Origin of the sequence: Tissierella sp. (genome assembly GCF_031460495.1) — a bacterium.
Lineage (GTDB): Bacteria > Bacillota > Clostridia > Tissierellales > Tissierellaceae > JAVKTS01.
Genome location: NZ_JAVKTS010000001.1, coordinates 230,685 through 288,355, shown reverse-complemented (window position 1 = coordinate 288,355; position 57,671 = coordinate 230,685). Strand labels below are relative to the sequence as shown.

The following is a 57,671-nucleotide window of genomic DNA, read 5'->3' as shown; positions in this document are numbered from 1 at the left end:
TTAGAATTAAATTAAATTTACCTAATGCAATTCTCCCCATCATAAAGGCTCTTATATATTCAATGGTTTGCATTACAACCAAAGGATTATTGGATAATTTTTTCCCATATACAGAACCTAATTGAACATCAATCCCATTGGCGATACGAACATTTCCACCAGCAGCGATGACTTCTCCATTTGACATAATAATTGGTTCCATCACACGCAAAAGGGATTTTTCATCTAGAATAGAGTCCCCATCAATAGAGCAAAAATATGGAAACCTTGAAAGATTTATTCCAGCATTTAGTGCATCTGCTTTCCCACCATTTTCTTTTTCTATTAAAAATAAATTATGATGAATTTCAGACCTAAAAATTTGAACAATTGCTTTTGTTTTTATTTGTTCTTTAACTACTTTGGATATACTTTTCATCTGAAATCTTTCAATTAAGATTTGCTGTGTCTGATCAGTAGAACCATCATTTACTATAATCAGCTCTGTTTGTGGATATCTAAGACTCAACAATGATAGAACACTATCTACAATTCCTACCTCTTCATTGTATGCAGCTACTATAATAGAAAGTGGTTTTGTATAAAAAACATCTATATAATTTTCATCTAATTCTCTTTTATCTAATTTATATTGCTTACGAAGGTCTATAAATGCAATTATCAACATAATTCCATAAGCAGTTATAGTAACAATCATATATACTAATATGAATCCTCCAAAAAACAATACTAAATAATTTACTAACTTGTCCATTATTAAAACCCCTTTTTCAATACTTCTTATGCCAAATCAGTAGCATACTTCTCCTGTCCAATTTTAATATATGATTCTAATTTTTCCTTACCATTCCTACTATCACCAATAGTTTTTGATGCCTGAGAACGAACCCACCAATTTTCATCTTTCAGCAATTTTTCTAAATATGGATGTACCTGATTTAGAGGAAAATTCCTTAAAATTCTTGCCATCATTAACCGTTCTTCCCACAAAGAAGAATTTAAAAAATCCATGTAATTATCCAATTTAGTAACTATACCTATTTCATTTATAGCTCTTAAGGATCGAATTCGAATTTCAGGATTTTCGCTCTTTAGATTACTTTCTAAGAATGGTGAGAATTCCATATCATGTCTAATTCCCAGTACATCAATAAGGGAATATTGACATTCTACAGGTAATTCATCTGTTTGATATGTCAATTCTTGAAGCATTTCTGAATCAATATTTATTAATAGTTTCTTATACTCATATTCAGAGAACCTTATGGATAGGGTGACAAATTCTTTTAAAAAGGTATCTGCACTAAAATTAGAGTGGATTACTAGCAATTGAAAGCGCTCATCCTGCGATAATTTCCTCTCCCCCATTTTCTTGCATTCATCTTCTAAACTGTCTATTTGGAAATCTATAATTCTATACATGGCATTCATTCTTAAGCTCCACCTCTTGCTATGAAGAAGTCTTTTGTAATATTGATTCAGATATTCATTAGAAAAATCCTGAATTCTTTTTTTAATCCCTACATTAGATAGATTTTGTATATAAGAAAGAAAAATTTCTTCTATGGCTTTAATCTCAATTTCATTTCTTGGGATGAGTTCAGCAGATAAAGGAAATTCATTAGTGAAATACTCACACCACTTATCTTGTTTATTTTGTATATATAACTTTATTCCCTTATTCATTGCAATTTCTCTGCTTCGCTTAAATGCTAAATAAATACTTAAAAATATAAGTATTAAAGAAAGTATAGTAATACCTTTAAGTAAGAAATCAATAGATATATTCATTATGTCCACAACCTTTTAAATGTCCTTTTTACTTGTACTTCAAACAAGCGTAAATTAAAAGGCTTAATCAAGTAATTATCCACACCACTTTCATAAGCGTATATCATATCTTCTTCAGAGTTTCTTTTTGTCATCATATAAACAATAAATCTTTTGCTATTTGGCAACATTCGAATCTTATGCAATACTTCTAATCCATTTTGCCTAGGCAATATATCATTCATGATTATAATGTGCGTATGACTAGAAATATACCAATCAGATTGAAGAAATTCATAACCATCTTGAAAATCTCTTATATCTATTTCAAAATCTTCAATAGATAAATTCTCAAGAGTAGTATGAAGGACATTTCTAAAAATTTCATTTTCTTCTAAGATACTAACCCTAACCTTTTCCATTGGTCTTTTCTTATAGGCTGTAATATATTCAATTTGCCAAGGTCCCTTAGCTAAGCTATGATTTAAAAAGCCATTTCCATCCTTAAGCAGTTCCTCAAAAGCTCCATCATTATTGCCTATTTCTGCAACACTTGAGGAAAATGATATTTCTTTGTTTTCTAATAAAGGTATACCATGGTTTTTTATATCTGAATAGAGTCGTTGTAAAAATGCAGTCGCCTCTTTTTCACCACTTTGAGATAATATGATAAACCATTGAGATTGATTTGATAGTTTGAAAATGAAATCTGTCTTTCTTATTTTAGTTTCCAAAAAATCCATTAGTTTTTTCTCTATATCTAAAATCTCACCTGTATTGAATATGGTCTCATCATAAATACCAAGAAAAACTGCAGTAATAGTAGTTCTTGAACGCACAACATGTTCCCTTAAGGCATTAAAAAGTCGTCCCGATATCGCCTGATCAAATGAATACTCACTTAGCATGAAATCATCTCCTGAATACACCTATTTTTAATCTGTTTAATCTCCATATTTTATAGTATTTGTAAAATCGTGTCTACAATATTAGCCAAAATCAGTGCAATTCAACATGTTGCTAAAGAGCTAGTGTAAAATAATACGAATTTAAAAGATAATCTTCTTCATATTTTTCAGCCAACTTTTTTAAGAATCTCTTAACTGTTTTTATACTAGCTTCATCTTGTTTATATTTCTCCAATTGCTTAAAGAAATTTTCTTTCTCTTTTCCTGTAGCACTTTGTTTAAAATACCCCCAAACATGCATTGCTGCATTTTCAAAGCTTCCTTTATCGCCCTCACAATTAAGGCCATTTTCTAAAATATTATAAAATGTAGTTGCTGAAAACTTATCTTTGTTTTTTAAAAAACTTCTTACTTCTAAATAATCTAAGTGCGAACGCTCCAGTATGGTATATTTATACCTACTCCATTCCTTTTCAAGCTTGTTGATATGCAAATCAGATGTTGTGCAATTGATGCATTTAATACAGGACAAATTTTTATCCTTTACCTCAAGCATAATGTCTATGTCACGCCTGTTGAGTATTTTATAAAAATCCATGAACTCATTTATGCTTATATATTCCGAATGTGATCCTTTCTTTTTATTTTCAGCCTGCTGTGAATAATGAATCTTTTGATTTCCATCTTCATTTTTCCAAGTTTTTTTGCTTTCTTCAATCCAATATTTTTCGCTTTGTGCTTGGCATGAAGGGTTTGTTTTGTTATGTAAATTGTCAAAAACCACAGGTATACTTTTTCTAATACCAATTTCTAGAACCTCTTCGATATTGTATATCTTGTCATCATTTTCTATTATAAGTCTATTTTTAACCTTATCATCAAGGTGATCATAGTTAACCATGAAGCGTTCCATAGATAGCTTTTTGTTATCATATCCACCACCAATATGAAGGATGACTTTATGTTCTTGGTTGAGACCTAAACTATCAAGTATTCTGGTATGGTAATTCAAATCATCAACAGCTCTTGCTACCACTTCCTTGCTGTTAGAATTTAAAACTGTATATTGCCCGGGATGAAGAGAAATTCTCATACCGCTACTTTTTATCTTGTTGCCTATATCTTGCAGCTCGTCTTTGAAAATTTCCCACCACTTTAGCTTGTTAATTTCGCTAGAGCCAAATGGTACAAAGTCAGAGCTTATCCGAAACAAATGTATATTATTTTCAATATTATAATCTATAATGTTGTTGAGTGAAATGATATTGTGTTTTATTAACTCTTTCAACTTTTCACCTCTGGCATTCTTAAGCAAGCAACTTTTCATATCAGTGTTTGAAACCCCAACAAGCTTACATGCGTATCCTATTACCATATGTTGATAATCCCCCTTTAATTATCTGTTTAATATGTTTAATTTTACAATAATATGTTCACTGTGTCTTTCCCTTGTTGTTTTGATTTGTACATTGCAGCATCTGACCTTTTTAAAGCATCTTTATAATTATTATCAGTATCTTTAAAGTAGGAAAAACCTATGGAAATGGTTATACTAATAGTCTCATTTCCTATTGGAATTCTTAATGAAGAAATTCCACCTAATAATTTTTCGCCGAATTCCAGTATATGCTCTTCTCTTAAGCCTGGGAATATGCCTACAAATTCATCTCCGCCCCAACGAATCAATTGATCAGAACTTCTTATAATATGATTTACTATCCTGACAATTTCTATAAGGACAATATCTCCTACTTCATGACCATAATTATCATTTATATGTTTAAAATCATCAATATCAAACAACATAATGGCTGGATTTTCTCCTTCTATCCTGTATTGCTTAAAAAAAGCACTTAGATTCTTTTCTCCATATATTCTACTACATGCCTTAGTCAGTGCATCTAAGTTAATTTCTTTTTGTAATGATCTAGTTGAAGTTGATATGTGATTCTTCTCTACAAAATAAAGTATTGTAAATCCAAATAATAAAACTGCAAAGATATACCTTAATAACCGTATGATAGATTCACTAGATAAAGAATATACTGCAATGTTTATTTTTTCTGCATAAGCATCAATATCATCTAAATGAACTCCCATGGCTATTATCCAATCATAATCCTTATATAGTTTTGCATAAGTAATCTTCTCTGATATGGTAGAACTATCTAACTTCTTAAAATAATAAGTTGAAAATATCTCCCCATTTTTCTTTACGCCCTCTAATTCTTCCAGATAAGGCAAGTTACCTTTAATATCTTCCATATCTGTAGATAAATAAGTTCCCTCTGTGTCTCTTAGATTTGGGTGAACTTTTCTAATAGCATAATTTTTTCCACCTTCATATTTAATAACTTCATTCACCCATATGTAGGAATCATTAGCAAATTTCCTATTTCTTATTATATCTCCAATTTCTTTTTTTACAATCTCATCTATGTATGACTTGCTAACCCCAAAGATGCCTTCAATATTTCCTTTTTCAATTACAACATAAGAAGACAGTAAGGATTTTAAGTTATTTACAGTACTGTCTATAGTAACAATATGTAAATCTGAAGAACCATACAGGATTTCCCCCGTTTTATTATTCCATAAAAAGGCTGCCCACATATTAGGATTTAGATCATTATTGAAATTATCGATGAAAAACTTTATAAATTCTTCATCGATTAAATCCAACTTTTCTTGAAATCGTCTTAGTCTAGAATCTGTATTTTTCTTATAATTGTTATATTTAGTTTCTCTTAATGTGTCTATTTCTAAAAAAACATTATTTACTGTATCTTTAAGAAAATCTTTTTTCAAATTTATAATAGTCGTTTCAGTTTGCTCTAAATATATTTTTTGAGTCATCTCATGGGATAAAAGATGGAGATATATCACCATTAAACAGATTATAAAAGATACCATGATTGTAATTATTCTAAATTTATTTTTATTGATTAAATTCATAAGATCCCTCTTTTTATGTTTTTTACTTCTTCATAAGGTTAATTTTATGTCTGTTCTTTTCTCATTCTGTTTGTTTCTGAGTCAAAAATTTTCCTTCTATTTTATACCCATCAATTTATTTTCTAAAAGTTTTTCCTAAAGCTTCATATCATCTGTTGCCAGCAGCACATAATCTACCTTAAATAAACTTGCCTCTTCAAATTCTATATCAGCTTCTAATTCTCTTCTAAAAAAGTTGTTTTGCTGCCATGGCTAGTTGCATTGATAATCTAATAGGAAGAGCCGGATCAGCCATCTGGTTAATATCTCCTACGAAAAATAAATCTTTTATAGGATAATAAAAAGCAAATGAACCTGTTGATCCAGAATGACCAATGAGTTCACCTTTTCCCATAAAAAGATTGATGATTCCATCTAATGGAATTTGCATATATCCCCCACCATAATAAATCGGCCCCATTGAAGCTTGCAGTTTGTTATAGATTGATAAGCTACTTAAAATATCTTTATTAAACAATTTCCCTCCAAAAAAAGCTTTTATAAATATCATTAGTTCATGAGCATTAGTGATACATCCTCCACTGGCACCACAGCTAGTCACAAGCTTAGGACGGTGGATTAATTGATCCTTATAATAGATTTGAGGTATCCTATCATTTTCATTTTCTGGAAGATATGTATTGGACAGCCCAAGGGGTTCAAAAATAAAGTTTTTGTATGCTTGTGATAGTTTGAAACCACTTGCCTTTTCAATTATTCCACCCAGTATATCAAAGTTAATGTCCGCATAATAAGCTCTTCCTTTCTTTCTTGGTGGAAAATGAGGTTTTAAATTCTTAACCAAATCTATCATGTCGCAGAAAGTGATATAAAAATCCTCTTGAATGACTTGATCCTTTATATTGCCTTCCCCTTCTAAATACACATCAGGTAGACCACTGGTTTGAAACAGTAAATCAGATATTGTTAATTCCAAAGAGTAGTCCTTGCCATTGAATATATGAATTCCATCTAGAATATTTACATCAAAATATTTAGTTATTTTATCATTTAAGGATAATTTCTGTTGTTCCAATAATATTAAAATACAAGTAGTTGTAAATAACTTCGTAATACTTGCCATAAGCAATGGTGTATTTAATTCCTTTCCACCATATCCTTTGGAAAATGAGAACTCTCCATTTGTGTTTTCTATCAGCAAGATTCCTTCCTTGATTTTCTTTGAATTTGTAAATTTACTAAAGACTTTTTCAAATCTCTCTGTTTCAATATTTGTCATAGCCATTTCCCCTTTTTATTTAATAAGAACTTTTGCCTTGCTATCCCTCAAACCCCTATTGTTTCATTCTATTATATAGTATAATCTTTCTTTTTTCTCTCTTTTTGTAAATATTCTATCAATGATTAAAGTATAGCATTATTTATATTATGATAATTAATAATAAAAACTGACCCTCATGGCTAGAATGTTGTTCTAGATCATGAGGGTCAGTTTTTTCTTATAATGCTTTTACTTGAGATTTTTTAACTTCATATCCTACTTTATCGATAGCATTTTCGATATCTGTTATTGATACTTTTTCATCATCAAAGTTTAATTTTACTTTACTTGAGTTAAATGATACATTTAAGCTTTCTTTGTCTATACCATCTAAAGTCTTTACGGCAGCTTCTATCTTTAGCATACATGATGGACATGTTAAAGTTTCTAATTGTATAGTTGCTTTTTGCATTTTCATCTCTCCTTTGTTTTTCTTGTTATTTATATTATATACCATTATCCTTTGTTTTAATTTGACCTAAATCAAAATTTCATTTTATATGTTTATTTATTATTATATATTTTTCTAATATTTTAATTTGTAACGAAGAAGCCTCATGCCGTTTAATATTACTACTAATATACTTCCTTCATGTACTAACATACCTATAGACATGTTCATCCAATCACTGAAGAATACGCTGGCTAATAGGACTAATACTACCCCTATTGCGATAAAGATATTTTGGCGCATGTTGTTAGCTGTTGCTTTTGTTAGACCTAAGGCATGTGGCAAGCGACTAAAGTCTGAATTCATCAATACTACATCTGAGGTTTCTATTGCTACATCTGTTCCACTTCCCATTGCTATTCCTATATTTGCTAAGGCTAATGATGGACTATCATTTACCCCGTCTCCTACAAATGCTACGATTTGACCTTTTTCTTCGATTAACATTTTTACATATTCTGATTTATGCTCTGGTAACATATTTCCATGGGCTTCAGTTAAGCCTAGTTCTTTACTTACTACATCTACTGTTCCTTGGTTGTCCCCTGATAGCATTACTAGGTTTTTTACTCCTAATTTCTTTAATCTTTGTAGATCTTCTTTTACTCCTGGGCGAATCTGGTCTCTTACTCCCATTAATACTTTTAGTTCTCCATCTACTGATGTTATTACTAGTGAGTTTCCTGCCTTTTCAAAGCGTGCTATGTCTTCTTTTGCCTTTTCGTCTAATTTTACATTTTCTTTTTCCATTAAGGCTACATTTCCTACTGCTACTCTACGATTGTTTACTCTTGCTACTATTCCTCCGCCTTTTACTACTTCTGTATCTGTTACTTCCGAAAACTCTGTTTCTCCTATTTCTACTAATACTGCTTTTGCTAATGGATGATCTGATTCTCTTTCTATACTTGCTAGATATCCTAATGTTTCTTCTATATTTTCTCCATAGTATAGCTTTTCTGCTACTGATGGGTTTCCTACTGTTAAGGTACCTGTTTTATCAAATACCATTGTGTCTAGTCTACTGAAATCACTTATTACTTCACTACCTTTTAATAGAACTCCATGACGCGCTCCGTTTCCTATACCTGCTACATTTGATACTGGTACACCTATTACCAATGCTCCTGGGCAACCTAGTACTAATATAGTAATTGCTAGTTCTACATCTTTTGAGAATATCCATACTATAAATGATAAAACTAGAACTGCTGGTGTATACCATTTTGAAAATCTATCTATAAATCTTTCTGCTTCTGATTTGGAATCTTGAGCTTCTTCTACTAATTCTATAATTTTACCAAATGTTGTGTCTTCTCCTACTTTGTCTGCTACTATTTGTATTGTTCCATTATCTAAGATTGTTCCTGCAAATACATTTGATCCTTTTTCTTTACTTACTGGTATTGATTCCCCTGTTATACTTGCTTCATTGATACTGCCTTCCCCTGTTAATACTGTTCCATCTACAGGAACCTTTGCACCTGTTTTAACTAGTAATATATCTCCTACATCTACATCATCTACTTCTACTTCTTCAAATTCTCCATTTTCCATTTGTTTCAAAGCACTTTCTGGTGCCATTTCAGTTAATTCTTTTATTGCGGAACGGGTTTTGTTTAGTGTACGTTGCTCTAGATAAGCTCCGAATAAGAACAAGAATGTTACTATGGCTGATTCTTCAAAGTTTTTAATGAAAAATGCACCTAAAACGGCGATTGTAACTAAAACATCGATACTGACAACTTTTACTCTTAATGCTTGATATGCTTGGATTGCTATAGGTGCAACACCTAATATTGAAGCAATAACCAAGGTCCAAGTAAATATTACTTCATTATGAAAACCTAATTCACTAATAAATGCTATTGCAATTAAGATTGCACTAACTACTGTTATATGGTTTTTTCTGCCTAGTATAAATTTTTGCATATTTACTCTCCTCTCTATTCCAATTACTCTATTCCCATATATTTTTTTATATTTTTTCATTATATTATTTTAGTATATCCTGTTTAAGTATCTTGAATTGATTCGAAATTGACTTCGAATCAATTCAAGTAAACTTATAAAAAAATTCTCTTTAAGCTTGATATGATTTATCTACTTCAGATAACATATTGTATACTGCTTCATAACTTTCGCATACATCACCTGGAACTGTATAGTTATCTGTAATCTCACGTAATTTTGCAAACTCTTCATTTAGTTCAGGTTTTTCTGCTCCTGCTTCTTTTGTTTTCTCTATGATTGTGTCATATAGTTTGTGTACTTCATGAAACTCTGGGTGACTTCCTCCATGAACTCGTGCTACAACTGGTACATAAAGCTTTAACTTTTTAAAATTACCTTCATTAACTTGATTAAATGTTGATTTCATATTATCTCCTCTTTCTTTTTTATTTTCTCTTAACTTCTATGGTCTTATTATAGCAAGGATTTAAATAAATAAAATTGACCTACATCAAAATTTAAAAAAACTATTTTATTTTTTCTTATGCTATAATATTATTACCCATAAGATGTTAAGAAAACCGCTGAAAATTGGGAAAAGATATGGATTCGCAAGTAGAGAATCATATGAGGCAAAATCAATTCAAAGCAAAATATAATGATAAAAATTAAATATTAAAGGAGGTAAGTCATGTCAAATTTGAGAATTGATGATTCAGCAAGATTAATTGGTAAGTTAAGACTGGGAGATAATGTTTATATTGCACAGGGCTCAGTTCTCCGTTCAATTGATGATTCCTTGACCATTGGAAATTCATCCTGGGTTCTTGAAAATTCTGTACTTATTGGTAGCCCTGAACACCCCTTAAAAGTAGGGAGCAAGACTATTTTTGGCCATAAATGTATTGCTATTGGAGCAGAAATTGGTGATTTATGTGAAATAGGAAATGGAGTTATTTTTCTTCCAAACTCAAAAATCGGAAATATGTGTATATTTGGAGAAGGAACAATAATTCCAGAGGGATGTGTTATTCCTGATGGATCTGTAGTAGTAGGAAGACCAGGCAGAATAATAAGGAGTCTGACTGTGGAAGATAAAAATATGATATCAAGAATGAGAAACAAGGATATTTCAATAAGCACATATGTAGAAAATATAATCAATAAGCAAGCAAAGGAAGGTGAAAAAATGGGGAAATTATATGAATATGGTACAAAGTATCCTGTAGTATCTGAATCTGCTATTATATATGATTCAGCTGAAGTCACAGGAGATGTTATAATAGGAAAGAATTCTGTAATTGCTTCTGGTGTAAGAATAGTCGGAAACTCACATGGTCCAGTAAAGATTGGTGACAATGTTCAAATACTGGAAAATTCTGTCTTGCATTTATTGCCTGATAATGAATTGGTCATTGGTGATAATGTAACTATTGGTCCTAGCTGTATAATTCATGGCACAAATATTGGTTCAAACAGCATAATAGAATCAGGTTCAATAGTTTGTGACTATAGCAAATTAGGCAACAATACCCTGGTTAAGTCTGGAAGCTTAGTTAAGCAAAGAAGTGTTTTTGATGATAACCAAATCATAGAAGGCTTCCCTGCAGAAAGCATCGGAGAAAATGTTGAAACACTAAAAAGACCTGCCTGGGCCTTGTAGTTAGAAAATGTTTAAGAGGCTTAAATATAATTATTTAAGCCTCTTACTGATACTTCCCCAGAATATATATTTTCTATACCATCTTCAAATTCTACTATAAGTTCTCCTTCATCATTTAAGTCAATAGCTTTACCTATCTTAATACCACCATCTTTGATTATCTGAACTTCTTTTCCAATCAAGGCAGAGTGTTTTCTGCATATTTCAATAGCTTCTAATAAATTGAAATCTTCTTTAAAGGAGTCATAAAGTTTTTCAAAATGATTTAAAACCAATGCAAGTAGTTTGTTGCGTTCTATCTTTTCACCTGTAAATATTTTTAATGATGTTGCCTTATCTTTCAAATCATCAGTAAAATCATCTTCATCTAAGTTAGCATTGATGCCTATTCCAATGACTATGTAATTTATCTTATTTAATTCGCAGCTCATTTCAGTAAGGATACCACATAGCTTTTTTCCACTTATAACTATATCGTTAGGCCATTTTATCTTGGAATCTATATTCATTTCATTTAAAGCCAAATGGACTGCTGCAGCCCCTATTAAGGTTAACTTAGCTACTTTATTTGGTTCAAGATTTGGTTTTAAGATAAGAGATAAATATATACCTTTTCTTGATGGAGATGTCCAATTTCTTCCTAGACGACCTTTGCCTGAGATTTGTTGTTCTGCAGTTATAACAGTACCTTCAGCTTTATCCATTGCAATATTTTTAGCATAATTATTGGTAGAATCTATGGATTCAAAATGAATTATTTCATTCCCTAAATATTTAGTATCTAAATATTTTTTTGCTTCCTCATATGTAAGCAAATCAGGGCAGGAAATTAATTTGTATCCCTTTCTAGAAACTGATTCTATCTCATAGCCATCTTCTTTTAAGGAATTAATATATTTCCAAATGGAAGTTCTACTTACTTCACACTCTTCAGAAATTCTTTGACCCGATATGAATCCATCATTGCTCTTTAACAATTCTAAAATTTTTCTTTTCATGTATACACACTCCAATATATATCTTATAGCTATTTTATCATAGTTTTTACTTAATTAAAGAAGTAAATATTAAAAAGAATATATAAAGCAAAAGCATTGTCAACCTATTATTTATTTTTGGTTGACAATGCTTTTTGGATAAGGTATATTTAAATATGTATTATGATTAATTACATACAATCTTGAATTAATAAAGCTCATACTAAGACAATTAGATTATTCACATGGAGGGAAATAATTATGGGAAATAGTAATTCTGCAAACAAATCAAAGGTTTATCAAATGGCAAGCATAGGACTTATGGCTGCAGTAATATGTATACTAGGGCCTTTATCCATACCTATTGGTTTGGTGCCAATCTCATTTACAATCCTTGCAATTTACATTACACTATACACCCTAGGAATGAAAAAGGGAACTCTAAGCTTAATCATATATTTATTGGTTGGTTTTGCTGGTGTCCCAGTATTCTCGGGCTTCACCAGTGGCCCATCTAAACTTTTGGGGCCAACAGGCGGTTATCTTATAGGTTTTGTTTTTATGGCACTTATAGCTGGATTTTTTATTGATAAGTTTTTTGATAAATGGTATTTATGTATTGTAGGTATGATCCTAGGTACAGCTGTTTGCTACATATTTGGCACTGCATGGTTAGCATATCAAGCAAATATATCAGCTAAGACAGCTCTTGCTGCAGGTGTTATTCCTTTCATACCTGGGGACCTGATTAAAATAGCAATCTCGGCATATATAGGTCCTAAAATTCGCAATAGTTTAGTTAAGGCTAATTTATTTCAACTTTAGGAAATACTTTGTAAGAATAAATAATCACTTCTGTAAAGATGTCAGAACTTCAATTCCCATGATAGTTGCAGGAATTCTATAATCTGGCGACAAATTTGATAATATAACTACTCCAATTTGATTTTCTATATCGAATCCAATATAGGTGTTGTAATTTCCCGTTGCGCCATTATGCCAAATAATATTATTTTTATCATCAATCATCCAGCCAGCACCAACAGCATCTATATGTATTCCCATTTTTCCATATGTTCCAGTCGTAGCCTTTACTTCAGCTAATACTTCATGTGACATAGACAAATATTCTGGTTTTTCATCCATATTTATTTTCAAATATTTCATCATATCAGTAATATTCGATAATAGTGCACCAGCAGGCATATATGCATCTGACTTTGACCATTTCCAGTAGTTCCCTAAATCCCCAGATCCACCTGAAATTCTTGTGTTTTTTAGACCTAAATCTTCTGAAATATAATCATTTATCAATGGTGTATAGTCTTTATTATATATTCGCTCCAGCACCACGCCTAAAGTTGCCATCCCAAAATTAGAATACTTATATGAATAATCAGAGTCGTTGAGGTTGATTTTTCCTAGTCTTTCTATGAGCATTTCTTCAGATATACCATTGAAGTCATTTTGTTTCTGTAGAAAATTGGAAATCATAGGCTTTTCGAAATAATGTCCCTTATATCCAGATGTATGGGTCAATAGCTTGCCAATTGTTGGATAATAGTCTTTCTCCTGAAGACTCAAGTATTTATCAATTTGATCATCAAAGCTGGCTCTCCCTTCGCTAACAGCTTTGCACATCAATGATGTGGTAAATGTTTTTGTAATAGATCCAATTTCATAAGTATGTTCTACTGGGGATAATTTAATTCCATTCTCACCATAAACATCGTATGTCATTTTGTCATTCTGTATAATTCCCACGGTTATAATTGCATCTTTATTATCTTCGGTTGTATAAGTAAGCATATCCTTAAATGTCATAGTTGATAACTGATTAATTTTGTATGAACCATAAATACAATATCCACCGAACCCAACAACAACAGCCAAAACTATTATTAAGATAACTTTTTTTGTTTTCTTTTTCCCCTGTTTATAGCTTTCCATTTTTTCCTCCGATATATTTTTATATAATCTTCATTACAAGGCCATCCTAAGTGATTCAATTACATTTTATCACAAGGCTATTCCACATACTACCATATGAGGAAAAAATAAATAAGGCATAACAAAAAAACAAGCAAGTCATTCTACGACATGGCCATATGTGCCTTGCTTGTTTTGGTCTATTATGATATCTTTTTTATTTTTTGTGAAATTGATTTGTACATCGTAGCATCAGATCTATTAAAAGCATCATTAAAGAATGCGTTCTAACTATTTTAAAGTTTATGGAACAATAAAATTATCTGTTTTTTGCTTAGTGAGTTCTCTCTTATTTGTACCATCTAAATTCATTATACATATAGAAAAATCATTTTCTGATGCGGAATAGACAATACTTCCACTTGCTTTTTCAATATCAAATTCAGCAATATTATCACTACAAATCATAGATACTTTATATCCTAAATCATTAAATTCACACTTATACAATTTCCCATCATTTGCATCCACAAAAATAACATTGTTTTTAAACCATACTACTCTCCTTCTTGTTTGGACTGCATCATAGAAAGTTTCATTTTTGCTTCCATCTACTTTCATTCTTCCTATACAGAAATACTCATTATCGCTTACTCCCCATTCTGTAATAACAATCATATTATAGTAAATCCATCCATCAGTTACCCTATATATATTGAAATCTATCCCAGCGGATTTTTTGACAATTGTACTAAGATCGCATACTATTCTTCTTTCTTCTTGATCAATATCAACTGAATATAATTGATTATTAATTTTATAGTAGAGATTATTATTTACAATAGATAAGTCTACTCTACCATCAAGCTCTATAGAAACTAATAAAGTAGATTTTTGAGTATTAAGACAGTATTTATAAATAGAATTATCTTCTCCTTTTACATAAATAATATAGGAATCATTGATTGTATATCTCAAAACATTTTTTAATATCAGTTTTTCTGTCCCATTCTTTGCATTCCAGCAATATATATCTGTACTTTCTCTTGAACTTATATCTCTATAATAAATAGCATCATTATAATAATTTAAGCTGTCTACTTGATTCTTAAATTCTACACAATATGTACCATCTTTCATAATAACATGAGTCGACCCACCCTTACCAACTATGTAGATATATTCTTTATCAATTTGGTAATGATAAAATTCATTTTCCCAAATTACTTGCTCCTTGTCTGTTAAAACATTTTTTCTAATAATACTATAATAATTACCGTAGGAGTTGTTTGGATAGGTAAAATATATCCATGGATACTCCATTACTAACACTTCACTAGGATAAATGCTTAATTTTTTATTTTGTTTTGATTCTATATTAAGACTATATAGACATTTATTATCAGAATAATTAATGTAAAAAATATTTGCCACTTTCCATCATCCTTTCCTTCTTTTCTTATAGAATTATTAAATATAGTTATAATCTCTTAAAAACTGTTGAAATGAATCATTAAGAGAAACATAATGTTGAAATGAAGGCAATCTTTGTGATAACTTGTTATATAACTGCTCTCCATCAGGAATATCATGGAACCTATCTATCATAATTAGAAACCAAAGGTCCATGCCTTTATTATTTGGATCAATGATTGATAACAAACCATCATATGTAGCATAAAATTGCGGTCTGTTAGATGGGTCAAAACTTTGCCATGCTTCTCGAAAAATTTCTACAGCAGTATAATTATCTAGATTTAATTTCCTAACTCCATAATCAATAAATGCGTTCATAGTTCATTGTCCCCCTATAATTATAATAGTAACTTGTCCATAATGTATCTGGTATAAATCTAGCTCCTTTATTAGTTTACAGTGATGTAATTATACCAATTATCTCCAGTTAATACAACCTGATCCAATTTTTTCCATAACAAACAAGGCATCTACGACATGGCCGTAGATGCCTTGTTTGTTATTGTCTATTATTTTATCTTATATTTTTTGGAATTGATTTGCTATATCCACGGCTGTTTGCCTGTAATCTTTTGTACCATCTACACATATGATAGGACAATTAAGGCTTTCTGTCCATTTATCAATACTTGATAAATTGCGAAAGCGAGCGAAATTAACGAACTTGAAGTGTTGTTCATACATATCACCGCCTTTTTGAATGCGTTCTCCATGCTTTTCAGACTCTCGTTGTCCAATGTGGTCCATACGAGTTTCAACCGGTGCTGACATAAGTACTGCAAGAACATACATTGAAGATATTTTTTCACCGAAATCTCCAGTAACAGCAGAAAGGACAAAGGAATTGTATTTTTTTATGTCTGCAAGCATTAAATTCAAACAATCCTCTTGGGAACGCTCTAGAGTATATGGAATTTCTGATTTATGAAAATGATAATCTTCAATATCCATATATTTAAAATTCAAAACACTAGCCAACTCTCGTCCAAGAGTTGATTTTCCGCTGCCGTTTGCTCCAAAAACAATTATACCATGTGGCTTACTCATTTCAACCCAATTCCTTTCAAAATCTCGCATGTTTTGATGCTTTTATAGCAGTCAAATTATAAGTAATATTTTATTTTTACTTTGCTGTTTTGTTGATAAAATCAATTTCATACTGCTTTTCACCGTATTTTTCTGAGTTGTCAATAATCATACCTTCTGTGAGCGTGATACGCAGAACGATTGAGTTCGGATTGTCCTCATCGCCAACTTCATCAAACCAGTCAAAGATTTTTTTAAATTTAGCTCTGATTTCTGCATTCTTCTCGTCCTTAACCCAACCAAGATTTTCAGCCCTTCCCTGGAAAGTGTACCAACCTAACCCAGCGACAGAAACCTCGCTGTTATTATCAATTTGTAGCATTTTATTTTTTTTCGCATCCGTAGAAACATAAAATATGCCATCTTCATAATAGGCACAAACCATACGGACAGCAGGGCGAGGATTGCCGGCAGCATTGGGGGATAATGATATTGTCGCAAGTGCAATAACTTCCTCTTTATCATTTCCACAAAGTTCCTCCATAAGTTTCATCGCATTTTCGTATTTGCTCATTTTTAAATTTCCCCTTTCAGTTTTTTTATGCTGTAACCATAGTCAAACCAATTAAAACATGCCCAAGGTTTACAATTCCAACCTTAGCCACAAAGCGGGACGAACGCCGCCTGTACATTTGCCATCGCTGATGTTGCCTTTCAAAATATTGTTGCCTTGGATACCTATATTACCGTCAGTCCCGAAGATGTACACGGCTTTTACATTAACTCGGCCGGGCGATCTAAGCCACCACCACCAAGCTCCTTCCTTACCCTGAATTCTTGCTATTCGCTTACTGTTGTTTTCGTCTTTTCTTTGAAACCAATATCTTTGATTCTTGCCACGGTTATACAGGTTTGAACTGCTATCACCGAAATATTTGCAGACTTCCTCAATACTTAATAAAAATATGCTGTCTTCAGTATCTGCTCCGCCTTTAGAACCATACCACTGATTATCAGGATTTTTATTTATTACCGGAATTATCCTTGATTTATCAGCTGTATTGAAATTGTCATAAAATTCACCATTAAGATATTTTCTTAAGGCGCAGTCAGCCCATGTTATATCTTTATAAGCATCATGGTAAGAACGATGTTCTATAATTTCTTCTGTTATAATCAAAGCCGTATTGTTTTGCATGTCAAGAACACGCCAATTATAACCACCGAATGATAATAATGAGCCGATTTTAATATCTTCCATTTAAGCACTTCCTTCTTTGTAATATGTAATTCTTCTTACCCTTAGAACTTATTCTTAACTCTTCTCTTTAATCGGAAACAATAAATCAAGCTGTAAATCTTCCATTTTACCGCCTTTTTGTACATAATTATAAAAAATCAATGTTGCTTCAAATCCTTTCACCGCAACTGTTTCCAGCGATGTCCAGCGTGGTGAATCCCAGTCATTATCATATTTATCGCTTGCGTTAACCTATTCTTTTAATAAACGCCAGTCCTGGAAGTCCCATGTCATCGGGAATAGATACCCACATTTCATATACATGGGAAGGTTGTCCGATTGCTTTTAATCAACCCGATTTCTTCATAATAACATAACATTCTTCTCGAAATACCGTAATCCAATGAAACTTGTCTTATAGTTTTTAATTCCATGATTTTTTCCCTTTCTATTTCCTTGATATTAATATAAACCGTTACACGGTGTCCGAGTCAAGGGTAATTTAAAAATATATTTAGACCCACTTCAGCATATTCCAATAGCCTATCATAATTAATGCCCTCTGATGTCGAGGTCTGCTAAAGGGAAATCTGATTCTCCCCATGAGTATACAATGTAATATGTGTCGATGATATTTACATCATGTATCTCATTGAATTCAAGTTTCCCATGCTCAACTTCTTTAATCTCACTGCCACTTTGCTTTTCAACAATATAACTCCAGTCATTTTTTCTATATTGCAAGTAATACTCATCTATCTCATAAAGTGGAAGTTCCGACTTGATTAATATAGCACCAAAATATTGCATACCGTTACCATTTCCAACCAATTTACCAGCTTTATAAACTGCTTCTACAAATTGTGTTTCGGGAGGCAAAGGGATTTTTGCTAACTCCTTACTAACGAGTGATGCTTCATAATTATTGACTAATGGAATTGATATCAAAATCCCTACAACTAGAAAAAAAATACAGATTACTATACCTAACAATATTTTCTTCACCACATATCACTCCCCTAAAAAACCCAGTCTCATCTTTTTTTATCTCCTAGAAGCCACTCGAGTTGCTATTGTTCTAAACAATGTCCCCTTATACATAGACTTTATTGAGCATTTTTCCATTAAAAAATATCAAATTTAACTATTTCTAATTCTTTTTTTGTGATAAATATCAAAGGCAATTGCGCATATAAGAGAAGATATACTTGCAGATAACAATAATAAACCCATTACAAATCTTACTAATCCATCAAAGTTTCCAGATGGTGCACTGTACATGGTAAAGAAATTTTATAACATAAAAGGAAACATTATAATTACAGGAATATACTTAATATATCTTTTTTCCTTAAATATTTGATTCAGTATGCAACTTACTAAAATCGAAACTATTGATACAACACCTATAATTAAACTTAGTTCCATAAAAAACTCTCCTATATATTTATTTTTATTTAGACAATAAACATAATTGCTTCTTTTTATAACTCTATCCTCTAGCAATTATCATTTTTTCTATCGTCCATCCATTTTTTAACATAATCTAATATTACATTGCTTACCATATCTTGGCAAGAATTATCTTAATAATTCGATACCTGATTCTTACTAAAATAATCAATACTTTATGGATCAAAACTGTAAGCAACAAAGCCCTCAATTAATATTTATTTGAGGGCTTTGTTCATTACAATTTAAAATATAAATTTTCTAACTCAAATACTTTTTTGACAATCATACGGGAAGTGCTTAGCTTCTTAGTGAAGACGGCAGCTCATTATCAAGCCATATCTCAATATCTCGTTTAATTTCAAGTATTGAGTCATCCAAAGGTATACGAATCCCCTGACAACCGCCCTGACATCGTTCATTACGCAACTTTCTGTCACAACCATATCCCTGTGCAATCTTTTCTTGTAAAGATAAATGGAAATTTTCAATAACATCCGCATATTTATCTGTTTTCTTTGATCTTACAAATAAACAATAACCATATTTCATAGATAAATAAAACTCCCATACCCTTTGCTGATATATATCCCGAGTGGATAAATCTCGCTTGCTATTCTTTATATATGAATAAGCAAAATGAACTGCGTTGTCGTTGAGTGTTACGCAAGTCATTCCCATATCTATATAGCGCTGATGTAATTCTAAGGCGAACTTTTGAAGTTTTTCGGGCAAGGGATGTAAAAAATCTTTCAAAACATCGAACATGTCCGTATCTTCTGCCTTAATTAACCTGTAATCGCACCTCAAGAGATTATCGTCGTTGCTATATCTTCTCGTTCGCAGTTCTACATCTGCAATCGATAGAGCTTTTAATCCCGTCAGCAGAATTGGATTATTCGGATATGATACTTCTAACAATTGTGCTTCCGAGATATTAAGCTTCTTTGCTTCTAAGTCAATGCCGGTAAAAACAAAACCGCAGAGAGCTAAAAATCGCAAACATTCAGTTTGCTTAGAAACAGGAATTTTAGGCTTTGGGGCAGTAAATGAAGGTATTTCAGTTACCAATAATGAATCGCCACTTTCAGCCAGTTTGCTATGATTACCTATGTCAATTAACAGGTGATTAAGATTATGTAAAAACAGATAGTCTGTAGGGTTCTTCGTTTTTTTTGGCTTGACATATAAATCTCCGTCTGAGATCAAGCGGTCACAAAATAAATATAGAAAATCCCTGAACGCAATAATCCCGTTTCGTATGTTTTCTTCGCTTGCAATGTTTTCAAACATGGGTTTCAAAACATAAGTCTCAGGTATGTTGGCTGGTATCAAGTTTTTTATATATATAGCGTACTCACTGATTGGTTTTTGCATTAATATCTCACCGTGATCTGTACTCATTCTTTTCACTCCTTCTGTTTTTATTATTTGTTACTATCACAGTTTAGCATATATAATAACTAAGTAAAAATAAAATAGTTTAATGCATATTTCATTTTCTCTTTTCTTTTTCTCTTAATATGGTCATGTTTTAAATATTTACTTTCTGCATAGCTTATTTGCTTCCCATAAAACATTCTTAAGAAAATCAATCATCATGATTAATACTTAATAAGCAAAAAGGACAAATGAATTGTATTTTTCTATGTCTGCAAGCATTAAATTCAAACAATCCTCTTAGGAACGCTCTAGAGTATATGGAATTTTTGATTTATAAAAATGATAATCTTCAATATCCATATACTTAAAATTTAGAAGATTAGCCAACTCTCTCCCAAGAGTTGATTTGCCACTGCCGTTTGCTCCAAAAACAATTATACCATGTGGTTTACTCATCCCAGCCAAATCCTTTCAAAATCCAGTTAGTTATAATGCGTAATTTGAATACGATAGCCTATCGCCTCCAAAAACTTGTTACATCTTTTTTATCCTCAATATTATGGGCAATTATTTTGCTTAATAAATCAAAATCCACCTTATCTGTCCATTTGATTCTAAATAGTTCTTGTGTATGGGAATATCCTGCTTCCTCTATTTCCTTTTCAAATAATCTAATAACTACTGCTTCAGGAGCCACAGCTATATGCCCTTTAGCAATGCTAAAACCAATGATAAAAGTTCCGTGGTCAGTAAACATAGGCTGATTCCACTTTAATTCTTCTTTTAATTGTGGAAATTGATTTTTAATATAATTTAGGATCCCTTCCATGCGTTCCCTTTTATCTAAATCATCAATGTTATCTAAGAATGTTTGAAAATCCTTCATACTATTCACTCCTCTCTAATTACTCTTAAATCATGTAATGATTATTATTTATACCCATGCTGTGCACACAACAAAACCTGCACTTTTAGAAAATGCAGGTTTTGTTATAATTACTACTATTTAATGATTTCTTCCACAAAGCGATTGAGCACAGCAGCTACTTGAGCCCTTGTGGCATTGTTCCTTACTAATAGGCTATCACCACTACCTTCTATTAAGCCTCTTGCATTTGCCCAAGATATTGCATCTAATGCCCAGCTTGAAATATCCTCTGAATCTACATATTTGGATAAATTAGCCTTGGCACTTACATCATAACCCTTGTTCTTGGCATAGTTCATTAGTATTACTGCCAATTGCTCACGAGTGATAGACTGATCTGGGTCAAACTTTCCATTGCCCATGCCCTTTACAATGTTATTTTTGCTTGCCCACTCAATGTAGCCCATATAATAAGCATCTCTTTCCACATCTGTATAGCTACTATTTTGGAAGTTGCTATCATCAATATTTGCTAGTCGTCCCAGTACAGTGACGAACATTCCTCTTGTCATATTAGCATTTGGACTAAAGATAGTAGTTGAAGTACCTTCTAACAATCCAAGTTCCACCACATAGTCTATGTCTTCTTTTGCCCAGTGACCTGTGATATCTTTGAATTCCACCCTATCCTCCATGTAGCCAATAGCATAGGTGGAAAAATGATCGGTGCTAAAAATGAGGACTTTATCTACACTATCATAGCTTGAGTTTGTGATCCAGTTTACCTTGCCATATTTATCCACATATACTGCTTTTATATTTTCGGCCTTTTCATTTGCGCCCAAGGTGTAAGGGATGCTGACTGTAACTCTACCTGTACCAAAACTCTCTACCTCTTTATTATTGCCATAGTTCACCTGAAGATCAAATACTGGACGAGAACCAATGACCTCTTTGGCCTCAGCAGATAGTTTGCTATTATCACCAGGTCTAGCAGTAATGTTTACATCCGCATTTGCCTGTTTATTGATTTCTTTTATAGTATCCAAATCCATACCAATTCTGATATCAGGATTATCCACTACTACAATAGTGTTGAGAACTTTCTTACTAATAATCATATCTTGTACCTTTTTTGGTAAATTGACTCTAAAATCACTTACATTTTTATTTCCAGTACTTATATTTAAAACAAGGTTAATTCCATTTTGTTCATAACCCTTTGCCTTGGCATCCTCTAGTGCTTTTTCAAAAGCATCATTCACATTTTTATCTGTTAAATCAAAGACCAGCTTGCCCTCTTGGTCAAGAGTGCCTGTAAGTTTCATTACACCTTGTGTAGGAGCATTAGGCTTGTCTATAGTAGGTAAAATGACAATTATAGAGATTGAGTTGTCATCTGTGGAACTTTCTACTTGTCCAGAACCACTTCCACTACTAGGGCTACTTCCAGATCCGCCACCATTGTAGCCTCCACCAGAACTATTTTGACGATAATTTGCAGTTACGGTTACTGCTTTTGCAGGCATGGTAAAGCTTGTTGTCTTTTCGCCTGCATTGGTAAAGGTTATGTCCGTACTGCTCCAACCTGTAAATGTATAGCCACTTCTGTCATTTGCCGTAATCGTAACTGTGGCACCCTCGGCATAACTCCCACTGCCTGTACCGTTTGTTACTGTGGCAATGAATAGTCGCTCTGCTACAGTAATAGCTTGAGTAGTTTTGATGCTTGTGCCATTTGCTGTTAGAGTGATTAAGGTATCACTTAGAGTGAGTGCTTCTGTCTTATCCACCGTGTAGTCCATAAAATTTTCATCTGTTGTGCCATCGTCATAGGATGCTTTCACTATCATACCAGTCTTGTCGAAGATTTCCCCATAATAATATGTTGTTTTAGTGGCTTCTCTAGTAATTTCGATTTTTTCTAATGTCCTCGCCTCTGTTTGAGGGAAGATAATTGTTACAGTCAATGTTTGATCGGAGCCTATGTTATTGGTAACACTACTTGCTCCATCATAAGAGAAAGCATTTTCAGCTACTCCTGAAAAGGTGTATCCATCTTCTGCTGTCAGATTTATGGTTGCGGTGTAAACCCTACTAGCAAGGAATTTTGTAGGATTGTCACTCCATGTAATCGTGCCAGTATACTGATTATCTGTAATGGATGTCGCTGGTGTGCCGCCGGTTGCAGGAACTGTCAGTTTACTTGTCAAATCCAAGTTGGTTATTGTGGTGTCTGGGCCTGGCTCAAATTTAAGGTATTTATAGTTGGCAATGTCTGCCGCCTTGTAAATCACTGCTGGCGTTCCACTTACATATCTGCTTGCTACTACTTGCAAGTCGATGTAGTCGCTTAAATCCGGTGCTTGATTTATCGATTTATTATTACCTATTGCAGTTATTGTGCCACCATTAAATTTAAGTGTGTTAGAACTAGAAATTCCATAACTGAGAGTATGACCTGGAGGCACTGTTCCCCCAATGGCAGTCACTGTTCCACTGTTTATAGTAAGTCCATTGGCAGAAATTCCACAACTGCTATAGTTAACCGTGCCAGACACATTACCAGCTTTAGCTGTAAGTGATCCGCTTCCTTCTATGGTTAGTGGGTTATTCACTATTCTGATAGCTAAACTTTCCTTTTCATTAATATTCGCCGCAGTAACCCTATTTTCACCCTTCAATACGATCTTTAGGGTCTGATTGGCATAAATACCATAGGTTCCATTATCATCGGAATAGTTATTGGTAATTGTTGCACCATCTAAGATGAGGGTACTTGTAGCTGGGTCATAAGTAACAGTTCCATTTCCAAGAACATTACTTGCGTTGGCGCTCTTAACCTGCACTCCACCTACCCATAGATTGTAGCTGACGGGGACAGGTTCACTGATTACTATGGTGAATGGTGCAGATGTTGTGTCGTTCAATGTGAGTTCAAGTGTGGAAGTCATTCCTGCTGCCGCGGTATTAGCTACTGTTAGTGTCAGCATTCCGCTGTTATCCGAAATCGTCACATTGCCGCTGTTGCCCACAGTTACGCCAGATGGCAGATTCACAACGCTCACGGGATATGTTCCATTGGCTATATTCGCTGTAGTCACAGTATAGGTTAAACTCCCTGCCTTTCCCGCAGTCGCGGTGCCGCTTTGTGATCCAACAGACACGCTCTTTATAGGCTCGGCTGTTGTAGTAATTCCCATGCTTGCCACAGGGCTTCCAGGGTTGTAGCCTGTCTTTTCAGCAGTCCGCGCCCAGACATAATAGGTTGTACTTGGTGAAAGACCAGTAAATAACACATCCGATTGCCAACTGTCTGTGGGCTCGACCAAATTACTTGTACTGATTGCATACTCAATAATCTGATCTCCGGGGTTCTCGCTTGCCACAGCTGGATTGACTGTTATTTGGTCGTATGACTTAGAGGCCTCGGTTGCAGGGGTCGTGATGGTCGCGCCATTTTTGTAGGGTTCAACCTTAATATATTTGTAGTTTTCAATATTTGCCGCATCATAGGGACCGGCATTGCTACCATCTATGTTGGTGCTAGCTGTGGCAATACCCTTTATAAGGTTCAATGTTCCGTTTAGAGCATTTGTTTCACCTCTGGCTATTACCATACCTCCATTGAAGTTTAGTACACCGCGTATTGCTAAGAATGTACCGGTGGCGTTTATCTCACCACCTGATATATTAATTGAATTTGTATTATTGTTGGCAGATAGACCAATTCTTCCAGTTACCGTAATTTTACCTCCAGTGATATTATAGCTATTTGCTACCATTGCCGTAGGGGCAGCTCCAGCGCTATTAGCATTCACATCGCCACCAAAAATATTTATTATATTACCAAAAATACCAAGTGATGTTGCGCTGGCATTGCTTATACCGGTGATTGTTCCGCTTTTGATTGTGAGTTCACCATTACTGTAAATGCCATAGCTGACACTTCCTTTTCCGCTATTGGCATCTAGACTGCCAGTGCCTGAAATTTCCATTTTACCTGTTGTGTGGATTCCGTAACTGTATTTACTGTTTGCATCTGGACAATGTATGGTGTTGTCCCCCGTAACTACTATTTTTAGTCCGCTGATATCTGCATATATACCATATTGACATTCTTTCTTATCATTGTCTGTTTTATTGTATACCGCTCTTACTTCTGCACCATCTAAGGTGAGGGTATTTGTATCCGAGTTGTAGGTGACTCTCCCGGTAATACCTGTGCCTGTGATATTGTCCTTATTTGCATCGGTCACCTGCACGCCGCCTACCCATACATCGTAGTAGGTGGTGAGGGCCAGAGGAGCTGCTAGTCCGCGTCCCATTATAGTTGCAGCCACAGTCACGATAATCTTAGGTAGCTCTATGTTGACATCATACCCCTCAATCACTGGGCTAAAGACATAGTCACCCTCAGTGTCCATGTCATATTCTGGTCGAGAAGTCCATGTTACAGGGATAATCTGAGTGGTTTCTTCAAACTGGGGGTCATTCACTTCTTCTAGCTCATCTGCCTCACTATCCTCTACCTCTATGGTAGAGCTAGTGGTTGTGGATGTTGTTCGCACTGTGGCGGTCAGTGTTTCTGGCAATTCTAAATCCTCAATGGATGTACCAAATGATACTGATTTTTCTGTTTCTATTAGGGGTGCAAAGCTGATAATTTCTCTGCTAGCATCAACATTTGTATGCATTTCTTCAGCCATTGTGGTCACTGCTAGCATATTCAATATTATACACAGTGTAAGAAAAATACTTAATATTTTTTTCATAGTGTCTTCTCCTCCTTGATTTGTATACTTGTTTTTCCTTGCTCCATAAGTTTCCGTAATTTTTGGCTTTCTTCCTTGTTAGCCAAACGAACATTGATTTTCTCACAGAAAGGGCATACCTTTACCACTCCAATCCGATAGAATAAAAAGCCGCAGTCCTTACATGTGTAAATCATACCATTCCCTCCTTTAATGATAGGCATATCTGTCTTATCATACTAATCCATAAGATACTCTCTTTGGCAAAATCCCAACATCCTGGCAATCAAAGAAACTGGGAATATTCGTGTTTCACGATTTAGCTTAGTGACGCTGTCGTTATATATTAGGCGACTAGTTCTAAGCATATTTTCAAAGGTTTGTACTGCGTCTAGGGCCTTGATATAGCTTTGATTTGCCTTTAACTCTGGGTATTGCTCTGTTACTATAGCAATCTTGAATAAGGCTTCTGCAATAAGTCCTTCTTGATATAACACATCATTTGGTTTGGATTTTGCTGTAATGACGCTTCTTCTTGATCTGATTGATTCAATGATGGTTTCGCTTTCATGCTTGGCATAACCCTTTGTCAAATCTAAAAGAGCTGTTAAAGCATCGAAACGACTTGATAGTTGAACTCCTATCTGACTCATGGCATTACTGATATTTTCATCAAGTACAATTAGTTTCCGTTGGATAGATATGGTCAATATAATAAAAATTACTATATGAGCAATGACTATAATGATAGTTGCTAGCATAATACCAGCCCTCCTTGTTTGTTTTATTTATGAGAATTACTCCTTCATCCTCATATCTAAACTATATCAGCAATTTTTTACAAGAAATGACAGAGGTATGAAACATATTTTTTTCTGCTTGAATTATATTTTCTATTTAAACTTTTATGCTATAATGAATTTGTATTATTATGTCAAAAGGGGGATTATTATGTTGAAGATTGCAATATGCGATGATAATATAGATGAGCTTTCTCATATGGTTTCTCTCATTGAAGAGTACAGGGCATTAAACCATGTAGATTATGAATATACGGTTTTTCATAATGGATTTGAACTAATGCCTGTTTTAGAAAAAGGGAACTCCTTTGATATTTACTGTTTAGATATAATCATGCCAAGCTTTACTGGAATTGAACTGGCCAAAGAAATTCGAACATTTGATAAAAATGCACATATTATCTTTTTCACTTCTTCCCCGGAATTTGCCTTGGAAAGTTATTCGGTGAAGGCAATTAACTATGTCTTAAAGCCTGTTACTAAGGACAAGCTGTTTTTTACCTTAAATGATGTACTGGAACATATTGATAAGGTTCAAGATGCAGCCATAGTTGTGAAAAGCAATGATGGAATACAAAAAATATTGCTTTCCAATTTAGTATATGTAGAGGCCATGGGTAAGAAGGTTCTCTACCATCTGATTTCTGGCAGAGCCATAGAGTGTACCGAGCAATTTTCTGTAGTTTGTGAAAAGCTCATAAAAGAAGGGTCTTTTTTTAAACCTCATCGGTCCTATCTTGTGAATATGCAGCATATAGATACCATCGATAATCATCAGGTGACTTTACAGACTCTTTCCTCTGTTCCTATTGCTCAGGGAAAATCAAAAGATATTAAGCAGCAATATCTTGCTTATCAAATGGAGGGGGGCGTTTTTGAATGATAGTAACAGCCCTTGGACTCATACGATTTGGCTTCTCACTATTCTTTGGAATAGCTGTTTCAGTCCTCTTCGCAGGAATAGAAGCCACAAGGAAAAACAAGATTAGTATTACTTTTCTTTGCCTAATTTTTCTATTCGTTCAAACTGTTTTTTGGTGGATCTTTGGCTTGGATATAACCTCAAAACTATATCCACTGATTATCCATTTACCACTGATATTTATTTTCTCCCTATATTATAAAAGACCTTGGTCTATATCAGCTGTAAGTGTAATTTCTGGCTATCTATGCTGCCAAGCACCACGCTGGATTGGTTATCTTGCAGGATCTTTATTTGCTAGCAGGCTAGCAGATCACATTTTTTATATAGGTGCAGTTTTTTTGGCTTATTACTTCTTGAAAAAATATGTAGTTGGGTCTGTCCAGCAACTCATGGAGAAATCCAATAAATCTTGCTTATTGTTAGGGGCGGTGCCACTTTTTTACTATTTATTTGATTATCTTACAACTATATACACAGACAAGCTTTATAGTGGAGCTGAATGGGCAGTGCAATTTATGCCTTCTACTATATCCGTTTTTTATTTTGTATTTATTATTCTTTACTATACTGAAACACAAAAACAAGCAAGTCTCCAAAGAGAGCGGGACATGCTGGACATACAGTTCAAACAGGCCCAAACAGAGTTTGCTTCTCTAAGGCAGATGCAGCAAAATGCTGCTTCCTATCGCCACGATATGCGCCATCATTTTGCACTTTTACAGGTTTTGGCAGGGGAAGACCGTATAGATACTATCAAGGAATATCTAAAAACTGCCCAGGCTGATATGGATGCTATTACCCCCATACGCTTTTGTGAAAATGAAACTGTCAATCTTATTTTGTCCTCTTTTGCATCCAAAGCAAAACAAGCAAAAGCCATGTTTACTATAGATGCCAAGTTACCTGATAAGCTAAACTTCAGTGACACTGAGCTTTGTTCCATATTATCCAATGCTTTGGAAAACGCCATACAAGCCACTGAAAAAATACCTGACAGCAATAAAAGATTAATCAAGCTACGTTTGTATTCCAAGAATACTAAGCTATGCATTGACATTCGTAATACCTATCAATCAGAAGCAATATTCCATAATGGATTACCTATATCTAAAAAACAAGGCCATGGCTTTGGTACAAAAAGCATGGTTCATATTGTAGAAAAGTATGGCGGTGTATTTCAATTTTCTGTAAAGGATGGCTGGTTTATATTTCAAGCCACTGCATAGAAATAATATAAGAGCATAAAGGACCTAGAAGTAATCACTAGTCCCTTTATGCTCTTAATTATAAAATTTAGTGAATATTTGATTCCAATAATCAATCTTTAATAAGGGTGATTTTTCCGTTATCAGGTGCGGATCCTGTAGATGACCACACAATAACTTTTGTACCCTTGTGGCTCTTTTGACCGCTTGCATTGACAAGCAGCTTTTGCTTGCCATAATCTCTAATGGTAACAAAATGGGTGACTTCGTACTCACCAATATAATAGCCTTTTGTGAGAGTTGCCTTGAGATTTTTGCCACCTAGTTCATAAGTACCTGCGGGAATTTGTACCATATCTATAAGAGGGGCTTTGCTTGCTATGGTAGTTATGGTGCTTGACGCCATAGTCCTAATTGGCATAAGTGTCAGCACTATACACATGGTGAGCAAGATAGTCGCAAATCGTTTTTTCATAATCTTCTTTCTCCTTCAAAGGTTAAGTTCTTACGGCTACAATCTATCAAATATTTCACTAAAAAACTTTTTTCTGTATGAAACATGTTTTTTTTTGACATGAATCATGTGTCATATTTATATTTTAATGGTTTAAAACAAATCAAGACCATCCTGGATCACTCTTAAGATAATGAACTATTACAAAAAGTTACAATTAAAATATTCTTTTCTACTTTCATTATCATAACACTTAAATCAGCTTATAACTGTCAATGTTTCCTTCCATTTTATCTCCTCATCCCCACTAATTTATCTAATTTGTCAACTCAACTCTGTATAGTCTTTGCCGCAAAATTAAAACCTCGATATGTTTGTGAGAACACATATCGAGGACTAGAGTCCTGTAGACAAAACTACCTTTATTTTATAAAACCCCGTAACCACAATGCTCTAAGAGTTTTACTTTCTTGGCATCAATACAACACACTCAGCTGTAGCATGCTACCTAATGCTATAACATTAATACAGACATATGTATTTATTTTGATACAATTTGATTTTTCCCATTGTTTTTTGCTTGATACATATTTTTATCAGCCTCATGAATAAAATCCTTGAAATCTTCTCCCTTATATTGCTTTACCCCTCCAGAAATTGTAACCTTCATTCCATCAGCATAGTCATTGTCTGCAATTGATTTTCTAATACGCTCAGCAATTTTTGATGCTGTTACCAAATCAGTATTTGAGAAGATAACCATAAATTCCTCTCCTCCATATCTTCCACCAAAATCAGTGTCTCTAATGCTTCTTTTAATTATGGCTGCAACATCTACAAGCACTTGATCTCCAAATATATGCCCTTTTATATCATTCACATTTTTAAAGTCATCTATATCAAAAATAGCTATAGATAAGGGCGCCTTAGTTATTTTTGCATTTAATATAGAATCTTGTAAATGCTCAATAATCATCCTGTGATTCCCAATTTTCGTTAATCCATCAGTAAATGACATCTCTGAAAGAATTATATTTTTGCGCTCCAACTCTAATTGCATTTCTTTCTTCTCTGTAATGTCAAAAACTATCCCTGCAAGAAATACCGGCTTCCCATTTTGGTCATACTGTGTTATTTTACCACGATCATAGTACCACTTATATTTACCATCCTTTGTTTGAATTCTATATTCGACCTCATAAATATTTACTTTCCCATATAAATGATTATACATAGCTTCCATAGTTTTTTGATAATCCTCAGGATGTAGCTTATCCGTAAAAAACTGATATGTAACTTGTTCTGGTATTTCACTTTTACTATAGCCTAGTGCAGTTACTTTAAGAGGGTTATATGTTACTTTGTTAGTTTTGAAATTCCAATACCAATGTCCTAGATTACCGGTCCAGGCATATTCTAACCTAGTTACCTCCTCTTGTTCCCTCAGCAGTTCATTATTGAGAATCTCAAGTTCTTCAATACGCTCTAGAAGTTGCTCTTTAGAGAAATCAGTGTAGTTCATCTATTTAACCCTCCTTAAATTTAATATATAAAGTATATTTACCTGCATCATACAATTGTCTAATCCTATGAACTATTTAAATCATACTTCGTAAGTAGGGCTAGGGCTTCAGCATACGGCATCACATAAATCTTATATAATTTAACAAATAAAAATTAAAATGGGTTATTGCAGAAATATTTACCCCATTTTATATGTGTATCAACCTATCAGCTTTATGCAGACAAACCTCATATAATGAATCATTATTCTTTAATTTTTAATCTAATACAGATACCCATAGTTTTTCAGACTCTATTACAAGTTCCGATACCAGTTCTATGAATGGCTCATAATTCATAGTTGTATGTGCCAGATCAAGAACATCATAATATCTTGCTCGCTCCTCATGCTTTATAATGATTGGAGGGTATCCATTTTTCATCAACTCAAAATTGAGAAGTAACCTGGAGGTCCTTCCATTCCCATCAATAAATGGATGAATTTTCACAAATTCTCCATGAATCAGTGTTGCCCTAACAATAGGATGAAATGCTTTCCATTCATTCTGATATTCCACCATAAGCTTTTGCATTAAATCCCCAATCTCATAATGCTTCGGTGGAATGTGTTTTGCACCACTAATTACAACATTTTCGATCCGATATTTACCGGCATTTGTATTGTCTATTTCTTTTAGTATCAATGCATGGATATTCTTGATATTCCATTCAGAAAGTGGATCCTTATTAGCGATTAAATCTTCAACAAAAAGGATAGCTTCACGATGGTTAATTGCTTCTAGATGTTCCACCATGCTTTTCCCACCAATGGTAATTCCTTCAAGAACAACTCTGGTCTCTGACAGTGTCAGAGTATTTCCCTCTATGGCATTGCTATTATATGTCCATTCAACAATGAGTTTCTCCTGAAGTGAATTGGCAAGGCCTTTGGAAAAAGGTCTGTGCTCGTCTATAGTTTCCTTAAGTGACTCTATATAACTGAAATCAAATTCCAATCCAATGTAGTTCTTCTTACTTGTTTCCCTTGCGTCCACAGGTTTTGCCGCATCGGTAGGTATAGACCAATTTCGACCAATTTTTATAGCACCTTCTATACGCCCCTCACTACATAGCACCCGAATTCGACGATCACTTATTTTCCATTTCTCACTTGCTTCTTTAGAACTCATATATTTCATGAAAAATCACCTCATTAACATAGTATACCGTTATCGGAATATTGTCAAGCTTGTTCCGATAACGGTATATTGATTCTTTCAATGAATCTTATCCTAAGGAACAAGTTTCAAATGACTACGCTCATATCTTTCTCTTATTATTTTCTTTAATCAATCTAGCTGCGGTTATAAAAGCAATATATGTCGGAATCATAACTAACAATATTGCATAAAAATCCCTTGTCGCAGTATATGAAGAAGTTGTAAATCCTTTAATAACTAAATGACCTAACAGATAGGATACCGGTAAAAAGAAAATTTTCATTGTAAAATTAAGCACCTTTTTATTACGATGGAACAAAGCCATAAAAAATCCACATACCGCAACCAAAATTAAAGCAATCAATGTATAATATGTTAAGAATAATCTTGGCAATGTAACTATTCCTCCATCTGGATTAATTTCTTTTCCATACATCAATTTATCTTCACTTCCATCAGCTTGGTAATAATATACAGAAACAACATTTTCACCATTTGGATTTAAAATAGTATTATTTGTATTAGATTTTTTTATATTTCTATTCCATATGCTATTCCAAGTAGTAATGTGATAGACATAACCAGTATTGTCATCTGTCGGATATCTATTGATGTCATATCCATATACGGTATTCTCAAATTGAGCGAGCACAGACCCATTACCAATCTCATTTATTATTACACTTGTTTCGTTATATGGAATATACTCTGGCGCGGTCAAGAAAGCAATTGTTATAACAAAAATCATAATTGAAAACATCATTGAAAATATTACCGTCTGAATTTTATTCTTGCGTAGTTTTGATTTTATCTTTAGTAAAGGAGAGGCATTGGTGTCTGCTGGTATTTTTTTAGAAGTTTTCAGTTCATCAAGATATATCTTACATTCCTGACACTGTTCAATATGTTCTACAACTATTGCACAAGAGTCATCACTGAGCATATTTTCTGCATACAACGGCAAAATATCTCTTATAACATTACATGTAACTTTCATCAATAATCCCTCATTTCTTCATTGATCTTATTTTTCGCTCTGTGAAAAGTGACACAAGCCCAGTTATCTGTTTTTCCAAACAAATTTCCGATCTGCTTAAAACTTAGTTCTCCAAAAACACGCAATGTAAAAACTTCCTTATACGGTTCAGATAAATTGTGAAGTATTTCATGAATTTTCATCGACTCTTCAGATGAAAACACTGATTTTTCTATATCAAATTCATCTTTCTTTTCAGTCATTGAGTCTAGCTCTATCAAATTCTTATGTTTTCTTATATATGAATAATATGAGTTTTTGGCTATTTGAAATAGCCACACCTTGATATCACATTTTCCTTTAAAGCTTTCAATGGACTTTATGGCTTTAATAAATGTTTCAGATGTCAAATCTTCAGCTATATATTTATCTTTTGATAGACTATATATAAAGAAGTAAACATCCTTAAAATAATTATTATAAATTTCTTCAAACTCTGTCACTTTTTCACCTCCTACTTATAAGACGCATGGAAATTGATAATCTTACAATAAATTTTAAAAGAATTTTAAAAAAATCTCAAAGCATAATAAACCCTTGAGATTTTTAATAACAGTACTCCTTTTAATGTTTTGCTGAATTATTTAACTATATCTGCAAAAATTCACTCCATAAATCAATCTGGAAAAATAATATTTATGTTCCCCTAGACTTAAAACACACGAAACTATCTGATTTGAAATCCCTTAACCCCTTGATTTCGCTACTTATTTCCGTTCAAGCAGACAGACCGTCTCAACGTGCTCAGTCTGAGGAAACATGTCTACTGGCTGTATCTCTTCTACCTCATATCCCTTTTTAACCAAATATCTTAGATCTCTTGCTTGTGTCTCTGGGTTGCAAGATATATATACTATTTTTTCTGGTGATAGTTTCACTAAGGAAGATAAAAACTTTTCATCGCTGCCTGCTCTTGGTGGATCCATCATTACTAAATCTATCTTCTTGTTTTCATTTGCTAGTTTTACCATGAAATCTCCTGCATCTTCATTATAAAAATATGCATTTTTAATATTATTTTGCTTTGCATTTCTTATGGCATCTTTCACGGCATCTTTATTTACTTCTACACCTATTACATCTTTCACTTTGTTAGCCATTATAAGACCTATTGTACCTATACCACAATAAGCATCTATGATAGTTTCATTACCTTTCAATTTAGCCATTTCAATAGCCTTATTGTATAGGACTTCTGTCTGAATAGAGTTTACTTGATAGAAGGACTTTGCTGAAATCTGGAATTTAACTCCACAAAGTATATCTTCGATATAGCCTTTTCCATATAAAACAATCTCCTCATCACCAAGTACTACAGAGGTCTTCCTGTTATTTACATTCATTATTATTGTAGATATTTCAGGATGTTTTTTTACTAATGCTTTTAAATAATTGTTTTTCCCTGGAAATATCTTTGTTCCTACAACTAGTACTACCATTACTTGACCTGTAGAAAATCCTCTTTTAATGAGGACATGCCTTAAAAACCCTTGACGAGTATCTTCATCATAGGGTTTCATTTTAAATGATTTCATAAATCCTTTTATAGTTTCTATTATTTCATCTGCTTTGCTGTCTTGAATAATACATTTATCTATGTTTATTACATTATGTGTATTCTCCTGATAAAATCCAGATATTATTTGTCCCTTTTTATCATAGGAAAATGTTGAATGTATTTTATTCCTGTAATAGTATGGATCTTCCATTGATAATATATCATTAACCTTGCCAAAGGAATTGAGCAAATCTTCTACAAAAGTTTGTTTGTAGATGCTTTGTCCTTCATTTGATATATGCTGGAGTTGGCAGCCTCCACATTTGACATAATAGGGACATGGAGCTTTTGCTTTATATTTCGCTTCTATTTCTTCTATCCTCATTCTCTCACCTTCTAATCTTATGTTAAATTTCTCTTCTCCAATTCTTTGGAGCAAATAAAGCTATTACTGTAAATAGTTCAAGTCTACCTAAAAGCATTAATAAAGAGAAAAATGCTTTTGCAATTTGGCTATATCCATCAAAAGTAGAAGTTGGTCCTACAAATCCCAAGCCTGGACCAATATTACCTAAGGTGGCAGCTACAGAACTAATTGCAGATTCTAGATCTACTCCTTCCAGTGATACTAAAATAGTAGATAATGCAAATATAATAATGTATAATCCTGTAAAACTATAAATTCCTGCTATAGTTTCATTATGAAGTACTTTCCCATTAATTTTAACTGGTATAACTGCTCTTGGATGGAATATCTTTAGTATTTCTCTTTTGATTAATTTTAATATAACTAGTATTCTAATAACCTTCATACCACCTGCTGTAGATCCTGCACTTGCTCCTATAAACATAAGCAACAAGAGAATCCCTTTACTAAAAGTTGGCCATATATCAAAGTTCGCAGTAGAATAACCAGTGGTTGTAATAATGGAACTAACTTGAAAAAAGGAATCTCTGAAGGCTAATCCTATACTTGAATAGGATGTCTTTAAGAGATTAAGTCCAATAGCAGCTACTGCTGTAGAAACGATTATAAAATAAAGTCTTAATTCTTCATCTCTAAATACATCTTTTACTTTTCCTTTAAACAAAGAGTAGTATAAAGAAAAATTCACTCCTGAAAGGACCATAAAACTTCCTATTACAAGATGAATATAAGTGCTATTATAAGCTCCTACACTGGCATTCATTGTAGAAAACCCACCCGTTCCCACTGTACCAAATGTATATACAAAAGACTCAAACCATGTCATCCCACCGAATTTCAATAACATAACTTGAATCATAGTAATAGAAAAATAGGTAACATAAAGTATTTTAGCAGTATCCTTTATTCTTGGAGCTATTTTACCTGCAATAGGTCCAGGACTTTCTGCTTTAAATATTTGGAATCCTCCTATACCTAAGGCTGGCAATAATGCCAAAGTAAAAACTAAAATTCCCATACCACCAATCCAATGTGTAAAAGAACGCCAAAACAAAATACCCATTGGTAAAATTTCAACATTTGGTATTACTGTTGCACCTGTAGTTGTAAATCCAGATACTATTTCAAAAATTGCATCTATATATGTCGGAGTACTGCCTGATATATATAAGGGTATAGCACCAAAAATAGATATTAATATCCAGCCTAAGGATACTATGGCTAATCCTTCTTTTGCATTAATATGTTTATTATAAGTTTTGCATCTAAATAAAAAATATCCAATTATCCCTGTTGCTAATATAGTTACTAGAAATGCTAGCTTATCTACTTGATTTGTATATATAGCTATTAATAACGAAGGCATCATTAATAATGATTCTAGTAATAATAAACTACCTAATACCTTTCGTACGATTCCATAATTCACTTAATACCCCTCCCTTATGCGGATTATGAAATATCTTTAGGGTTGGTAGATTTTCTGTTAAGCAAAATACCACGACTCTATCATTAGCTTGAATTATGGATTTTCCATTAGGTATTGTAACCTTACCATTATGCACAATAGCGCCAATTATAATCCCTTTAGGCAATTTCAATTCTTCTAAAGTCTTGCCAACTATAGGCAAATCTTTCCCTACAATTATTTCTGTAACCTCTCCATCTCCACCTATTAAAAGAGAAACTGATACTATTTTCCCACCACGTATATACTTTAATATATTACTCACAGTTATATGAATTGGATTAAAAGCTGCATTTATACCTAATCTATCTATTATCTTAGAATAATTCGGTCTACTTATTTTTGCTATGGTCTTTGGAACTCCTGATTGTTTGGCCATTAAAGCTGTTAGCAAATTTTCTTCATCATATCCGGTTACACCTACAAATGCGTCCATAGAAGATATTCTCTCTTCATCTAACAGATTAACATCTGTTCCATCTCCATGAATAATTAGTATGTTCTCTAAGGTTTCTGATAGTTCTTGGCACCTTACTCTGTCCTTTTCAACTAAAGTAACTGATATATTGGTCTTAGATAGGATTCGAGCTAGGTAAAGTCCAATATTACTACCTCCAAGGATCATAACTCTTTCTATATCCTTTTTAGTTATATCTTGTGTAAATCTATTATTCAAATCTTTAATTCTATCACTTTTGCCTACTACATGAATTATATCATTTGCTAATAGTTCTGTAGAACCATCAGGAATTATTACATTTCCATCTCTGGATATGGCCGTAATTAATAATCCATCAAAGTCGTCCAATTCAATTAGCTTTTTCCCAACAAAATCTTCCATATATTCAATATTTACATCAATCATCTGTACTTTTCCGCTTGCAAAATCACCAGAATAAAAATTATAGCTTTTCAGCAAGTATTTTTCAATTACTTGAGCTGTAGCTAAATCAGGATTAACTATATGATCAATACCCATTTCAGTTTTTATAAAATCCAATTGTTGCATATACTCAGGATTTCTAATACGAGCTATTGTACTTTCACATCCTAGTTTCTTTGCTAAGGAACAAATAAGAGTATTTGTTTCATCACTATCAGTACATGCCACAAGTAAATGATATTGATTTATATTCAATTCCCTAAGAATATTTATATCAATACCATTTCCTGTAACAGTTAAAACATCCAAATGTTCATTTACAAAATCAATTACTCTTCCATTGTTATCAATTACAGTTACATCTATATCCTCTAATACCATAGACTCAGCTAATCTATATCCAAGCTTTCCAGCACCCACTACCATTATTTTCATATGCTTCACCTCATATTTAATATATCAAATTTTTTTATAGAATAATAGGGGCAAATAATATTAATTTTATATAAAAGAAAGCTAAGGAAATCCCTAGCTTTCTTTGCAAATGATACATTATTTCCTTATTTTCTAATATCAACTCTTCTTATGAGTAAGTATCCCAAAGTATAAGAGATGATTATTATAAGCAATCCTAAGGGAAATATAGTAAATTTGCTAAATATTGATTCTATCCATAGATATATCTTAGAAAATATTCCAAGCACATTTGCAATTAAATGAAAACTATTTTCCCATACTAGTCCAAATAAGGATATTATCCCAAAAACTATCCAAAATTTATATCCAAATTTGTATTGCAATACTCCCAATAAATTAGACAAAGATGCACATACTAGAAAAAATGTAAATAAGGATAGAATAATAAAAAATATATTATCTCTTGATGTATTAAATATTCCAAAGTCAACCATTGGATTAATTCCTAAAGACTCAATAACATTTTTGTCAATTATTTGTAAAACACTTTGAACAAATGCAAAAATTAAAGATACCTGGAAATTATCAACTATTGCAGATTTATAGAAATCTCTTCTAGTGACTCCAAAGCTAAGAGCTAGTGCAAAATATTCATAATACATGGTAATACCATAGATTATAAAGAATATGAGTATTGGCATTATATTAGATCCTGCTATTGAAAACAAGTCACCATCATGTATAAAGGGTCCAAACTTTACATTAGAATTGGAATTTGTATATGATGCTAATGCATAGACAAATATATTAACTATAATCATAACTACCCAAAATGCTCCCACAGATTCTTTTAAATCATACTTTTGAAATTTATTAATTCTCTTATTTGATTCCATTGAAATTCGCCTCCTCTTCTATGTTTTCAGTAAGATATATAAACAACTTTTGAAGTGGTATATTACTTATTTCTATATTGCTATTTTTTATATGTTTAATTTCATCATCCCTTAATTCACCATATATTCCTACAATCCTAGTTGAGCCAAATTCTTCTTTATGAATTACTCTCTTATCCTTTACAACTGAATTAATTATATCTTCTTGGCCAGATAAGAAGTATGATCTTTCCACAAGTGAATTTACATTATCTTTTAAGGCAACCCTTTCATTACTAAGAATAATTACTTCTTCGAATAGATTAGCTACTTCATCTATTAAATGAGTAGATATTATTATAGTCCTTGGGTTCTTCTCAAAGTCTTCCAGAAGCAAATTATAAAATTTATACCTCATGGCCGCATCAAGACCTAATGTTGGTTCATCAAACATAGTGAGCCTAGACCTTGACGCTAAGCCTATTATTAGTCCTACAATGGTTTGATTTCCTGTTGAAAGTTTTAAGAACTTTCTCTTTATATTTAAATTAAATTCTTTTATTAGGTAATTTTCATACTCTTCATCCCAATTTTTATAAATAATTTTTGCCAAGGCCAATATATGTTTTACCTTTTTTTCTTTAATGGATGTAGGGAAATCCTTTATCAAGCAAAGATCTTCCATTGCTTTGGAGTTCTCGAATATTTCTTTATCATCTAATTTGATTTCTCCACTGTTTCTTAAAATTTGGCTGGATATCAAATTTAGCAAGGTAGTCTTTCCCACTCCATTTCTGCCAAGTAAGCCGTATATCTTATTTTCTTCAATATCTATATTTATATCCCTTAGAACTTTAGTCTTTCCATATGATTTATTTAAATCTTTGATTTCAAGCATATTATTTCCCTCCCCTTAATTCCTTAATGTAATCAATCAGTTCATCTATACTTATTTCTAATCTATCTGCTTCCATAATTATCTCAGGTAATATTTCTTTAAAAAACGAAAGCTGTCTCTTTTTTATTATCTTCTTTCTTGCTCCTTCTGCAACAAACATTCCTATACCTCTTTTCTTATACAATATTCCTTCATCCACCAAGATATTCAGCCCCTTTCCTGCGGTTGCTGGATTTATCTGATATATCTTTGCAAATTGATTTGTGGAAGGTGCTTGTTCTTCCTCATTTAAATTTCCTATTAATATTTCATTCTCTATTAGTTCTGCAATCTGTACATAAATTGATTTATCCGAACTTAAATCTAACAAATTATCACCTCCGTCACTTGAGTGGTTAGTTGGTTATGTAACTAAGTATATATCTTCATATTTATTTTGTCAATAGAAAAATAAAAAAACCTTCAACTTAATCTAGCAGTCAATATTCTGCTAAAAAGTGAAGGTTCTTTGTAATTGAAACTTATTCTAATTATTTACTTAACCAATATATTTGGCAAAGTATAATAATTTGTCACTCCTGATATTATATTATTTTTACCTATTCTAGTATAAATACCTGCGAATTTTTCTTTATATATAAAGAGTCCTACTATTGATTTGAATTTATCTACTTTAATTTCACCATCTTCAAACAGTATATGTTCTCTTTTAAATGGCTCAAAGAATTCTTGATATAGATAGTCTGTATCCCAGTCTTTATCCAATCTTTCCTTCCATTCTTCTTGAGTTAAATCTCTGCCAGCATAAACTCCTTGGGATGCATTTAAATCTAAGGGCTTCATTATATATTTATCTTTATTATCTAAGACCATATTATATATATCCTTGCTATCCTTAAACAATCCTGTAATTGGCATATGTTTCTTGATGAAATCTCTTTCTTCTTCAGATAAAAACTCCAATGTATCTTCATCATGTAATATTTTAAATATAATCTTATTGTGAACTATTTGAGACTTGATAGATCCTATACAGCAGAATGCCTTATTTTTATAGGCTTCAATAAAATCTGGTATCTCACTAGCCTTCTCAATTAATTCAAAGGTAACTATTCTTCTATATACTAAATCAATTTTATAATCTTCAAAGTAAAGGTTGCCATTCTTATATGTCAAATTCCTAGGATCTGCTATTATTGCATTATATCCCTTTTTATTAAAGGCTTCTTGAAATACTTTGAATTCTGCTGATGTACCACTCTCTATGAAGTCTACTATTGCTACATTTGGCTTTTCAATTTCACTATTCCATTTTTTAAATATGCTAATACTATCGTCAACCCATTTATCAATTAGCTCAAATAAAGACAGGTTGTATTTTTCACCAAAATCTTTTAATCCTTCAGTACTAAGAAGTATATTTCCTATAGTGTTGTCCTCATTCATAGCTGAGGAACCATCAGTATTAAATTCACAAAACTTAAAATTATCTTGGTCTTCGTAAAAAAGGTCAAATCTTCCTATGGGAACATTAATATCATATCCATTATCAACGAATATTAAGTCCTCTAGAAGCTGACTAAATTCAAATTTCTTTCTAAATGTCTCTGATTCTAGATATTTGTCAGTTACCTTGTTTGTAATGGACATCAATATCTGGCTGATTTTGCTAAAGACATTTACATCTTCCTCTGTAAAGAACATAGGGTGATAAAGAAAAGGTACAGGTTTACCCTTATATTGTGCAGTTGAATTTGCCACCTTTTCTACTGTTAGTTTATAATCCTCTAAATACTTATCTGGATTAGACCTTATAAGTTTAATATACTCATCGTTTATAGATTTCCATTTCATTATATCATCTCCACATTACTATTTAATAAGCACCAGCTTAAAGCTTTTTTCTTGCCTAATTCCTCTTTAGTTTTTGTTATTTCATAAGGGTTCATATCATAGTTTAACATACCTTCAAGGGGTAATAGATAGTCCCTTTCATCTTTCTTTAGACCTTTAGCTGCTAAATCCACAAGCCATTTTCCCATTTCTAATACAGTCTTTTCCTTAAGTTTGCCCTTCAATCCATTTTCTATTATATCAAGCTTAGAATTTATTATATCATCAATATTGATATCCTTTATATAATCATATGCTAGCTCTAGGCTTTCTTCATTATAGAATATTCCCTTTAGCATAGCTACTGCTGAAAGGTTCAATGGATAAGGTACAGAATCCATCATGCGAATTTCTATATATCTCTTAGTCCTTACATCTGGGAAAAACATAGTTAAAAGATGCTCTAATTCACTTGTTTCGTAGTCTTCAGGATCAAATATCTCCTTCACTAGTTTGTCTCCAGTAGGTACTACCTCTTTACCTTTGAATATAAAAATTGGTGGACGACTTAATATATATTCCGCATATTTTGTGTAAGAAAAATCATCTTCTAAGGCATTATCCACTATACCCGATCTGTCATTATCACAATTGTTCCATATATGTGTCCTTAGATTATACTTTCCCCATTCTTCCCCTTCAAAATAAAATGCATTATCAAATAAGGCATAAAGTATTGGTGAAATTGCATTTGCTATTCTAAACTTTTTCCTATAATCCTCTTCTGATTTATAATCCAAAGATACTTGCAAAGCAGCTGTCCCCTTCATCATATTGTGAGCATGGCTGCCTTTTGTTTTAAAATAATTGAACATAAAGTCATATCGTTTCTTAGGTAAAAGCTTTATATCATCTATCTTGGTCTCAGGATGATAACCAGTGGTCATTATCCCTTGATTTTTCTTTTCTAGTATTGGAATTATTTCTTCTAAAAATCCTAAATATTCTCTTTCTATATCTACAATCTCTTTTTGAGCATCTATACTAAGTTCAAATTGGCTACCTGGCTCAAGGGTTACTGTTTTTAATCCTTTCTCTAAGCCTAGTATATATTCGCCTTCGTAGCTAGCCGTCCAACCCTTATTCTCTAGTTCCTTCAGTGTTTCTGCTACTCCGTCCTTACCATAATAGGAGATGGTCTTTAATGTATCTTTATCCACAATATAATGTTCAAATTCAATGCCAATTTTAAAATTATCTACAGTTTTTTCACTGTTTTTAAAATACTTTACCATTTCCTGTATCTGTTTACTATAATTCATTTATATTCCTCTCCCTTAGGCCTTATGTATTTCGTGACTCTATATATTAATACCCATATATTATAAATTTAATAATAATATGAATACTAATTAATAATATTATTATACAAGAAATCTATGATATAATGCTATTACAAATTTTTATGGAGGTGTCAGATGGATAATAGAATAAGAATCGGTATAGTCGGATATGGAAATTTAGGACATGGAGCGGAGTTGGCTATCAAGCAAAATCCTGATATGGAGCTTGTTGCCATCTTTACAAGGCGAGATCCTAGTTCTCTAGGTTCCACATCAAATACAGTAAGTATTTCCAATATATTGGATTATAAAGATAAAATTGATGTAATGATTCTTTGTGGAGGATCTGCAAGGGATCTTGATGAGCAATGTCCTATGGTGGCATCCCATTTCAATACAGTAGATAGTTTTGATAATCATGGAAGAATTCCAGAGTACTTTCATAAAGTTAATGATATAGCATTACAATCAAATAAACTAAGTCTAATTTCTGTTGGCTGGGATCCTGGTCTTTTTTCCCTTAATCGATTATTAGGTCAAGTAGTTTTACCAATTGGAAGAGACTATACATTCTGGGGAGATGGTGTAAGTCAAGGTCATTCAGATGCAATTAGAAGGATAAAAGGCGTAAAAAATGGAATTCAATATACTGTACCTATGAAAGAAGTATTAGATAAGGTTAGAAATTGTGAAGATATAGATATTCCTTCCTGCCAGAGACATGAAAGAATCTGCTATGTAGTATGTGAAGACAATGAAGATACATCTAGGATAGAGAATGAAATAAAGACTATGCCAAATTATTTTGCTGACTATGCTACAACTGTACATTTCATATCTGAAGAAGAATTAAATACAAATCATAATAAAATGCCTCATGGTGGATTTGTAATCAGGACTGGAACTACTGGAGTAGATACTAAACAGAAAATGGAATTCAATTTAACTCTTGATAGCAATCCTGAGTTTACATCCTCAGTTTTAGTTGCCTATGCTAGAGCAGTATATAAGATGTCAAAAGAAGGCAAGACTGGTGCTGTATCTATATTCGATATACCCCTAGGATATTTATCCCCTAAGACTGGTGAAGAATTAAGAAAAGAATTATTGTAGACGATATTACTTGGTGTGATAATTTAGAGCTTCGTTGATATGAAGCCTTCTATTATCACACCAATATATTTTTATTCCCTAACCTTTAGACTTTCAGCCATATTAATACCTAATACCTTTTTCTTAGCAAAAAATAAAGTTATATAATAAATAGCCAAAATAAAAGCAAATGAAACTATAGCCTGCCATAGCTTTAAATCTACACTAAAATCAAAATACATATTTGTTGTCAGTATATTGAAGAACTTTTGGATAGTAAAAAAAGCAAATGGTATCGCCATAAAGTATCCAATCCAAACCAATGCTGATGTGGAATTAACCAGTAGGCTTGATATCTCTTTGTTATGGTAGCCAACTACCTTCAACATTGAAATATTCTTTCTGTTTTCTTCTACTAGCATAATAGTTACAATGTAAATAACAACCGTTCCTACTAGAGCAGAAACAAAGGCAAGAAGATATAAGAAAACTTTGAATGCAGCAATTGAAGATTCTAGTCCTGCTTTGCTGTCTTCAAGGGTTAAAATGTCACTTACTAGTCCTTCATCTATATTAAGCAATTCATCCGAATATAACCCCATATAAGTACTTTCAGGCAGGTCGAGCATTGCATTTAATTCCTTTAATGGCATATACACATTTTCACCAAATGAAATATTGCAGATTTCATCAATGGCTAGTCTATATTCTTTGAAATTCGAATTATTCTTTACTGTAATTACATCACCCTTTTTAAGCTCTAAACGCTTAGCAACACTTTTAGAAATAACTGTTTTATCCTGTGAAATAAGATTACCATTATTATATAGCTTGATATACTTGGAATTTTCAGCAACACCATAAACAGTAAAACTCAAACTCTCCCCCTTTTTATCATAATCAAAACTTGATATCATATAGGGTTCACCCTCTGTTTTGCTTTCATACATTGGTGTATTTAAGACATACTGATAATCATATCCAAACTTCTCATGGAAATTATTATCAAAAACAAATTCTATTGCACTATTAAATATAAAGCCTGTCAAAATAAACATTGAAGATGCAATAATTCCAATCAACATTAAAAGACTTCTTGGGAGATTTGATGTGATCTCTTTCATCTTAAATCTTAGCTTGAATGAACCTTTTTTATTAGGGATGAACTTTGTAAGAAGGCCTTTTTTCATCTTGCCTGCATCAGCTTTTAATAAAGCAACAATATTTATATGAAGTGCCTGTATTATAGCTATAAGAGCAGCAAATATATTGAGTATTACAGGGATTGTCAACATCAGTACAATATCTTGCCATTGATAGTAGTAAGTTGTTTTAGGTATATTGTATTCAACTGAAGATAACATAGTAAATGGCTCTACGAGGAAATAACCTAATACAAGCCCAAGAATTGACCCAATGACAGAAATAAATATAGGTAGCCTTAAATAGTGGTCAACAATTTCCCCTTTTCTATAGCCCATAGCAGATAAGGTCCCAATGTATGTGTATTCTTTTTTAATCATGCGTCCAACTACCACAGCCATTATTAAACTGCTTACTATAAGAATAAACAGAGGTGCTATACTACTGAGTATTATTATTGCATCAATTTCACCATCAAAAGTAGTAATCCTAATATTTGAATCCCTACCCGTCCAGTCTAGGACAATGCCTTCCTTTGCTAGCTCTTTTCTGAAGTCATCACTGCTATTTTGATTAAAGACTATACTGTAATTAATGCTTTCCTTTCCTCCTGCCAGTTCATTAAAAGTCTTTTCACTAACCATACATAGACCAAATTTACTTCCATCAGCCATAAAGTCAGTTTTCTTCTTTAAAATAGACAAATAATCTGGTGTTGTAAATATACCACAGACAGTATATTCTTCTCCATTAATAGCTATTTTATCTCCTAAAGACAAGTTTTGTGCTTCATAAAAAAATCTATCTACCATAATGTCCTTTGAATTTTTTAGATATTCACCATCATAAAGTTCAGCTTTATTTATTTCTTTAAATTCCGGGCGAATTCTTAAGACTGCCCCTTTGTAATCATATTCAATCTGCCTATTCTCTTGAATAAGAAGATTAAAGTCCTTCTCGTATTTTTCAATTTGATCTTTAGTTAAAGTATTTGAAAAACTAAAATTTGCATCTTCAACATTTGCTTTAATTCTGTTATCATCAACACTTTTTTCTATGCTTGTTGTGGCTGTTTTCATTCCTAAAAAGCAGCTTGTGGACAAAATGATTAACAGTATCATTCCTATATAGCTTGCCTTGTGCTCAAGAAAAATCCGTTTAACTCGTTTGTTAAGTTTCATATAATCACCCCTACCACTGTACTTGGTCAACAGAAATAATATTTTCATTAACATCATCATGAGTTATCTTTCCGTCACTAATTCTAACAGTCCTATGACACATATCTGCAATTGAAATGTTATGGGTGATTATCAAAATTGTCGTGTTATACTTCTCATTAATTTCCTTGATTAACCTTAAAATATCAAGTGATGATTTATAATCCAAGGCTCCTGTGGGTTCATCACATAATAAGATCTTTGGATTTTTTACAAGTGCTCTGGCAATGGCAACCCGTTGTTGCTGACCACCTGATAATTCCACAGGATAGTGATTAGCAAGATGACTTATCCCTAGATTTTCAAGAAGTTCATCAATATCAAATGCATCCTTGCAGATATCAGCCACAGCCTCCACATTTTCATAAACCGTAAGATTTGAAATCAAGTTATAAAACTGAAATACAAAACCAATACTTTCACGCCTATAATCAGTTAGCTCTTTTGACTTTAGAGAAGTAATTTCACATTGGTCCACTGATATTGTACCCTCATCAGCTTCGTCAATTCCACCAATCATATTAACCAATGTAGATTTCCCGCTTCCTGATGGACCAAGCAGAGTTATGATTTCGCCTTCATTAATATCTAAAGAGATATTATTAACAGCTATTAAGGTTTCACCTCCTGTCTTGTATATTTTTGAAAGATTCTTAATTTGAATAAATGGTTCTTTCATATTGTTAACCTCCTTAAAATAATATAAGATTAGCTCTATGACATCACATTTTACCTATCCATTTCTCAAAAAAGAGTATAAAAATACCCGTGAAACAAATAGTGTAAACTACTGTCCCACAGGTTAATATTCATATAATACCTGCTGCAACTATGTTGCCCGGCCCCACGAACTAAAATTTCAGTTCATCGCCTGCTCAGTTTGTACTGTATATTGAGTTTATATTCAATAAACATTTATGCAGATGCAAAGAGATTATTAATAATATATCATATGACTAAACACTTGTAAAGTTGATTTTATATCTATGTTTAACTTATACTTTTATATCTTTCAATATTATCATCACTTAAAAACTCATATGCATTGTTAATCTCTTGAAATACCTTAGTTGCATCTGGTGATTTGTTTAAATCTGGGTGGTATTCCTTTGCCTTTTTCCTGTATCCCAATTTCACTTCGTATTTATCAGCACTATGAGGCACTCCTAAAATATTACAAGACTTCTCATATTTGCTTTTGAATTCGATACTAGGATTTACATAGCTATGATTACCATAGCCTGCATTTTGACCATTCCAGCCATAACTACTTCCTCTTTGGGAATTTTGATATTCATTCCATTGTCTAAATCTTTCTTCCCATTGTCTTTGTTGCTCTGCTTGTCTTTGTTGTTGCTCTTTTCTCCATTTTTCTTCTTCCATCCTCTTATATTTGTTTCCATATTCATTGAAAGAACCAAATTGAGCCTTCTTTCCCTTGATAAAATTATCTGAGTGGTCAAATAAAAATTCCGTTATCATGTACTTCACATACTTTAAATATGATACAAACTTTGTCCCCAATATTGGAAATATTAGAAGAAATAGTACAAAAAGCAAAGTCACAGGATTTAGTAATAGTGTAGGTCCTAATAAAAAGACTAACAGGCATCCTCCCATGGATATAAGTCCAAGAATGCCCCTTCCAACATTAATTACAAAGTTCACCATAAATGATGAGATTCCTATTAAAAGATCAAATATAAAAGAAGTAATACTAGCAAGACCATATAAAGTTTTACCCCATATTATTTTTAATGTGTTCATCTATTGTTAATCCTCTCTTTATTATAGAATTAGGTTCTCTTTTCAAATTTATTTTTACATTTCGGACAAGTAATTACTATTTTCCCCTTACCCTTTGGAAGTCTTAACTTTGTCTTACATTCTGGACACTTGTAAAATTTGTGAGTTTTTGATTCTATGACATGCTTTTGAGTTCTTTTAAACCTTGAATATAGGGGGCTCATAAATATAGCAAATTTATAATTTTCCAATCGACGCTTTTCTATATCTTTAGAAAACATTCTAAAAATACTTATGTACAGAGGTATATAACTTAAATACATTATTAGCCTTATATTGAGCCATCTTCCTAATAAAGTAATAAGTAAAGATAATACTACTAATAGAGTTGAAAGTTGATCGCCACCATACCTTCCACTCATAAACTTCCTTAACCATTTCATCTGCATTGCTCCTCGTTAATATTTTCTTATTATTTTCTTATTATTTTACTATTAATATCCACATTTATCAAGTTGAGTAATTCCTATCTTAAGAGATACTCTACAAATTTTTCTGATGAAGGTGAAAGGGAAACCCCTTTTAATGTGCAAATCCCTATACTTCTCTTTGGTATCTTATCTTTTAATTTAATTTCATATAGAATATTATTTTTTAAATAATCCTGTGAAAATTCTTTTACAACACAGGCAATTCCCAAGTCTATTTTTGCAAATTCTAAAAGCAAGTCGTGGGAACCTAGTTCAATTTCTGGATTTATCTTTACTCCCTTTGAAAGTAAAAATCCTTCTACATATTGTCTAGATCGAGATCTGCTATCAAGAAATATTAAAGGATACTTTACAAGGTCTTCATAGGTCATTGGATTTAATACTAAGTCCTTATACTTTTCTCCACCTACAAAAATATCCTCTATATCTTTGCAGGATCTTATTTCTAATGAATTATCCTTTATTGGAAGATTGCATATTGCTATATCTATTTCACCTGATTTAATCAAATTGCAAAGTTCCATGGTGGTTCTGTTTATTATTTTAAGCTTGATATTGTTATATACTTTATGAAACTCTTCTAAATATTGTATTAGATAATATCTAGAAATAGTATCTCCTACACCTATTTTTAGTTCTCCTCTACTAAGATCCTTAGAAGCCCTTAGCTTTTCCTCTCCCCTATTGATTAAGCTAATAGCTGAGTTGGTGTACTCATAGAGTATTTTACCTTCATCTGTTAAGACTACTCCCCTTGGAGTACGGGTGAAAAGCCTAATATTTAATTCATCTTCCAGTTGCATTATAGCTTGGCTAACTGCTGGCTGAGTCATATATAGTTCTTTTGCAGCCTTTGAAAAGCTTTTATGCTTTGCAACCTTATTAAAAGTCTTATACAGATCTAATCTAATAGACATATAACCACCCCTTATATCCATTATATCATATATTTATTTTACTTATACCATAATATATTGTATATTTTTAGTGTATGATATTATTTAGAGAGGGGCGTTGGAAATGGAAAGAGTAGTTGGAACTGTTGTCAGAGGACTAAGAGCACCTATTATCAAAGAGGGGGATAATATAGTAGATATTGTTGTTGACTGTGTTATGAATACTGCTAAGGTAGAGGGATTCTCCATAGAAGATAAAGACATAGTAACATTAACTGAATCCATTGTAGCACGTGCTCAAGGAAATTATGCTGATATTGATGCAGTTGCAAAGGATGTTAAAGCAAAATATGAAGACAAGACCATAGGATTAGTATTTCCTATACTAAGTCGTAACCGTTTTGGAATTATTTTAAGAGGTATCGCTAAGGGAGCAAGTAAAATAGTCTTGATGCTAAGCTATCCTTCTGATGAAGTGGGAAATCCTTTAGTAGATATGGAAGAACTAGATACAAAGGGCATCAACCCTTGGGCTGATGTATTAACAGAAAAAGAATTTAGGGAATCCTTTGGATATAATAAGCACCCTTTTACTGGAGTGGATTATATTGAATACTACAAATCTATTGTTTCAGAATATGGTATAGAATGTGAGATAATATTCTCAAATAACCCTAAAACAATATTAAATTATACTAAGAATGTAATTGCTTGTGACATACACTCAAGATTTAGAACTAAAAGAATACTTAAAGAAAATGGCGGAGAAACTATCTACGGACTTGATGAAATTCTTTCTTCTTCCATAGATGGCAGTGGATATAATGAAGAGTATGGCTTATTGGGATCAAATAAATCAACAGAAACAAAATTAAAATTATTCCCTAAGGATTGTCAACCAATAGTGGAAAAAATACAAGAATCTATTAAAGAGAAAACAGGAAAAACTGTTGAAGTAATGATCTATGGTGACGGTGCTTTTAAGGATCCAGTAGGGAAGATTTGGGAATTAGCTGACCCTGTAGTTTCCCCTGGATATACTTCAGGCCTGGAAGGTACTCCTTCAGAAGTAAAGCTTAAGTATCTAGCAGATAATGATTTTGCTGATTTACAAGGAGAGGAACTAAAGGCAGCTATATCAAAATATATAGAGAATAAAGATGCCTCTCTTGTTGGAAGTATGGCTTCTCAGGGTACTACTCCAAGAAGGCTTACTGACCTAATAGGCTCCCTTTCAGACTTAACCTCTGGTAGTGGGGATAAGGGAACACCTATTGTTTATATTAAGGGATATTTTGATAATTATACGAAGTAGATCTAAAGAGGACAGTTCAAAATTGTAGTTTTATAAAAAAGTTTGATCAAAATAAGTCATGTAAGCATTGATTTTATATAAACATAAAAAGCTAAATTTTGAAAAAAGTTTAATCAAAATTTAGCTTTTATTATTTTATTCTGATAAATATTTTTAAAAAAGTTTGATCATTTTTTAAAAATTAAACCTTTTCTCAACTAAATCTCTTTAAATTAAACAATATATAATCAAAAAAGCCTTAGAATATGTTGCATAAACGCTACAATCTCTTTTTCAAAAATCGCTTTATATCTTCATTGTTTTTGATTGATAACCAAGTGTCATTAGCCAAATTTTTCAAAGTCTTTAAAGCTAAGTCGATGCTAAGTCGATGCTAAGTCCATAGAAATGCATGCTCTATTGCATATTTAATTAGTAAGCGCTGTGCCTATCCAATCTTTACTTAAACATCAATAATAATTGAGGGAGGCAAATCAAATTCATCTGTTGCTGGCGTTATTACTAATTGATTATAATAACCTCCTACATAGATGTTAAGGGATGCACGCCTTTCCTATTTACAAAATAGTTACAATTTAACATTGAAGCCAAAGAGTAATCACAACTAATAACACATAATATTATTTTATGCTAATAACAATTTCTTCTTCTGGCAGTGTAACTTCTCCACATTGTCTCATATCATAAACCAATCCACTATTCTCGACATATGCATTTTCATTTGTTATATTTATGATAGGATTATGACCTTGTAAAACTAAAATGCTAGCAAAAAGCAAAGCCCGATCCCTAGCCCCTCCCTTTTTATATACGACAACTTGATCTCCAGTCATAATTCGATTTTCTTCTTCTGAATAAATTGATTCTAAAATTGTATCCTCACTTATCCACTGTAGAATCATTGGAATTGTGGTTAATTCTTTGGATAATTCTATAACCTTAGGGGTCATAGTTGAGGCTCTAATATATAATGATGGATTAGGTACATCCATACTTTGATAAGTGTATGCAATTAATGTCCTAAGGTCATTATTGGATTCTAAAATCTCTCCCAATACAACATCCGGATTTTCTAGTTCTAGTTGTTCTATATATGAGTATATGAACGATTTCTCAAGAGTTATATTCTCTAGTCTTTTAAGTAGAGAATCATTAGATTTAAAGAAATTATCTGTAATTATGAATTCTCCTGAGTAATAATATTTGTCATTATAAAAACCATAATAGCTTCTATCCTTAAGCCAATTCTTGATAGCACTATTCACTAGTAAAATGTCATTGTTATTTATAATATATAACCTTTCGTCCACTTTAAATAAGCCAAATGTATGCATATCAGTTCTTATGTTTAATATATTTTCTGATTCCAGCCCCAATATCCTAAGAACACCTAAAAATAAGTTTGCCAATGAGGTACATTCTCCCGTAATTTTACCAGAGTAAATACTCATAGCCTTCATGTCACTATATAACAGCTTTTTATATACTGGAATAAAATTTATATCACCCCACGGTTCTTTACCTGGCATATCTTGGAACACCCTTAAGGATTGAGTATGAACAAAATTTTCTCTTGCCCATCTACTTAAGATTCTTAAAGAGCTCTCATCAATATTTTTCAAACCTATCCTTTCTATATCATTTCTTAAACTTGGTTCTAACATATTAGCTACAACAACAAACGGCATAAGCTCAAAATCATTGTTATAAAGGTCACTATGCCATTTGTTTATAACGCTTATTACCTTGGGATCGTTAAATTCAATAGTGGAATTTTCATCTAAGTTTAAATTAGAGTTAGATATATGTAAAATGTCGTTATTACTATTTTGGTTACTACATCCAACATTGGAGATAATTATTAGTAGTAGAGATAAAATAGCAAAAATTTTTCTTAACAATTTAATACTCCTCCTTACAGATTATATGGAGTACTCTCCAAATAATATTAAGTGAATCATTTTGCAACTTAAGGAAGTCCTCATAATAATCAACAATTGTTAACAAGACAGTGGGATGTTTCTCCTGTTGTAGTTTATTAAAAAAATTTGATCATTCTATTCTATATAAACATTGATTTTATATAGAATAGAAATATTATCTTTTGAAAAAAGATTAATCAAAATTAATATTATTTATTTTAGATTATTAAAATTTTTAAAAAAAGTTTGATCATTTTTAATAAATTATAACTCTATGTTTTTTTGACTTTTCTTATTCTACAGTAACTGACTTGGCTAAATTTCTTGGCTTATCTACATCATTTCCTTTTATGACAGATGTATAATATGCAAGGAGTTGAGTAGGTATAACCGTTAAAACAGGTGCTAATATATTATCTACTTCTGGAATATAAATTGTCTCGTCAGCGTGATTTAAGCTTTTATCTAGGCCTTCCTTTACTATGGCAATAGTAGTTGCCCCTCTAGCCTTTACTTCTTGTACATTGGACACCATCTTCTCATACAAGTAGTCTTGACTAGCTATGGCAATTACAGGCGTTCCTTTTTCAATCAAGGCTATAGTTCCATGCTTCAGTTCTCCTGCTGCAAAAGCCTCCGTATGAATATATGAAATTTCCTTTAGCTTTAAGGCTCCTTCCATGGAAGTCTGATAATCCAAGCCTCTACCTATATAAAATGCAGAACTTTTATCCTTAATAACTTCAGCTATTTTCTTTATTTCCTCTGATTGCTCAAGTATTTTCTCTACGTTCTGTGGTAATTCCTTCATCTTTCCTATGATTTCAAAATAATGTTCATCTGAAATGCTGCCTTTAATATTTGCCATATGAAGTGCAACCATATATAAGGCTATTAGCTGTGTAGTATATGCCTTGGTTGAAGCTACTGCTACCTCTGGCCCTGCCCAAGTATAGAATACATCATCTGATTCTCTAGCTACTGATGAGCCTAATACATTTGTAATGGAAAGAATTCTTGCTCCCTTGCTCTTAGCTTCTCTAATTGCTGCAAGGGTATCTGCGGTTTCTCCAGATTGGCTTACTGCTATTAACAAGGTATTCTCATCTATGAAGGGTTCTCTATATCTGAACTCAGATGCTACATCTGGCTCAACGGGTATCCTTGCAAATTTTTCTATGGCATATCTACCTACTACTCCTGCATGATAGGCCGTACCGCAGGCTACTATATAAATCTTAGTTGTTTTCTCCAGATCTTCTTTTGATAATTTGATATCATCTAATTCTATCCTTCCATTGACATCAAGCCTTCTCAATAGAGTTTCCTTAATTGCCCTTGGCTGCTCGTAAATTTCCTTTAGCATGAAATGGTCATATCCACCCTTTGAAGCAGCTTCAATATCCCAATCTACTGTAAATATTTCTCTATCTACTCTATTTCTATTTTCATCATAGATCCTTACTTCATCCTTGGTTAGATAAACTACTTCACCATTTTCAAGAAAATAAACATCTCTAGTATACTTAAGCAAGGCTGGGATGTCTGAGGCTATAAAGTTTTCTCCCTCTCCAACACCTATTACTAGTGGACTTTCTTTTCTAACTGCAATAAGTTCATTTGGATTTTTTGATGAAATGACTCCCAATGCATATGCACCTTTAAGTCTTTCTATGGCCTTAAATACTGTGTTTAGTAAATCTCCATCATATAGACTATCAAGCAAATGTGCTACTACTTCTGTATCTGTTTGTGATTTGAAGTTATATCCCTTTCCTATTAGTTCCTCTTTCAGAGCAATATAATTTTCTATTATTCCATTGTGTACCACAGCTATTGTATTTTCCCCATTTGAATGAGGATGAGAATTTACATCTGATGGTGCTCCATGAGTTGCCCACCTTGTATGCCCTATGCCTACATTTCCTATCAATGGATTTTTATCTAGATACTCTCCTAATACGGAAAGTCTCCCTTTTAGTTTTTCAAATTTTACTTTTTCCTTTGTATTTATAGCAATACCTGACGAATCGTATCCTCTGTATTCTAGTTTTTCAAGTCCTTGTAATATTACCTCTTGCGCATTTTTACTTCCAATATAACCAACTATTCCACACATATCTTTAGCCTCCTAATTTAGTGTGAAAATATTATATCATTTTTTATTTTACTTGTATATTTTTTATATTCATTTAGGCTTGGTTGATTTCTTCATTTACTACATCTTTTTTATTATTGATATTATCTATAATAAATGGGTAAGTATAGGTTATACTAATACTATCTAAATAAAGGGAGTGTTTTCATGGAAAAACTAATTAGTATTGAGTACTGCACCTCTTGAGGATATTTAGCAAGAGCAGTTGCTCTAACAGAAACTATATTAAATGAACATAAGAATTCTGTAAATATGGTTAATATAATTCCATCTACAGGTGGAGTATATGAAATTAAATTTGGAGATGAATTGATTTTCTCTAAGAAGGAATTAAATCGTTTTCCAAATGATAATGAGATTGAAGACATAATTAGAAAAAAATTAGCCTAAAGATCAAAGAGCTACTGGATAATCCAGTAGCTCTTTATTGTATCTTTACTTTTGTATTGAATATTTCAAATATACTATGCTGCTATTATATTGCTCTCCATCCCATTCTGCATAAACTAGCTTTTCTCCAGAAGGACTCCAGCTTGTAATGGCATTTTGAATATCAACAGCTATCTGAGTAGATTCATCTGTTAGCATATCGTAAACATTAAGTCCATTGACAATTGTATTGTTTGTATTACCTTTCAGATTATAAGCTATCATTCCCTGATCTGGAGACCATGAAACTCCACCTATTTCTGTACCTTCTGCAATTATCTTTTGGTTGCTTCCATCTATATCACTAAGAATCAAGGTTTTTTTTGTAGCATTATCTTGTAAAACTAGCATCTTATTTTCATCAGGCGATGGAATTACATCATAAACAGATTCCATATTTAATTTTATCTTTTCCTTAGTTCCTTGATTTATCATGATTAGACTTTGATCGAAATAGGTATTGTAATAAATATTACCATTGATCTTTCGTATTATTAATGGAGCTTCGTCTAAATCCTCCAATATGGAGATTTCTCCTCTTGTACTTGCTTTATAAGCATTATTGCTATAAGTCGAACCAAGCACCTCATTACCTGCCCAATTAGCAGAAGTTGCCCCTGCAATATTTTCACCTGTGATGCTAAAACTATCCAAAGTATCAAGATTCAATACTACATAAGCAGGATCTCCTAGTGAAAATTCATAATATAAGAGATGCTTTTTATCAGCGGAAAGAGTAGCCCCACCCAAAAACAGATTCTTTTCTTCTTTTAATAGTTGATATTCTTTGCTATTAATATTGTACTGATATAAGCTCCTTGGATAATAAGAAGATAATTCTAATAGGTCCATTTTGTCCAGAGAATCATTTTCTTTAGAAACTATGACAGTTTCTTCATCCAACCAATCAGATAATTCTACACCTTGCAGCTTATCTATTTTCTGCACTGATACTACAGGCTCTCCAGCACCCTTTTCATTATCATCAACAATTACAATAGTTGAGCCATTTTCATCGACGATAACCTTGTTCCCTTCATTTTTCTTAGTGCATGCACTAAGAGTTAAGAGTAAAGATAGCATTATTGTAATTTTTATCATTTTTGTATTTTTCATTTATACCGCCTCCTTGATTCATATCATATCTGTCCATACTTGGCAACATGACATCTAAAATAATGGCATTAAGCTTAGATTCCTTGAGTTTTTTTAATTCATATGATATTGCATCTGCAATTTTTTTCTCATCCTCAATTACCATAATCTTTTCATTCATAATTACACCATTTCCAATATAAAATAATTTTCAAGCTAATTTACATTAATCAATATGTTTATACCCAATTAATCATTTACTATATGCACATACTCTCTTTCTTTAGAATTAATGGGTTAATATAATCTCATCTTCTGGAGAAGTATATGAAACAAAAGATATAGGCTTAATTTTTTAAATAGCTACTGGATTGTCCAGTAGCTATTACTACATATTATTCTTTAAATAAACAAGCTCTTCATCATGATTAATTAATTTCTTATAAAAATCTCTACTTAAGATTATTATACTTTAAAGTATAATAATCTTAAGTAGAATAATCTCAGGTATAATTATCTCTTCTATTTCAGCACCGCCTGTGCAGCTGCAATCAAAAAAGACCAATCATCCTTTTAATGGCCACCTAATCCAATGCACTTAGTAGTTCAGGATAAAAATCCTCTATTGTTGTATATGTGTCCGTATTATTTTCATAAATTTCTAATTTGTGAAATAGCGCTTCTACATAGATAAACCCTTTTTCTTTTTCTTGCCTTAATAGTTCTAAACCCTCATCTTTGTCTGTTAGATAAGTAAATCTTGAAGTCAAAGCTCTAATAATATGTTCATTCAGGCAAGTCTCCCAAATATTATATTCCATTGCGCTCATTTGTTTTTCAAAGTAATTGGCTCTGGGAGTGGCTCTGAATCATATAGTATTGTTTCCGTTTCATTGCATCCTGATAATATAGAGCCAAAAAGACTGAGAAAAAATAAAAAAAGTAATGATTTTTTCTTCATATACATCCCTTTTTCTTTGTAAATTTTAATTTTTCAGATTTTTGTTGAAGATTTCCACTACTGCAACACAAGGGAGCATATCAACATGCTCCCTTGTGTTGTTTAGAATTGCCGTACAGTTCTCAATGAAAACATAGCCATAACTGTTTTAAAAAATTGCTTATTTTTATTGATATTTTAATCAATAATCCTTCCTTACTTAGATTAATTCTCAAATCTAAACACCAATTTTGGCATCCCATCTATTATTTTCTCTTCGGTTACATATTGATTTTTAGTATATTGCCCCACC

The 57,671-nt window shown here is 32.5% G+C and carries 55 protein-coding genes, 1 pseudogene and 1 riboswitch (2 of these 57 cut by a window edge); of the genes and pseudogenes, 7 read left to right on the top strand and 49 right to left on the bottom strand.

Annotation, left to right across the window (positions count from 1 at the left end; translation table 11 throughout):
* From RIN63_RS01370 to RIN63_RS01330, 9 genes are all read right to left on the bottom strand, one after another.
* Positions 1 to 754 carry the 5' portion of a glycosyltransferase gene (locus RIN63_RS01370; RefSeq protein ID WP_310442857.1) on the bottom strand. Its footprint begins 671 nt before the window's first position, so 754 of the gene's 1,425 nt are visible here — the first part of the coding sequence; its start codon is at positions 752 to 754; its stop codon lies beyond the left edge, outside the window.
* 26 nt (positions 755 to 780) lie between these two features.
* The gene (locus RIN63_RS01365; protein WP_310442856.1) at positions 781 to 1,791 is read right to left on the bottom strand and encodes a hypothetical protein; all 1,011 of its coding nucleotides are present in this window, start codon (positions 1,789 to 1,791) and stop codon (positions 781 to 783) included.
* On the bottom strand, positions 1,791 to 2,678 hold the full coding sequence (locus RIN63_RS01360) for a response regulator (protein ID WP_310442855.1): 888 nt from the start codon (positions 2,676 to 2,678) through the stop codon (positions 1,791 to 1,793). Before RIN63_RS01360 ends, RIN63_RS01365 begins: the two co-directional genes overlap by 1 nt.
* A gap of 112 nt (positions 2,679 to 2,790) precedes the next feature.
* Positions 2,791 to 4,053, bottom strand: a complete 1,263-nt coding sequence (uvsE, locus tag RIN63_RS01355; RefSeq protein WP_310442854.1) for a UV DNA damage repair endonuclease UvsE — start codon at positions 4,051 to 4,053, stop codon at positions 2,791 to 2,793.
* Between the two features lie 44 nt (positions 4,054 to 4,097).
* Positions 4,098 to 5,633 carry a diguanylate cyclase gene (locus RIN63_RS01350; protein WP_310442853.1) on the bottom strand — a complete coding sequence of 512 codons (1,536 nt, stop codon included), beginning with the start codon at positions 5,631 to 5,633 and terminating at the stop codon, positions 4,098 to 4,100.
* A 226-nt stretch (positions 5,634 to 5,859) separates the two neighbouring features.
* The gene (locus RIN63_RS01345) at positions 5,860 to 6,912 is read right to left on the bottom strand and encodes a serine hydrolase domain-containing protein (RefSeq protein ID WP_310442852.1); all 1,053 of its coding nucleotides are present in this window, start codon (positions 6,910 to 6,912) and stop codon (positions 5,860 to 5,862) included.
* Positions 6,913 to 7,132: 220 nt separating this feature from the next.
* Positions 7,133 to 7,366, bottom strand: a complete 234-nt coding sequence (locus RIN63_RS01340) for a heavy-metal-associated domain-containing protein (RefSeq protein WP_310442851.1) — start codon at positions 7,364 to 7,366, stop codon at positions 7,133 to 7,135.
* A gap of 114 nt (positions 7,367 to 7,480) precedes the next feature.
* Complete coding sequence (locus RIN63_RS01335) at positions 7,481 to 9,337, bottom strand: heavy metal translocating P-type ATPase (RefSeq protein ID WP_310442850.1); 1,857 nt, start codon at positions 9,335 to 9,337, stop codon at positions 7,481 to 7,483.
* Positions 9,338 to 9,488: 151 nt separating this feature from the next.
* Complete coding sequence (locus RIN63_RS01330; protein WP_310442849.1) at positions 9,489 to 9,785, bottom strand: iron-sulfur cluster repair di-iron protein, ric; 297 nt, start codon at positions 9,783 to 9,785, stop codon at positions 9,489 to 9,491.
* 264 nt (positions 9,786 to 10,049) lie between these two features.
* On the opposite strand from RIN63_RS01330, the gene RIN63_RS01325 reads away from it, so the two are divergent.
* Positions 10,050 to 11,021: a DapH/DapD/GlmU-related protein gene (locus RIN63_RS01325; RefSeq protein ID WP_310442848.1), complete on the top strand. Its 972-nt coding sequence runs from the start codon at positions 10,050 to 10,052 to the stop codon at positions 11,019 to 11,021.
* Positions 11,022 to 11,041: 20 nt separating this feature from the next.
* Here RIN63_RS01325 and RIN63_RS01320 read toward each other — a convergent pair whose 3' ends face one another.
* Positions 11,042 to 12,019 carry a biotin--[acetyl-CoA-carboxylase] ligase gene (locus tag RIN63_RS01320; protein WP_310442847.1) on the bottom strand — a complete coding sequence of 326 codons (978 nt, stop codon included), beginning with the start codon at positions 12,017 to 12,019 and terminating at the stop codon, positions 11,042 to 11,044.
* Positions 12,020 to 12,259: 240 nt separating this feature from the next.
* Between RIN63_RS01320 and RIN63_RS01315 the strand changes: the two genes are divergently transcribed.
* Entirely contained in the window at positions 12,260 to 12,823 is a 564-nt protein-coding gene (locus RIN63_RS01315; protein WP_310442846.1) for a biotin transporter BioY, read from the top strand.
* A gap of 24 nt (positions 12,824 to 12,847) precedes the next feature.
* Here the strand turns inward: RIN63_RS01315 and RIN63_RS01310 are convergent, their stop codons facing one another.
* From RIN63_RS01310 to RIN63_RS01245, 15 genes are all read right to left on the bottom strand, one after another.
* Positions 12,848 to 13,948 carry a serine hydrolase domain-containing protein gene (locus RIN63_RS01310; protein ID WP_310442845.1) on the bottom strand — a complete coding sequence of 367 codons (1,101 nt, stop codon included), beginning with the start codon at positions 13,946 to 13,948 and terminating at the stop codon, positions 12,848 to 12,850.
* Between the two features lie 282 nt (positions 13,949 to 14,230).
* A complete protein-coding gene (locus RIN63_RS01305; RefSeq protein ID WP_310442844.1) occupies positions 14,231 to 15,361 on the bottom strand; it encodes a DUF5050 domain-containing protein in 1,131 nt (376 codons plus the stop codon).
* A 36-nt stretch (positions 15,362 to 15,397) separates the two neighbouring features.
* A complete protein-coding gene (locus RIN63_RS01300; protein WP_310442843.1) occupies positions 15,398 to 15,721 on the bottom strand; it encodes a hypothetical protein in 324 nt (107 codons plus the stop codon).
* Positions 15,722 to 15,922: 201 nt separating this feature from the next.
* The gene (locus RIN63_RS01295) at positions 15,923 to 16,450 is read right to left on the bottom strand and encodes a shikimate kinase (protein ID WP_310442842.1); all 528 of its coding nucleotides are present in this window, start codon (positions 16,448 to 16,450) and stop codon (positions 15,923 to 15,925) included.
* Positions 16,451 to 16,526: 76 nt separating this feature from the next.
* Positions 16,527 to 17,003, bottom strand: coding sequence for a pyridoxamine 5'-phosphate oxidase family protein (locus RIN63_RS01290; RefSeq protein ID WP_310442841.1), 477 nt, complete (start codon positions 17,001 to 17,003; stop codon positions 16,527 to 16,529).
* A gap of 69 nt (positions 17,004 to 17,072) precedes the next feature.
* Positions 17,073 to 17,690 (bottom strand): DUF6273 domain-containing protein, encoded by a 618-nt coding sequence (locus RIN63_RS01285; RefSeq protein WP_310442840.1) that lies wholly within the window; start codon positions 17,688 to 17,690, stop codon positions 17,073 to 17,075.
* Between the two features lie 293 nt (positions 17,691 to 17,983).
* Complete coding sequence (locus RIN63_RS15360; protein WP_399323879.1) at positions 17,984 to 18,103, bottom strand: MerR family DNA-binding transcriptional regulator; 120 nt, start codon at positions 18,101 to 18,103, stop codon at positions 17,984 to 17,986.
* A gap of 118 nt (positions 18,104 to 18,221) precedes the next feature.
* Positions 18,222 to 18,674, bottom strand: coding sequence for a hypothetical protein (locus tag RIN63_RS01280; protein WP_310442839.1), 453 nt, complete (start codon positions 18,672 to 18,674; stop codon positions 18,222 to 18,224).
* 288 nt (positions 18,675 to 18,962) lie between these two features.
* Positions 18,963 to 19,097, bottom strand: coding sequence for a hypothetical protein (locus RIN63_RS01275; RefSeq protein ID WP_310442838.1), 135 nt, complete (start codon positions 19,095 to 19,097; stop codon positions 18,963 to 18,965).
* A 324-nt stretch (positions 19,098 to 19,421) separates the two neighbouring features.
* Positions 19,422 to 20,525 (bottom strand): hypothetical protein, encoded by a 1,104-nt coding sequence (locus tag RIN63_RS01270; RefSeq protein WP_310442837.1) that lies wholly within the window; start codon positions 20,523 to 20,525, stop codon positions 19,422 to 19,424.
* A gap of 276 nt (positions 20,526 to 20,801) precedes the next feature.
* A complete protein-coding gene (locus RIN63_RS01265) occupies positions 20,802 to 20,960 on the bottom strand; it encodes a shikimate kinase (protein WP_310442836.1) in 159 nt (52 codons plus the stop codon).
* Positions 20,961 to 21,018: 58 nt separating this feature from the next.
* The gene (locus tag RIN63_RS01260; protein WP_310442835.1) at positions 21,019 to 21,390 is read right to left on the bottom strand and encodes a DUF1801 domain-containing protein; all 372 of its coding nucleotides are present in this window, start codon (positions 21,388 to 21,390) and stop codon (positions 21,019 to 21,021) included.
* Between the two features lie 116 nt (positions 21,391 to 21,506).
* Complete coding sequence (locus tag RIN63_RS01255; RefSeq protein ID WP_310442834.1) at positions 21,507 to 26,147, bottom strand: S-layer homology domain-containing protein; 4,641 nt, start codon at positions 26,145 to 26,147, stop codon at positions 21,507 to 21,509.
* Positions 26,144 to 26,323: a hypothetical protein gene (locus RIN63_RS01250; RefSeq protein WP_310442833.1), complete on the bottom strand. Its 180-nt coding sequence runs from the start codon at positions 26,321 to 26,323 to the stop codon at positions 26,144 to 26,146. The genes RIN63_RS01255 and RIN63_RS01250 overlap by 4 nt, the downstream gene beginning before the upstream one ends.
* Positions 26,324 to 26,365: 42 nt before the next feature.
* Positions 26,366 to 26,887, bottom strand: a complete 522-nt coding sequence (locus RIN63_RS01245) for a LemA family protein (protein ID WP_310442832.1) — start codon at positions 26,885 to 26,887, stop codon at positions 26,366 to 26,368.
* A gap of 190 nt (positions 26,888 to 27,077) precedes the next feature.
* Here RIN63_RS01245 and RIN63_RS01240 point away from each other — a divergent pair, with 190 nt between their 5' ends.
* Together RIN63_RS01240 and RIN63_RS01235 are read left to right on the top strand one after the other, a co-directional pair.
* Positions 27,078 to 27,809 (top strand): LytTR family DNA-binding domain-containing protein, encoded by a 732-nt coding sequence (locus tag RIN63_RS01240; RefSeq protein WP_310442831.1) that lies wholly within the window; start codon positions 27,078 to 27,080, stop codon positions 27,807 to 27,809.
* Positions 27,806 to 29,077, top strand: a complete 1,272-nt coding sequence (locus RIN63_RS01235) for an ATP-binding protein (RefSeq protein WP_310442830.1) — start codon at positions 27,806 to 27,808, stop codon at positions 29,075 to 29,077. Before RIN63_RS01240 ends, RIN63_RS01235 begins: the two co-directional genes overlap by 4 nt.
* Positions 29,078 to 29,168: 91 nt before the next feature.
* On the opposite strand, the gene RIN63_RS01230 is transcribed toward RIN63_RS01235, so the two are convergent.
* The 13 genes from RIN63_RS01230 to RIN63_RS01170 form a co-directional block, all read right to left on the bottom strand.
* Positions 29,169 to 29,489 (bottom strand): hypothetical protein, encoded by a 321-nt coding sequence (locus RIN63_RS01230; RefSeq protein WP_310442829.1) that lies wholly within the window; start codon positions 29,487 to 29,489, stop codon positions 29,169 to 29,171.
* 562 nt (positions 29,490 to 30,051) lie between these two features.
* Positions 30,052 to 31,032, bottom strand: coding sequence for a sensor domain-containing diguanylate cyclase (locus tag RIN63_RS01225; RefSeq protein WP_310442828.1), 981 nt, complete (start codon positions 31,030 to 31,032; stop codon positions 30,052 to 30,054).
* Between the two features lie 259 nt (positions 31,033 to 31,291).
* Entirely contained in the window at positions 31,292 to 32,212 is a 921-nt protein-coding gene (locus RIN63_RS01220) for a Fic family protein (protein WP_310442827.1), read from the bottom strand.
* 121 nt (positions 32,213 to 32,333) lie between these two features.
* On the bottom strand, positions 32,334 to 33,230 hold the full coding sequence (locus RIN63_RS01215) for a zf-HC2 domain-containing protein (RefSeq protein ID WP_310442826.1): 897 nt from the start codon (positions 33,228 to 33,230) through the stop codon (positions 32,334 to 32,336).
* Positions 33,230 to 33,712, bottom strand: coding sequence for a sigma-70 family RNA polymerase sigma factor (locus RIN63_RS01210; protein WP_310442825.1), 483 nt, complete (start codon positions 33,710 to 33,712; stop codon positions 33,230 to 33,232). The genes RIN63_RS01215 and RIN63_RS01210 overlap by 1 nt, the downstream gene beginning before the upstream one ends.
* A 264-nt stretch (positions 33,713 to 33,976) precedes the next feature.
* The gene (rlmD, locus tag RIN63_RS01205; RefSeq protein WP_310442824.1) at positions 33,977 to 35,152 is read right to left on the bottom strand and encodes a 23S rRNA (uracil(1939)-C(5))-methyltransferase RlmD; all 1,176 of its coding nucleotides are present in this window, start codon (positions 35,150 to 35,152) and stop codon (positions 33,977 to 33,979) included.
* A gap of 22 nt (positions 35,153 to 35,174) precedes the next feature.
* Positions 35,175 to 36,623 (bottom strand): TrkH family potassium uptake protein, encoded by a 1,449-nt coding sequence (locus RIN63_RS01200; protein ID WP_310442823.1) that lies wholly within the window; start codon positions 36,621 to 36,623, stop codon positions 35,175 to 35,177.
* Positions 36,589 to 37,980, bottom strand: coding sequence for a Trk system potassium transporter TrkA (gene trkA, locus RIN63_RS01195; RefSeq protein ID WP_310442822.1), 1,392 nt, complete (start codon positions 37,978 to 37,980; stop codon positions 36,589 to 36,591). Before trkA ends, RIN63_RS01200 begins: the two co-directional genes overlap by 35 nt.
* Positions 37,981 to 38,105: 125 nt before the next feature.
* Entirely contained in the window at positions 38,106 to 38,858 is a 753-nt protein-coding gene (locus tag RIN63_RS01190) for a hypothetical protein (RefSeq protein ID WP_310442821.1), read from the bottom strand.
* Positions 38,845 to 39,735 (bottom strand): ABC transporter ATP-binding protein, encoded by an 891-nt coding sequence (locus tag RIN63_RS01185; protein WP_310442820.1) that lies wholly within the window; start codon positions 39,733 to 39,735, stop codon positions 38,845 to 38,847. The genes RIN63_RS01190 and RIN63_RS01185 overlap by 14 nt, the downstream gene beginning before the upstream one ends.
* A gap of 1 nt (position 39,736) precedes the next feature.
* Positions 39,737 to 40,105: a GntR family transcriptional regulator gene (locus RIN63_RS01180; protein ID WP_310442819.1), complete on the bottom strand. Its 369-nt coding sequence runs from the start codon at positions 40,103 to 40,105 to the stop codon at positions 39,737 to 39,739.
* A 164-nt stretch (positions 40,106 to 40,269) separates the two neighbouring features.
* The gene (locus RIN63_RS01175) at positions 40,270 to 41,589 is read right to left on the bottom strand and encodes a glutathionylspermidine synthase family protein (RefSeq protein WP_310442818.1); all 1,320 of its coding nucleotides are present in this window, start codon (positions 41,587 to 41,589) and stop codon (positions 40,270 to 40,272) included.
* Positions 41,589 to 42,890: a glutamate-cysteine ligase family protein gene (locus RIN63_RS01170; protein ID WP_310442817.1), complete on the bottom strand. Its 1,302-nt coding sequence runs from the start codon at positions 42,888 to 42,890 to the stop codon at positions 41,589 to 41,591. The genes RIN63_RS01175 and RIN63_RS01170 overlap by 1 nt, the downstream gene beginning before the upstream one ends.
* Positions 42,891 to 43,046: 156 nt before the next feature.
* Between RIN63_RS01170 and RIN63_RS01165 the strand changes: the two genes are divergently transcribed.
* Positions 43,047 to 44,024, top strand: a complete 978-nt coding sequence (locus RIN63_RS01165; protein ID WP_310442816.1) for a diaminopimelate dehydrogenase — start codon at positions 43,047 to 43,049, stop codon at positions 44,022 to 44,024.
* Positions 44,025 to 44,095: 71 nt separating this feature from the next.
* On the opposite strand, the gene RIN63_RS01160 is transcribed toward RIN63_RS01165, so the two are convergent.
* The 5 genes from RIN63_RS01160 to RIN63_RS01140 all read right to left on the bottom strand — a co-directional run bounded on the left by RIN63_RS01160 (position 44,096) and on the right by RIN63_RS01140 (position 49,520).
* Positions 44,096 to 46,327: an FtsX-like permease family protein gene (locus RIN63_RS01160; protein ID WP_310442815.1), complete on the bottom strand. Its 2,232-nt coding sequence runs from the start codon at positions 46,325 to 46,327 to the stop codon at positions 44,096 to 44,098.
* A 10-nt stretch (positions 46,328 to 46,337) separates the two neighbouring features.
* A complete protein-coding gene (locus RIN63_RS01155) occupies positions 46,338 to 47,045 on the bottom strand; it encodes an ABC transporter ATP-binding protein (protein WP_310442813.1) in 708 nt (235 codons plus the stop codon).
* Positions 47,046 to 47,154: 109 nt separating this feature from the next.
* A riboswitch (NiCo riboswitch) is annotated at positions 47,155 to 47,255 on the bottom strand.
* A 101-nt stretch (positions 47,256 to 47,356) separates the two neighbouring features.
* Complete coding sequence (locus RIN63_RS01150; protein ID WP_310442812.1) at positions 47,357 to 48,133, bottom strand: DnaJ domain-containing protein; 777 nt, start codon at positions 48,131 to 48,133, stop codon at positions 47,357 to 47,359.
* 29 nt (positions 48,134 to 48,162) lie between these two features.
* Positions 48,163 to 48,555, bottom strand: coding sequence for a hypothetical protein (locus RIN63_RS01145; protein WP_310442811.1), 393 nt, complete (start codon positions 48,553 to 48,555; stop codon positions 48,163 to 48,165).
* An 83-nt stretch (positions 48,556 to 48,638) separates the two neighbouring features.
* The gene (locus tag RIN63_RS01140) at positions 48,639 to 49,520 is read right to left on the bottom strand and encodes a LysR family transcriptional regulator (RefSeq protein WP_310442810.1); all 882 of its coding nucleotides are present in this window, start codon (positions 49,518 to 49,520) and stop codon (positions 48,639 to 48,641) included.
* A gap of 103 nt (positions 49,521 to 49,623) precedes the next feature.
* On the opposite strand from RIN63_RS01140, the gene RIN63_RS01135 reads away from it, so the two are divergent.
* Entirely contained in the window at positions 49,624 to 50,814 is a 1,191-nt protein-coding gene (locus RIN63_RS01135) for a coenzyme F420-0:L-glutamate ligase (RefSeq protein WP_310442809.1), read from the top strand.
* A 620-nt stretch (positions 50,815 to 51,434) separates the two neighbouring features.
* Here RIN63_RS01135 and RIN63_RS01130 read toward each other — a convergent pair.
* Positions 51,435 to 52,715, bottom strand: coding sequence for a hypothetical protein (locus RIN63_RS01130; protein WP_310442808.1), 1,281 nt, complete (start codon positions 52,713 to 52,715; stop codon positions 51,435 to 51,437).
* Between the two features lie 313 nt (positions 52,716 to 53,028).
* Positions 53,029 to 54,855, bottom strand: a complete 1,827-nt coding sequence (gene glmS / locus RIN63_RS01125; RefSeq protein WP_310442807.1) for a glutamine--fructose-6-phosphate transaminase (isomerizing) — start codon at positions 54,853 to 54,855, stop codon at positions 53,029 to 53,031.
* 237 nt (positions 54,856 to 55,092) lie between these two features.
* Here glmS and RIN63_RS01120 point away from each other — a divergent pair.
* Positions 55,093 to 55,284, top strand: a pseudogene (locus RIN63_RS01120) (SelT/SelW/SelH family protein); the annotation flags it as partial.
* 45 nt (positions 55,285 to 55,329) lie between these two features.
* On the opposite strand, the gene RIN63_RS01115 reads toward RIN63_RS01120, so the two are convergent.
* From RIN63_RS01115 to RIN63_RS01100, 4 genes are all read right to left on the bottom strand, one after another.
* A complete protein-coding gene (locus tag RIN63_RS01115; RefSeq protein ID WP_310442806.1) occupies positions 55,330 to 56,439 on the bottom strand; it encodes a hypothetical protein in 1,110 nt (369 codons plus the stop codon).
* Positions 56,381 to 56,599, bottom strand: a complete 219-nt coding sequence (locus RIN63_RS01110; RefSeq protein ID WP_310442805.1) for a hypothetical protein — start codon at positions 56,597 to 56,599, stop codon at positions 56,381 to 56,383. The genes RIN63_RS01115 and RIN63_RS01110 overlap by 59 nt, the downstream gene beginning before the upstream one ends.
* Before the next feature lie 403 nt (positions 56,600 to 57,002).
* A complete protein-coding gene (locus tag RIN63_RS01105) occupies positions 57,003 to 57,248 on the bottom strand; it encodes a DUF4932 domain-containing protein (RefSeq protein ID WP_310442804.1) in 246 nt (81 codons plus the stop codon).
* Between the two features lie 335 nt (positions 57,249 to 57,583).
* Positions 57,584 to 57,671, bottom strand: the 3' portion of a protein-coding gene (locus RIN63_RS01100) for a hypothetical protein (RefSeq protein WP_310442803.1). It continues 440 nt past the right edge of the window; 88 of the gene's 528 nt are visible here — the last part of the coding sequence; its start codon lies off the right edge, out of view — the gene reads right to left on this strand; the stop codon is at positions 57,584 to 57,586.

Coding starts and splice junctions, on each gene's coding strand:
- RIN63_RS01365 (WP_310442856.1), bottom strand. CDS start 1,791: ATGAATATATCTATTGATTTCTTACTTAAAGGTATTACTATACTTTCT.
- RIN63_RS01360 (WP_310442855.1), bottom strand. CDS start 2,678: ATGCTAAGTGAGTATTCATTTGATCAGGCGATATCGGGACGACTTTTT.
- uvsE (WP_310442854.1), bottom strand. CDS start 4,053: ATGGTAATAGGATACGCATGTAAGCTTGTTGGGGTTTCAAACACTGAT.
- RIN63_RS01350 (WP_310442853.1), bottom strand. CDS start 5,633: ATGAATTTAATCAATAAAAATAAATTTAGAATAATTACAATCATGGTA.
- RIN63_RS01345 (WP_310442852.1), bottom strand. CDS start 6,912: ATGACAAATATTGAAACAGAGAGATTTGAAAAAGTCTTTAGTAAATTT.
- RIN63_RS01340 (WP_310442851.1), bottom strand. CDS start 7,366: ATGCAAAAAGCAACTATACAATTAGAAACTTTAACATGTCCATCATGT.
- RIN63_RS01335 (WP_310442850.1), bottom strand. CDS start 9,337: ATGCAAAAATTTATACTAGGCAGAAAAAACCATATAACAGTAGTTAGT.
- RIN63_RS01330 (WP_310442849.1), bottom strand. CDS start 9,785: ATGAAATCAACATTTAATCAAGTTAATGAAGGTAATTTTAAAAAGTTA.
- RIN63_RS01325 (WP_310442848.1), top strand. CDS start 10,050: ATGTCAAATTTGAGAATTGATGATTCAGCAAGATTAATTGGTAAGTTA.
- RIN63_RS01320 (WP_310442847.1), bottom strand. CDS start 12,019: ATGAAAAGAAAAATTTTAGAATTGTTAAAGAGCAATGATGGATTCATA.
- RIN63_RS01315 (WP_310442846.1), top strand. CDS start 12,260: ATGGGAAATAGTAATTCTGCAAACAAATCAAAGGTTTATCAAATGGCA.
- RIN63_RS01310 (WP_310442845.1), bottom strand. CDS start 13,948: ATGGAAAGCTATAAACAGGGGAAAAAGAAAACAAAAAAAGTTATCTTA.
- RIN63_RS01300 (WP_310442843.1), bottom strand. CDS start 15,721: ATGAACGCATTTATTGATTATGGAGTTAGGAAATTAAATCTAGATAAT.
- RIN63_RS01295 (WP_310442842.1), bottom strand. CDS start 16,450: ATGAGTAAGCCACATGGTATAATTGTTTTTGGAGCAAACGGCAGCGGA.
- RIN63_RS01290 (WP_310442841.1), bottom strand. CDS start 17,003: ATGAGCAAATACGAAAATGCGATGAAACTTATGGAGGAACTTTGTGGA.
- RIN63_RS01285 (WP_310442840.1), bottom strand. CDS start 17,690: ATGGAAGATATTAAAATCGGCTCATTATTATCATTCGGTGGTTATAAT.
- RIN63_RS15360 (WP_399323879.1), bottom strand. CDS start 18,103: ATGGAATTAAAAACTATAAGACAAGTTTCATTGGATTACGGTATTTCG.
- RIN63_RS01275 (WP_310442838.1), bottom strand. CDS start 19,097: ATGGAACTAAGTTTAATTATAGGTGTTGTATCAATAGTTTCGATTTTA.
- RIN63_RS01270 (WP_310442837.1), bottom strand. CDS start 20,525: ATGAGTACAGATCACGGTGAGATATTAATGCAAAAACCAATCAGTGAG.
- RIN63_RS01265 (WP_310442836.1), bottom strand. CDS start 20,960: ATGAGTAAACCACATGGTATAATTGTTTTTGGAGCAAACGGCAGTGGC.
- RIN63_RS01260 (WP_310442835.1), bottom strand. CDS start 21,390: ATGAAGGATTTTCAAACATTCTTAGATAACATTGATGATTTAGATAAA.
- RIN63_RS01255 (WP_310442834.1), bottom strand. CDS start 26,147: ATGAAAAAAATATTAAGTATTTTTCTTACACTGTGTATAATATTGAAT.
- RIN63_RS01250 (WP_310442833.1), bottom strand. CDS start 26,323: ATGATTTACACATGTAAGGACTGCGGCTTTTTATTCTATCGGATTGGA.
- RIN63_RS01245 (WP_310442832.1), bottom strand. CDS start 26,887: ATGCTAGCAACTATCATTATAGTCATTGCTCATATAGTAATTTTTATT.
- RIN63_RS01240 (WP_310442831.1), top strand. CDS start 27,078: ATGTTGAAGATTGCAATATGCGATGATAATATAGATGAGCTTTCTCAT.
- RIN63_RS01235 (WP_310442830.1), top strand. CDS start 27,806: ATGATAGTAACAGCCCTTGGACTCATACGATTTGGCTTCTCACTATTC.
- RIN63_RS01225 (WP_310442828.1), bottom strand. CDS start 31,032: ATGAACTACACTGATTTCTCTAAAGAGCAACTTCTAGAGCGTATTGAA.
- RIN63_RS01220 (WP_310442827.1), bottom strand. CDS start 32,212: ATGAAATATATGAGTTCTAAAGAAGCAAGTGAGAAATGGAAAATAAGT.
- RIN63_RS01215 (WP_310442826.1), bottom strand. CDS start 33,230: ATGAAAGTTACATGTAATGTTATAAGAGATATTTTGCCGTTGTATGCA.
- rlmD (WP_310442824.1), bottom strand. CDS start 35,152: ATGAGGATAGAAGAAATAGAAGCGAAATATAAAGCAAAAGCTCCATGT.
- trkA (WP_310442822.1), bottom strand. CDS start 37,980: ATGAAAATAATGGTAGTGGGTGCTGGAAAGCTTGGATATAGATTAGCT.
- RIN63_RS01190 (WP_310442821.1), bottom strand. CDS start 38,858: ATGGAATCAAATAAGAGAATTAATAAATTTCAAAAGTATGATTTAAAA.
- RIN63_RS01185 (WP_310442820.1), bottom strand. CDS start 39,735: ATGCTTGAAATCAAAGATTTAAATAAATCATATGGAAAGACTAAAGTT.
- RIN63_RS01175 (WP_310442818.1), bottom strand. CDS start 41,589: ATGAAATGGAAATCTATAAACGATGAGTATATTAAACTTATAAGGTCT.
- RIN63_RS01170 (WP_310442817.1), bottom strand. CDS start 42,890: ATGAATTATAGTAAACAGATACAGGAAATGGTAAAGTATTTTAAAAAC.
- RIN63_RS01165 (WP_310442816.1), top strand. CDS start 43,047: ATGGATAATAGAATAAGAATCGGTATAGTCGGATATGGAAATTTAGGA.
- RIN63_RS01160 (WP_310442815.1), bottom strand. CDS start 46,327: ATGAAACTTAACAAACGAGTTAAACGGATTTTTCTTGAGCACAAGGCA.
- RIN63_RS01155 (WP_310442813.1), bottom strand. CDS start 47,045: ATGAAAGAACCATTTATTCAAATTAAGAATCTTTCAAAAATATACAAG.
- RIN63_RS01150 (WP_310442812.1), bottom strand. CDS start 48,133: ATGAACACATTAAAAATAATATGGGGTAAAACTTTATATGGTCTTGCT.
- RIN63_RS01145 (WP_310442811.1), bottom strand. CDS start 48,555: ATGAAATGGTTAAGGAAGTTTATGAGTGGAAGGTATGGTGGCGATCAA.
- RIN63_RS01140 (WP_310442810.1), bottom strand. CDS start 49,520: ATGTCTATTAGATTAGATCTGTATAAGACTTTTAATAAGGTTGCAAAG.
- RIN63_RS01135 (WP_310442809.1), top strand. CDS start 49,624: ATGGAAAGAGTAGTTGGAACTGTTGTCAGAGGACTAAGAGCACCTATT.
- glmS (WP_310442807.1), bottom strand. CDS start 54,855: ATGTGTGGAATAGTTGGTTATATTGGAAGTAAAAATGCGCAAGAGGTA.
- RIN63_RS01115 (WP_310442806.1), bottom strand. CDS start 56,439: ATGAAAAATACAAAAATGATAAAAATTACAATAATGCTATCTTTACTC.
- RIN63_RS01110 (WP_310442805.1), bottom strand. CDS start 56,599: ATGAATGAAAAGATTATGGTAATTGAGGATGAGAAAAAAATTGCAGAT.
- RIN63_RS01105 (WP_310442804.1), bottom strand. CDS start 57,248: ATGAGCGCAATGGAATATAATATTTGGGAGACTTGCCTGAATGAACAT.